Here is a 57,671-nt window from a genome sequence, read left to right as displayed (position 1 = left end):
AGAGCGTGCGGACAAACTGGGCGTGACACTCTCCTCGGTGGATAACATTATCCGCAGCGCCGACTTCATTACGGTCCATACTCCGCTTACGCCGGAAACCCGCCATATGATCGCAAGACCGCAATTCGAAGTGATGAAACGCGGCATGCGGATCGTGAACTGCGCCCGCGGCGGCATCATTGACGAACGCGCGCTTGTGGAAGCGATCGATGAAGGCATTGTTGCCGGAGCCGCATTTGACGTATTCGAACATGAGCCGCCTGAAAGCGATCATCCATTCCTTAACCATCCAAAGGTTATCGTGACCCCGCATTTGGGTGCATCTACCGTTGAGGCTCAGGAGAACGTTGCGATTGACGTGTCGGAACAAGTGCTTCATATCCTGCGCAACGAGCCGTTTAAGAATGCGGTCAACTTCCCGCTTGTAGCGGCCAGCGTAATGAACAAGCTGCAGCCTTACTTCTCGCTCGGCGAGAAATTGGGCAGTGTAGCGGCTCAGATCACCGCACACGCGGTGAAGGAGATTCACGTTGACTATGCAGGCGAGCTGGCTGAAGTCGATACGCAGGCCCTGACCCGATACATCGTGAAGGGTGTGCTGGAACGCCATCTCGGAAGCGAAGTGAATATCGTAAACTCCATGCATTTGGCAAAAAGCCGTGATCTTCACGTCGTTGTCTCCCAGACACCAAAAACCAAAGACTTCACCAACCTCGTTACCGTTACGCTCAAAACGCAAAACGGTTTGGAGCGAATTGTCGCAGGCACACTCCTGCTCGGTTACGGCGAACGGATTGTCCGTCTGGATAAATTCCCGGTCGATATCTCTCCGGAAGGTCATCTGATTCTGATCTCCCATAACGACAAACCGGGCATTATCGGTCGTGTCGGAACCCTGCTCGGCGAGAACGATGTCAATATCGCCTCCATGCAGGTTGGACGTAAAGTCATCGGCGGTGAAGCCATCATGCTTCTGACGGTGGATAAAGACGTTCCTAAAGACGTTCTGGTCAAGCTTGCCGGGCTGTCGGAACTGAACACCGCGCAGCAAATCGCGCTGGGCTAAATTCAGGACAGGTATAAGACAATAAGGGGTTAATCATTGTTCCACGTAGAACAAGATTAACCCCTTTATTTCAACAAAAAAACACGCTCCTTGCGAGCGTGTTTTGTCTTTTGCGGAGATATTCCCTAAGATTCTGCCGATTTTGTTGGAATGATCATCGTAAACACCGTTCCTTCGCCTACTTCACTTGTTGCGTTAATCGTGCCATGATGCGCTGTCACGATATTTTTCACGATGGCGAGTCCTATGCCGGTTCCCACCGTCTCCCCCCGTACACGCGCTTTGTCGGCCTTGTAGAATCGCTCAAAAACAAAAGGCAGATCATCAGGCGGAATACCGACGCCTTGGTCGCTAATCTTCACCTGAAGCGCCTCTGTATTCGATACGGTAATCCGATCGGCAATGATTCGGATCTGCTTGCCTGAAGGCGTATGACGAAAAGCATTGTCCAGCAGATTGGTCAGCACCTGCTCAAGCTTATCTTCATCCGCCGCTTCGAGCAGAAGATTCGAATGAAGTTTGTTGAGCTGAAGATCAATATCGCGTTCCTTGGCACGAACAGTGAACTTCCGGTATACCCTTTCACACAGTTCACCTGCGTCCATCTCCCGCAGGGACAACTCTGCATGCCCTGCTTCCATACGGGTTAAATCAAGCAGATCCTTCACCAGCCGGCCCATCCGCAGGGATTCCTCATGAATCACCTGTATCAGCTCCCTGCTCTCCTCCGGTGAAGCCGCCATCCCGTCAAGCAGCGCTTCACTGTAGCCCTGCATCATGGACAGCGGCGTCCGGATTTCGTGCGACACGTTGGCAATGAAATCCGTACGCATCTTCTCCAGCGTGACCTGCTCGGTAATATCTCTTAATACAACAACGGCGCCGCGGATCACTTCATCCGAATATAAGGGAGCCATATGTGCTGACCAAATTCCCTGCTTCACATGCAGGTCAGCGCTTTGGTCCTTCCCTTCGTTCACGGTGGCATAATAGAGCTCACTGAGCGGTTTGGGCATGACATCGGCCGCCCAGCCTCCGCCCTGCAGCTCATCATCCCACTCCAGCCCTTTCCAGGTTTTCATGATTTCCTGTCCTGGCGGGTTCACCAGAATGACCTGACCGTGGTTATCAAAAGTAATCACGGCGTCGCTCATGCTTCTCAGCACACTGGACAGATGCTCCTTCTCATGGTTCAAGTTGCGGATATTCGTTTCCAGCTCTGCTGCCATATGGTTGAACGTATTGGCCAACTCTCCAATCTCGTCACTGGTCACAAGATTTAGCCGAGTGCCATATTTCCCTTTACGGATGTCATTGGCGGCCTCAATGAGCTGCTGCATGGGCTGGGTAATCTTCGTTAACAGGAACAACCCGAAAAAAGTGGTCATCGAAAAACCGATTATGGCTACATAAGTAAATAAACGTTTGATGGCATCCGAGTTTGCAAACGTGGTATCAATATAGGGGAGCAAAAATAATCCGAGTGTCAGCAGCACGCACGCGACTAAACAGGTTATCGTAATCCACAGCTTGCCGACGAGTGATCTCCAGAAACTCACGTTACTTCGGGACCTCCAGCTTGTAGCCTACTCCCCATACGGTCGTAATCATCGCTGCGGATTCCGCGGATACCTTATTTAACTTCTCCCGCAGCCTCTTCACGTGCGTATCGACTGTGCGAAGATCGCCGAAAAATTCATAATTCCATACGTCCTTAAGCAGTTCTTCCCGGGAGAATACTTTGTCCGGGGACGAGGCCAGGTAGTGCAGAAGCTCATATTCCTTTGGCGTCAAACTGATTTCATGCCCGCCGGCCGTCACGCGGTGAGCATCATGTTCAATGATCAAATGCGGGAAAACAATGCTGTTGCTTGGGTTTGGTTCCTTGCTCAAATAGGCCGTAGCGGATGAGCGGCGCAAAATCGCCTTCACGCGGTAGATCACCTCGCGCGGACTGAACGGCTTCACAACATAATCGTCGGCTCCCACTTCGAATCCCTGTACGCGGTTTATCTCCTCACCCTTGGCAGTCAGCATGAGAATAGGCGTAGACTTCACCTGGCGGAGACGGGTGCACACTTCGACGCCGTCCATGCCGGGCAGCATGACATCCAGAATAACGAGCCCGTAATCTTCCGAGCTTGCTTTGCGAAGTGCAGTTTCTCCATCCTCCGCCTCTTCGATTTCATACCCTTCCTTCTCCAAATACATTTTTAACAAGCGGCGAATCCGTTCTTCATCATCAACAACAAGAATACGATTTCCGTGCTCTGACATTGGCGGCCAACTCCTTCTTTTTTATAGGGAAAATCAGAAGTGGCCCTCTTGATTAAGAAAGGGCCCTTCTGATTGATCATGCACTGCTATTCTATTGACAATTAATCGGTTCCCGCATAGGAATGCAGACCCGCGATAATCAAGTTGACGCCGACCAGCGTAAACATGACCACGATAAAGCCGATAACGGACAGCCAGGACGAGTGTTTCCCCTGCCAGCCGCGCGACAGCCGTAAATGAAGGTACACGCTGTAGAACAACCATGTAATAAGCGCCCACACTTCCTTCGGATCCCAGCCCCAGAACCGGCCCCATGCAATTTCTGCCCAGATCATGGCGAATATGAGACCACCCAGCGTAAATACCGGGAATCCTATCGCAATGGCGCGATAACTGATTTCATCCAGATCGTCCGGATCCAATCTATTCAGTGCAGGCTGAATGAATTTTGCCAGCGGCTTGCGCAGAATCAGGCGGAGCAATCCGTACAGGATCACCCCCGTGATCAGCGACCATACCACCGTATTCAGCTTACGTCCCGCATTCACGCCGTGCATCCAGGACGGGGCTTCCATGAGCGGAGATTTCATGCCCAAGAAGGACTGCATGCTCTCCGTCTCGCTCTTATATGGTGCGACAAGCGGTGGCATGTTATATTCCACTTTTACTATTGTACTATTTTCTGTCTTCGGGTCAACCAAAGTCTGGTTAAATTCAGCTTGATATCCACCTGCACGGAAGCTGTATACCGACAATATAAATCCGATCAGCACCACGATGGCAAACATGACGAGCTCAAGCCAGCGCTGTTCCTTGCGTGAGCCCTTGTCCGTTCCGCTAAAGTTAACGGTACGGAGCAGGTGCATCAGGCCGGCAATAAAACCGACCGCAAAAAACGCATCGCCCAGCGCCGCCAACGTAACGTGAATACCCAACCAATAGGACTGGAGCGAAGGAATCAGCGGCTGCACCTGCTGCGGGAACACGGCGGCGTAGGCCATGATCAGGATTGCCAGTGGCAGTGCAAACAATCCGAGCAGCGACTTTTTGTAGATAAAATAAAGTACGAGGAAGGCAATCATGATTGCCATCGACAAGAAGGTCATAAACTCATACATGTTGCTGACAGGCACATGACCGGAGCCCGCCCATCTCGTAAAGAAGTACAGCAGATGTCCGATCAAACCGATCGATGCCGTAACAAATGCAATCTTTCCCCATTTAGCCAAATGGGCTTCCGGGTCCCGCTTGCGGAACCGTCGTCCCATGACGGCAAGTGCATACATGATAAATGCCACACAGTATAAGGTAAAGGCCACGATAAATGCGTCGCCGCTAAAATCAATTAGATTCATGCTTAGTCCCCCTGTTATTCTCCAATGACTTTTCATCGACTTCGATATTCATTTGCTTGAGGATCGCGGAGACCTCCTTGCGAAGCCCAAACCAGTTCTTGTTCGTATGTGCGCCAAGTGTCAGCGTTCCGTTATCAATACGCAGCCAGATCCGGCGATGGGTGAAATAAAAGCCCATGACCAGACCGACCATACCGATAAAACAACCAATCCAAATGAACGGCATGGCTTTATCCACACGAATATTCAGATAAGTCGTAGATTCCGAAAAGTCCACATCGTCCATGCTGAGAACATCCAGTTGTACGAGCGCTTCCCCACCCGCCAGCTGTGCATTAATCGCTTCCTGGTTAAAGCGTTCCTTATCGATCTGCTTCGGGAAGTAGAAATATTGAATGCCTTCCTTCGGCAGTTCAGGTCCCTTAATCAGAAATAAGAATGCAGGCGCATTCGGGTTAGGTGACAGATTTACCGGTTTGCCGTTATCGCCAAGTCCAAAATCGGTAAAGGATTGTGTAAGCGTTAACGTATATTCTCCCGCCTGATACTCTCTTTGAGGATCGTCGATCGACAATGTGATTTTGCCGTATTCCTTCCCGCTCTTACTGTCAACCAGCACCGGCGAAACCGAACGGAGAATCGGGGTCAGATCATAATCGAATTGATACGCTTTTAACCCTTTGTAATTGAGTGGATGATTCACCTCGATGTTATGACGCGTCACTTCCACGAGCTCGGGCTCTTTACCGAGATCGTCACAATTGGCCTCGCACATATACAGAATCGCCTGCGTTTGGAACTCCTTCGGCAGTACTTTATTCTTGCCTTTAAATTCCTCAGGCATATCGTCCTCGGTATAGAACTCCACCTTAAAGCCATCGTTCAATAAATAATAACTGGTATTCTTGATGCGCACAGGCTCATCTTGAGGGAAGGCCATGTGCTCGTCCATATGCAGTCCAGGAAGATTCCGTCCAAGAACGGCAAGCAGGAAAATAATCAGGCCGATATGAAGAACATAGGGGCCCCAGCGGCTGAACCGCTGCTTCTCCGCCAGTAGGGTTCCACCATCCGTTCGCACGCGGTAGCCCTTTTTCTTAATGATCGGTTTCACCCGTTCAACCCAGTCGGCACCGTCCTCTTCGACTTGTCCTTGGTATACCACCTTTTGGCGGGTAAGGAAGGACATATGCTTCGGAATCCGCTGTCTGCTGAGCGCTTTGTACAGTGGAAGGACCCGGTCGAGACTGCAAATGACAAGCGATGCGCCGATCATGACAAGCAGCAGCACGAACCACCATGACGTGTATGTATGGGACAGCCCGAGCAAGTAATAAATATGCCCCAACTGCCCGTACTCCTCTTTGTAATAGACCGAGGGGTCAATATTAAGGAATGTACTTTCCTGCGGAAAGATGGTCCCTAACGAGGAACCAATCAGGGTAAGCAATATCAGATATATTGCTACTTTTACCGAAGAAAAGAAATTCCATACCCGATCGATAATACCGGGGTTTTCTTTCTGTGATCGACGAGCAACGCCGTCATACCGCATTTCCAGAATCGGCTGGGCCTCTGCTTCCTCGGTCAGCGGCTTGCCGCATGCCTCGCAGAGAACCGTTCCCGTTGGATTCTGGTGTCCGCAATCACACTTCGTATTCTGGATCAAAGGCTTGGAACCTTGACTCATTTCGCATTCACCAACTGTTCAATTTGTTTGTCAAGGGTGTTCAAATCCAGTTCGCCTATACGGATATGATCAATTTTGCCAGAGGCCGTAACAAAAAAGGTGGTCGGCATCGGTCCAACCCCGAAGCTGGCAACAGCATCCCGTTTAGGATCCATCAGTATGGGGAACTTCACGCCGGTTTGAGCCACAAAATTCTCAACGGTCATTTTGTTCTCGCCCACATTAATTCCGATGATCTCAACGCCTTGACTGCTCCATTTCTCCCACTGGGCTTGAAGAGCCGGCATTTCCCGCACGCATGGCGGACAGTAGGTGCCCCAGAAATTAATCACCCTGGCCTTGCCTTCGTATTCGCTCATGGTATGTACGCTGCCATCCATGCCTAGAAGTTCAAAGTCCGCTGCCTTTTGACCCACTTTGGGAACCTTATCAGAGCCGAATACAACAGTTGCAACGGCGTAAACTCCGACCAGGATGATGGCAAGCAGAATTACAATCTGTACGCTTTTCTTTGATTTGCCCATAAAGCAGCAGCTTCCTTTCTATGACATTCATCATATCGTTTACTACGGGTGTGAACATCCTATGAACAATTATAACGAAATTTGTCATAAACGCCGCTCGCCATTTTGAATATTATGTGTCGGGTTTAACGTTTTCGCTTCGGTTTCCCGCCCGGCTTAGCGGCTTTCGCCATCTGCAAAAGCTGGTTGATTTCATCCGCTGTCAAATGGCGGTACAAGCCTCGTTTTAAATTTTGCAGCAGCAGATCCCCATAAGATATCCGCTTCAATCGCGTTACCGGATGGGAGATCGCTTCGAACATCCTTCTGACTTGACGGTTGCGGCCTTCATGGATGGTAATCGATATGACGGATTGTTTATTATCCGGGTCCACATCCTTATATTCCACTTCGGCAGGAGACGTCATTCCGTCCTCCAGCATGATCCCTTGGCGAAGCTTGTCCAGCTCGGTGCCATGGGGCACCCCTTTCACGGTAGCCAAGTATGTTTTGGGCACATGATATTTAGGGTGGCTGAGCAGATTGGCAAACTCGCCGTCATTGGTCAGCAGTAGGAGTCCTTCCGTATCGTAGTCCAAACGTCCAATCGGATATACCCGCTCTTTGATGCCCTTGAGATAATCCGATACAATTTTTCGGCCTTCGGGATCAGAAGCGCTTGTAATAACTCCCTTCGGCTTGTTCAGCATAATGTATACCTTTTTCTCATTCTTAATCGGTTTGCCTGAAACCGTAATGATATCCTGAGCTGGATCGGCCTTCGTGCCGAGTTCGGTAACGGTCTCTCCGTTTACCTGCACCTTGCCTTCAAGAATCAATTCCTCGCACTTGCGGCGGGAAGCGACTCCGGCCTGTGCCATAATTTTCTGTAATCTCTCCATGTTCGTTAGGTCACCTCATTCCTAATGATAACCATCGACAGGATAAATCACAAGCGCGTTCCATGGAAAATGTGCCCCAGGGCAGGAGTCGGAGTGAGGAAACAAGTATAACGGGGAAATATCATGGAGTCTGGATAGCTCCAAAATGATTTTGCTGGCGGTAAACAGCTGTGTTTTCTGGTCCAGCGACATGGACTCGTAGCCGATATTAAAGTCGCCCTCCAGACAGATATGAATCTGGCCCGGGTGAACCAGCACGGATGAAGAAGAAACCGAGCCGTCCGGATGAATTTTAAAATCCCAGTTCCGCGGTTCCCGCTCGCACACGGTATGATGAATAACAAAACCCTCGAATTCCATTTCATCACCCCTACTACAATTTGTAATTGCAGCAGTATATGACGCGTGGGAATCGAGGGTATGGGCATACGTCCCGTTACATAGAAAAAACGCTCCGCCTTACTCAGACCGTCCGAATGATCTCAATTAACCGAACACCAGCAGGCAGACGGCGATCGCCGCAATAAAACCGATCACATCAGAGAACAGTCCCACCTTCAGGGCATACCTGCCATTGCGGATTCCGACGGCGCCAAAGTAGACAGTCAGTACGTACAAAGTCGTATCGGTGCTTCCCTGAATGGTCGAAGCGATTCGGCCAATCATGGAATCCGGACCGTATGCCCGGATCAGTTCCGTTGTGTAAGCGAGAGAGCCTGTACCCGTCAGCGGCCTGAGAATTCCCAAAGGCAAAATCTCGCTCGGTACGCCTAGCGATTGCAGAAAGGGGCCCGTCCAACCCACAAAAAACTCCAGCGCGCCGGAAGACCGGAACACGCTAATGGCGACCATCATGCCCACCAAGTGCGGAATGATCCCAATCGCCGTGGAGAAGCCGTCCTTCGCTCCATCCACAAACGATTCATATACGGGCACTTTGCGGGTATAAGCATAAAGCGGAATGAATGCGATAATAATGGGAATAGACCAGGCGGAAACGAGATTAATCCATGACAGCAAGATTCATCACCCCTTCACATCCGGGTTCAGGCTTGTACTGATTCCTGTCGGCTTCTGGCGGCGTATCGTCCTTCTTCGATACCATCGGTCAGCCATAATGGCGGCCGCCGTCGCAATCGCTGTGGCCAAAAGCGTGGTCCCAACGATTTCCGAAGGATTAGCGGACTCATAATTGAGCCTGATCGCGATTAGCGTTGTCGGTATGAGCGTAATGCTGGCCGTATTTAATGCCAGCAGGGTACACATCGCCGGAGACGCTGTTTCCTTATCCGGGTTTAACTTCTGAAGCTCCTGCATCGCCTTAATCCCCATCGGAGTCGCCGCATTCCCCAGACCGAACAAATTGGCGCTCATGTTGGACAATATATACCCCATAGCGGGATGATTCTTCGGTACATCCGGGAACAGGAAGCGGACAACCGGGCCCAGCAGCTTGGCAACCTTCTTCAGCAGGCCCGCGTCCTCTGCCAGGCGCATCATGCCTAGCCAGAATACCAGTATGCTGATGAGACCGAAGGAGACGGTTACTCCCGTCTGGGCTCCGTCAAATGCGGCTTTTGTAACACTTTCGATGTTCCCGTTAACTGCCGCAAAGATAAAGCCGATCAGTATCATCCCCATCCAAATCAAATTGATCATCTCTTCGCCCCCGTTTGCTGCCTCGCTCGCGTGAGAATACACGATCTCTTTAGCGAAGGCTAGTTATGATTTGGCCCTGAACAGATGCATTAGCACTTCTCCTGCAGACTGCCACAGCGACAACGAACCGATGGGTCCGGATGTGCTTCTGGACTTCTGCAAAACCTCAGGGACTTCAGGTAGCTTGCTTCCTTCGGCATAGACCGGAACTTTGCCGATGCTGACATTATCGAGCAGCAGTTCAATATGACCCCGGAGCCCGAAAGACAGGTCGGGTGTGCTCGCTTTATGCAGGACCAGCCTCTTCACCAGGCGCGCTTCCTCATCATGCGCAAACGCATACGTAAAGGAACTGCCCGTGACCAGTGGATAGCCCTGGATCTTCTGCCCTTTCTCCGTAACCTTTTTCAGTGGAAAATGGTTAAATCCGTAATCCAGCATCTTGGAATGATCATTCCAATCGTTGCCGTCATTCAGCGTAACCGCCGCAATCTGCTGACCGTTTCGGGTAGCGGAGCTTACCAGGCAGCGGAATGCTTTTTTGGTGTAACCGGTTTTGACGCCGTCCGCCCCCTCGTAGAAACGAAGCATCTTGTTTTTGTTATCCCATTTGTAGTCCCACGCTTCATTCGGATTCGGTGCTTTCTTGGTCGGCGTTTTGACAATCTCGCTAAAGACAGGGTTCTTGAGGGCATAAGCCGTCAGTTTGGCAACGTCGTTAGCGGAAGAATAATGATCATCATGATCCAAACCATGAGGATTCATAAAATGCGAGTTCGTCAAACCGAGTCCGGCCGCCTTCTCGTTCATCAGCAGCACAAAGCCTTCTTCCGTACCCCCGACATGCTCGGCAATGGCCGTCGCAGCGTCGTTGCCAGATCGCAGCATTAAGCCGTACAGCAGATTCTCAAGCGTCATCTCCTCACCTAGCTTCAGGAAGAGAGAGGAGCCCTCTTTGGCAAAAGCATTCTTGGAGACCTTCACGCGATCGTCCAGCTTGCCGTGTTCAATCGCCACAATGGCTGTCATGATCTTGGTCAGGCTTGCGATTCTTAAACGCTCGTCCCCGTTTTTGCTGTAGAGCATTCTACCGGAAGTGACATCAATCAGTGCAGCTGCCTGCGCATGGTTGGCGGGGCCATTCTCATGATCTGCATGCACGGGAACAGCCGTGACCAGCAAGCAGCTTATGGCAATCAGCATGGATAACAAAGACTTGCAGTTCGTCCATTTCATTTTCATCATTTTATCCTCCGGTGTTCAGAAATCTTGTACAAGTATATGTCGTCCGCGCTAAAGGTATGTCCATTTCGTGATTATCGGATGAGTTCAGCTTCACTGAATGCTCATATAACCACTTCTCTTTACAGCAAAAATCCCTTCCGTTATGAACGAAAGGGATTTGCTTGCTCCAATCAGTACGCAGGCGGAGGCGTGGTGCTGTTCGCGGCATTGCTTCCTGATTGAAACATCGACTGGATTTGATCGAGTAAATACGGGGTTGCATCAATAATCCGTTCAAACAGATGGGTTTGATTGTCCAGCGGCACGATGTGCACGCCTTCTTTACCCACGACCAGGAAAGCAATCGGCCGAATGGACACGCCACCGCCGCTGCCGCCGCCAAAAGGAAGGGCACTATGATCGTTGTGCGTCCCGTTAGTAGTGGTGGATGAGTGTGTGCCTCCCGCCTCAACGTTGTAGTCGCTACCGCCGGCAGCGAAACCAAACGCCACTTTACTGATTGGCAAGATAACGCTGCCGTCCGGCGTATTCACCGGATCGCCCACAATCGTATTAACGTCCACCATTCCCTTGATGTTTTCCATAGCCGTTTGCATCAAGCCTTGAATAGGGTGTTCTGCCATGATCTTATTCCTCCTTTCACCTTTAACACGCGAACTATAAGTACCAGTCCAGCATACATAGCTTTTCCGCAAGAGATTTTCGCTATGCAGTTAAGCTCTGTGGAAATTTGCGGCGGACCGTTAAAGAGCGGCACCACATCAATTCGGGGAAGCTCTTCCATGACCAGGCGATACGACATCCATCCAAGTAACGTATGCTTGATGCCATGCAGCAGCCCAGTCGCTACCGCCGTGTCGGCCGCATGCTCCAGGGCAATCCGGGTTGACCAGCGCACATCCATGAGATGAACGGCCGACATCGTCTGTCTCAACCACTTTTTGAAACCTTTTGTTGAAAGCATGGCCCGCCCGTAGTCCTTAAATCTGATCGTTTTGCTCGAAGCCTTCTCCTCTTTTGAATCGGGCGCAGTTCCCTGTTCTCCGTCTCCACCAACGGTTTCCTTCTTAAACTCGATCCCACCGTTCGCCAGGTGAAAGGGGACTGCATACTTGCGCTTAATCAATCCGAAAATCATTTTGATTTCCGCCAACACTTTATATTCATCTTTTTTTAGAACCACATCCAGCTTAATCGTTACCTTGGAGCTCAGCACAACGATCAGCAATACGATGAGGAGAACGACCAGACCAGCCGCCAGAAAGATCCATATCCTCACGAAGTAACCCCCAGCACGAACTTAGTCAAATGTAATCCGCTTGGCTTAGTATGGCAAAAGCGCCTCCAAATGATGCGAAATTGTTCCAAGTCCTTGAAATTCAAATTTTCGCTAGCCGCATAAAAAAATCCCGGACGATGGATATCACCATGCCCAGGATCAACTTTTTGCTGCAGCCTATAATATTGTATAATGGCTAGCTTTCCTCTACATCATCAAACGTAAGCTGACGACCGTCAAGCTTATCGAACAACAGCTGCGTTTCCTCTTCTAAACTATCGTTATCCTCGAATTGCGACGGCTCCGGCAAATCCTTGATATTGGCAAGCCCGAAATATTCCAGGAAGGACTTGGTCGTTCCATACAGAATCGGTCTGCCAATCGCCTCGGCGCGTCCGACTTCCTCGATCAATCCTTTGCTTACCAGCGTATGGATAGCCCGTTCGGACTTGACGCCGCGGATGTCTTCAATCTCTACGCGCGTAATCGGTTGACGATAAGCCACGATGGAAAGTGTTTCGAGTGCGGCTTGCGACAAGGAAGAGCGGGAAGGCGAATACGCCAGGCGCTCAAAATACGGAGCGTGCTCGGCCAGCGTCGCGATTTTGTAACTCCCCGCAATCTGTACGATCTGAATCCCGCGCTCATGGCGCTCCCATTCCTCCTTCATGTCCTCAAGCGCTTCGCCAACCAGGCCATCCGACTGCTCGGTGATCTCAGCAATTTGCCTAACCGACAAGCCCTCTTCTCCCGACAGGAACAGAAGCCCCTCAATAATCGATTTCAGCTTCGGATAATCCATCAATGCGTCCTTCCCCTCTCCACTCCATGACGATATCTTCAAACAACTTCTCTTGGTAGCACAAAATTTGCTTCATTTTCATCAGCTCCAAAATGGCCAGGAAGGTTACCACGATTTCATGCCGTACCATCTCTTCGTGTAGCAGCTTGGAGAACAGGATTCTGCCTCCAGGCCCAACCTCCTCCAAAGCATCCATGACCTGACGAATCCGGTCCTTAACCGATATTTCATCCCGCTGAATGCGGGCATACGATGTACGTTTGACTGCTTTGCTTAACGCTTTTTGAAAAGCAGCGATCAAATCGGAAATATGTAATCCCTGAACCGGATTCTCTTCCACTTCCGGCATGTAAGGTGTCAGGTCTTCCGCTTCCTTGGAATAAATCAGACTGCGTTCCCATTCCTTCTCATGCAGGTGGCGTGCGATGCCTTTGTACTTACGGTATTCGATCAGCTTCGCAATGAGCTCTGCTCTGGGATCCATGTCATCCTCTTCATAAAAATCGAACTCGTCCATTTCGATAACCGGAGGCTTCGGAAGCAATAGCTTGCTCTTTATAGACAGCAGCGTTGCAGCCATGACCAGAAATTCGCTCGTAATTTCCAGCTCCAGCTCCTGCATGTTGTGCAAATAGGCCATGTATTGTTCGGTAATCTCGCTGACGGGAATATCCTGGATGTCGATTTCCGCTTTATCAATCAAATGCAGCAGCAGATCGAGCGGTCCTTCAAACGTTTCCAGCTTGTATAATACGGTCACGGTGAAACCTCCCGCCAAAAAATAAAATGCAGTGCTCAAAAAAAGAGCACTACATTAAATAAGCACTATTTTAGGCTTTTCGTCAAGTTCGCCATTTCAATGGCTGCCATAGCCGAATCCCAGCCTTTATTGCCGGCCTTCGTTCCCGCGCGTTCCACGGCTTGTTCGATATTCTCCGTTGTCACGACACCGAAAATCGTTGGTACACCGGTCTTCAGGTTAATTGCGGATACCCCCTTGGCCACTTCGTTGCATACATAATCATAATGCGTGGTGGACCCGCGAATGACGGTTCCCAAGGTGATGATTGCATCGTATTTGCCGCTCTCTGCCATTTTTTGGGCAATCAGCGGGATTTCAAACGCACCCGGCACCCAGGCCACATCGATTTCGTTCTCCTGTGCGCCGTGACGCTTCAGTGCGTCCAGTGCGCCGCTCAGCAGCTTGCTGGTGATGAATTCGTTGAATCGACCTACGACGATCCCGTACTTTAGACCCTCGGATACTAATTTCCCTTCAAATATAGTTGCCATGATGAATGACTTCCTTTCGGTTTGGAGTTTATATAAGGTCAAACTTGGCGGGTATGACTTCGGTTCATGTTTCCGCTGCGCTGACGGCTGCTGCTTCCGATCGCTGTTAACTCCTGATTTCATGAACTATTTATTCAAGGTAGAAATCAGGAGTTAAAGGCGACCGCTACCGCTTCTCCAGCAGCATTCCGTCCTCTTCGCTAGGTCACTCCAAGAAGTCAGCCTCCCCATGATTGACCTTTTGTTATGTGGTGATTAGTTGGCACTCTCGTTCTGCTCGATATCGCTGAATTTCAGCATATGACCGAGCTTGGCTTGCTTGGTATGCAGGTAGCCCGTGTTATCCTCGTTCTCCGGCATTTGGATCGGAACGCGCTCCACAACCTCAAGACCATAACCTTCGAGGCCTTTGATTTTGCGCGGATTGTTTGTCAGCAAGCGGATTTGTCTGATCCCCAGATCCTTCAGGATCTGGGCTCCGATGCCGTAATCGCGCAGATCCGCCGCAAAGCCGAGCTTCAGGTTGGCGTCCACGGTGTCGAGTCCTTCTTCCTGGAGTTTGTAGGCTTTCAATTTGTTGATTAAGCCGATGCCCCGCCCCTCCTGGCGCATGTAGAGAAGAACGCCTCTGCCTGCTTCATCGATTTGTCGGAGTGCCGCCTCGAACTGGGGACCGCAATCGCAGCGATGGGAGTGAAACACATCTCCTGTCAGGCACTCGGAATGCACGCGCACGAGAACAGGCTCATTCCCGTCGATCTCCCCTTTTACCAAGGCAACATGCTCTTTATTGTCCACGTCGTTGGTGTAGGCTACGGCCTGAAACACGCCGAAGTCGGTCGGCATCCGCACAGCTACCTCTCGCTGGACAAGCTTTTCTTTTTCATTGCGGTAATGAATCAGATCCTTGATGCTAATCAGCTTCAGCTCATGCTTCTTCGCAATCTCCACAAGGTCCGGCAGCCGTGCCATTGTGCCGTCTTCCTTGATTACCTCGCAGATGACACCGGCCGGATAGGAGCCGCTCAATCTGGCAAGATCGACAGCGGCCTCCGTATGTCCTGCCCGGCGCAGGACGCCTCCATCTTTTGCGATCAGCGGGAACATATGACCCGGTCTTCGGAAATCGGACGCAGATGCATTCGAATCCAAAATGCCTTTGACGGTGATGGACCGCTCATAGGCCGATATGCCTGTCGTAGTATCCTTATGATCAATGGAAACCGTAAAGGCCGTTCCATGAAAGTCCGTATTCTGGGTAACCATCGGTTTGAGGTCGAGCTCCTGGGCTCTGGCCTGCGTCATGGGCAAACATACGAGCCCACGGCCTTCGGTGATCATAAAATTAATGACCTCCGGGGTTGCCTTATCTGCTAATGCGATAAAATCGCCCTCATTCTCACGGTCTTCATCATCGACAACAATGACGACCTTGCCTTCCTTCAAATCGGTTAACGCCTCTTCGATTGTATGAAATGAAAAGCGTTCATCCATCGCTACTCCTCCTTCTTCCTCATGGAGACTCTATGTGAATCACCAGGCTTAGGCAAATCCGTGTTCCGCAAGATAATCCCTGCTGATCCCCGGTTTTGTCCCACCTTTGCTGCCAGGCCCTTCTGAGCCGTAATGCAGCAGGTGATCTACATATTTCCCTAAAATGTCGCATTCGATATTAATCGTATCGCCCGCTTTTTTATAAGCCAGCACCGTCTCCGCCAGCGTATGGGGGATGATCGATACCGTAAAGGAGGAATCTGTTGTTTTGACAACGGTCAAGCTGATTCCATCCAGTGTGACAGAGCCTTTTGGAATGATATATTTGAATACGTCCCCATTCGCGGGAGCAATCTCATATACCACGGCATTCTGATCCTCCTGCACATTCCGAATGACGCCGACGCCATCCACATGCCCCTGAACGATATGGCCTCCAAATCTGCCTCCGGCAGCCATCGCCCGTTCCAGATTCACCTTTCCGCCTGGCTGCAGTTCCTTCAGATTGGTATTTCTATAGGTTTCCGGCATCACGTCCACCGTAAATATGCCTTTGTCAATGGTTGTAGCCGTCAAGCAAACGCCGTTAACGGATACGCTGTCCCCCAGCTTTAAATCATCCATAATCCGGCTCGCGGAAATGCTCAGCACCATGGCTTCGCCCCTCCGTCCGATTCGCCTCATCTCGCCGATCTCCTCAACCAATCCAGTAAACACAGGTTTCCCTCCTTTCTTTCTCCTTATTTCCAGACCGGAATCCCGGTGACGTAAATATTGTCGCCAAGTCTTTCGGTCTCAAGTCCTGTCAGCTGAATCGCTTGATTCATCTGCTCATACCCGCTGAACATGTAATTTCCCGGGGAATCGTATCCACCAATAATCTTAGGGGCGATGAACTGGATGAGCCGATCCACCAGCTTCTGTTCCAGCATCGAGCCATTCAGCGTGCCACCACCTTCCAGTAAAATGGAGGCAATCCCCTTCTGCCCCAGTTTCACCAGTGCAGTCTTCAGATCCACACGCGGTCCTGGCCCGCAGGGGATAACCTGAACTCCTTGCTCTTCCAGCACGGCCCGCTTCTTCTCATCCGCCTGCTCCGTCGTCAAGATCCACGTCGGCGCCAAACCGTCTGTCACGACATGGCTGTCGAGCGGGACTCGCAAGCTGGAATCCACAATGATCCTAACCGGATGCAAGCCTTCCACGCCAAGCCTTGTCGTCAGGCTTGGATTATCCGCGATTACGGTAGACACGCCTACCATGATGCCCTGGTGACGATGACGCAGCGTATGCACAAGCTCTCTTGATTCCTCATTGGATATCCACTGGCTATCACCGGTTTTCGAAGCGATCTTGCCGTCCAGCGTGCTGGCTGTCTTTAACGTTACGAAAGGCTGACCCGTCGTAATGAATTTAATGAAGGTTTCGTTCAAGCGAAGAGCACGTTCCTTAAGGACACCGATCTCAACCCGGATTCCCGCTGCGCGCAGCATTTGGATCCCATTGCCCGCAACGAGAGGATTGGGGTCCTCGCAAGCAACAACCACTCGCTGAACACCCTCGGCAATCAGCCTCTCGCTGCATGGCGGCGTCGTACCGTAGTGACTGCAGGGCTCCAGTGTTACGTACACCGTACTGCCCGCTGCTTTGCTGCCGGCCATATTCAGGGCATGAACTTCAGCGTGCGGTGTTCCGCGCTCCAGATGTGTTCCCACCCCTGCAAGCGCGCCATCCTTAACGACGACACACCCCACGACCGGATTAATCCCGGTTTGGCCCTGAGCACGTTCTGCCAGGTCCAGCGCAAGTGACATATAGAATTCATCGTTGACGATATCCATGCTAAACATGCCCCTTTCTGAACGTTCACACAAAAAAGCCCTGCCAAAGATTCGGGGAATCCTTAACAGGGCTTGATGGAAGTTAATAATCGACACGCTGAATAACCGTTATGATCGCAGGTTTTGCCTATAGCAAACAACACGAATCTGTTTGCCAGCGACGATATCCAAACATCGCAAACAAAATTCGAATTTGCATGTGAAAACCTGCACATAACGCACATCGCGTTGTGTGCACAGACACAAATAGCACATGTTGCTTATGTGTCTTTCACTCCTTCTCCCATCCAGACTATACTGTCGGTCCCGGATTTTCACCAGGTCCACCGCATACGGTGTGTCACAACACACGCATATCCGGGTCACGGACTAAGACGCAGCCATCTGCTTTCTAAAGCTCAATCACTGCGTTCATCACCGCCGGTAGGGAATTTCACCCTGCCCCGAAGGATTAAACATATGAAATTGTTTGATCTTATGAAGAATCTTATCACCACCTTTTGAAAATTGCAAGAAAAACAACTAACTTTTTTAAAGTCTATAACTTAATACCAATATGTGTAATGTATGTAGAAGGAGAATTCTCCCCCAAGGGAGAACAGTTAGATAGGATAAACACGGGAACTAGATACAGTTGAAAAGGAGCGCGCAACGATGAAAACTTCGCTGGACATTGTCGTCCGTCCTACGGAAATCGACGTCAACGGACATGTAAACAACGCCAAATACCTGGAATATCTGGAGTGGGGTCGTGAGGAATGGTACGAAGCAGGAAATCTTCAATATGACATATTGAAACGGCTCGGCGTCCAGACCGTTACCGTCAATATCAATATTAATTACCGCAAGGAGTGCGGCCAGGGCGAACGGCTGACGATCGTGACCGAACCGCATGCTATGGGTCGTACGAGTTATGTGCTGACTCAGACGATATACAACGAACAGGGAGAGCTGTGCGCGGATGCCGCCGTTACCAGTGTGGCGATGGATGTACATACCCGAAAAAGCCGGCCTGTACCGGAGGAGCTCCGCCAATTATTCCCTGACCCTGCCTAACCCCTCCCCGGAATATTAAAAACAGGCTCACCCTTATGAGTGAGCCTGTCCTGAACAAAAGCTAATGGTTACGCTTCGTATACTTCTACTTTTTCCATTTTGTCGCGGCCTTTGAATGCATCCACATACTCCATGCCCTCTACAACTTTACCGAACACCGTATGTTGTCCGTCCAAATGCGGTTGCGGCTCGTAGCATACATAGAACTGGCTTCCGCCCGTGTTACGGCCGGCATGCGCCATGGCCAAGCTTCCACGCTCATGCTTGTTAGGGTTGATCTCGCAGTTGATGGTATAGCCAGGACCGCCGGTTCCCGTTCCCTGTGGGCAGCCGCCTTGAGCAACGAACCCAGGAATTACGCGGTGAAATACAAGACCGTTATAAAAACCGGAGTTCGCCAATTTCTCAAAATTAGCTACCGTATTCGGTGCATCATTCTCGAACAGATCAAGCACTACCTCTTTGCCGTTCTCTAATGTGATCTTCGCTTTTTTAGCCATATGTGTTATCTCCTTCCGTTATTAGAACGCTTTTATCGATTTTTTTACAATGCATTCTATAGTTTACTATGAATTGAGCTTCGAAGCAAAAACGATCTTGTCCCCCGTTTACACATCACATCTCAAGTCAAGGCATACCAAAGAGCCCTGACCGCAGCCGGAGGCATTGGCGGGCCCTCTTGGATTTTAGAGCCGTAAAACAAACATCAGATTAATTGGTTACGGTTTCTTTGGTTACACTTGCCGGCACTACATCATGGCTGATGATGTCCGCAAGCGACTCACGGCGTACGACCAGCTTGCTCTCTCCGTCCTTCACGAACACGACCGCAGGTTTGCGGATCCGGTTGTAATTGCTAGCCATGGAATAGTTGTATGCGCCTGTGCAGGATACGGCCAGCAAATCGCCTGTTGCTACCTTCGGAAGCTCCAAGTCCCAGATGAGCATGTCTCCGCTCTCACAGCACTTGCCGGCAATGGATACCGTTTCTTCCGGTTTCTCATTCGCCCGGTTCGCCAGCAGCGCTTCATATTTCGACTCGTACAGCGCCGGGCGCGGGTTGTCCGTCATTCCACCGTCTACGGCAACGTATTTACGCACTCCGGGAATATCCTTGCTTGTGCCCACCGTATACAGGGTGGTGCCTGCATCACCAACAATGCTCCGGCCCGGTTCCACCCAAATTTCAGGAAGTTCGGAGCCAAGGCCCGCAAAATGGGTCTTCACGGCATCCGTGATCGCTTTTACATACTGGGATACTTGAAGCGGCGTATCGCCATCCACGTAACGGATACCGAAACCACCCCCAAGGTTTACAACCTTGAACACAACCCCCAAACCTTCTTTAACGGAAGCCGCGAATTCAGCTACGCGCTGAACAGCCATCTCAAAGCCTTCCACCTCAAAAATCTGGGAGCCGATATGGGAATGAATACCCATCAGATGAATGTTCGCTTGAGCCTCGGCAAGCTTCACCGCTTCATAAGCAGAGCCGTTGCCGATATCAAAGCCAAATTTCGAATCCGTTTGGCCTGTTGAGATATACTCATGCGTATGAGCCTCAACACCCGGTGTCACGCGTAGCAGAATGTTGACCTTCCGATTCTTCTCGGCAGCAATCGCTTGCAGCATATGCAGTTCAACTACGTTATCGACAACGAAACAGCCAATTTCCGCATCCAGCGCCATCTCAATTTCTTCCGGGGTTTTATTATTTCCGTGGAAATGAATCCGGTCTGCCGGGAATCCGGCCTCAAGTGCGGTGTACAGCTCTCCGTCTGATACGACGTCAAGCGACATACCTTCCTGGTCGGCCAATTGGCACATGGCCATCACGCAAAACGCCTTACTTGCATACGCGACTTGGAACTTCAAGCCGGACGCCTTGAAGGCCTCGATGTATTCCCGGCAACGATTGCGAACCGACTGCTCGTCTACAATATATAGTGGTGTTCCATATTGAGCTTTCAAATCGGATGTGTCACACCCGCCGATTTCCAAATGCCCCTGATCGTTAATCTTGCTTGTACCGTGTAAAAACATGCTTACAATTCCTCCGATCCATTGATTCAGAATAGGGTAATCGAATAATTGTTCACAGTATAGCAGACAACGGAAGGTAATCAAAATGGATTTTTCAACACAACATTTGTGTTATTGTTATTGCTCGCCTCTCGGATTCATTTCAGGGCCCATTTTGGTGTTGTCGCGTGTTTTATTGTGGGCCGGGCGTCTTCTTGATAGAAGTAGCGGTTTGCGGAACAAAACTTCGCCCATCGCTTTTGCACTAAACGGTATAAATGGCCACAAGTAAGACGAGTTATAGGAACGATGTGTCGTCAGGAGCAGAATCAGAAGCGTCGTCCCGATGACAAAACCCTTCACCCCGAACAGGGCTGTTGCAAGCAGAAGGAGCAGCCTGAACATCCGGTTAGCAAGTCCCAACTCATAACTCGGGGTCGCGTACATCCCGATGGACGCAACCGCCATATACAGGACGACCTCGTTAACAAACAATCCGGTCTTAACGGCGATGTCGCCGATCAAAATCGCGGCGATCAGCCCCATCGCCGACGCTAGTGGTGTCGGCGTATGAACGGCAGCCAAGCGGAGCAAATCCACGCCGAATTCAACGATCAGAAACTGCAGGATAATCGGAATTTTAGCATTCTCCTGCGGACCGATGATCTCGAGTCCCGGCGGCTTCAGTTCAGGATGGACAACAAGCAGCATCCACAGCGGGAGCAGGAACATGGATGCAAAAATGCCTATAAAACGTATCCAGCGGAGATATGTCCCCATAAAGGGGGTTTGGCGATTCTCCTCGGCATGCTGACACAGATCCAAAAACGTGGTTGGCATAATCATCACGCTCGGTGAAGTATCGACCATGACAACAACTCGGCCTTCGAGCAGATGGGAGGATACAACATCCGGCCGTTCCGAATATCGGACCAGCGGAAATGGGTGCCAGCCTTTGTTCACGATTGCTTCTTCGAGCTGTTTATCTCCTAGTGGAAGCCCCTCTAAATCCACTTCCTTGATTTTATCGCGAATCGCCTCAACCTGCGTGCGGTCCACGATGTCATCAATGAAAACCAGGCACACATCCGTTCTCGTCCGCCTTCCGACCTTCATGACCTCAACGTGAAGTCCCGGATCACGAACCCGTCTTCGAACCAGGTTCACGTTGGTAACGAGTGTCTCCGTAAAACCATCCCTTGCGCCGCGAACGACACGTTCCACCGCAGGCTCCTCGAGACCGCGCACAGGATATTTCCGGGTATCCAACAAGATGGCGGAATGCGCATCCTCAATGAACAGCGCACATATACCGGAGAGCACTTCGTTAATCACTTTGCTGAGCCTTGTATCCCGCTCCACTTGGACATGGGGAATATAGCGGGTCATCATCTCGGTAAGTGCCTGATTGCTCACATCCTCCGGTGTCAGATACGTCAGCCTTGTCAGTATATCCGTCACCACGGCATCATTCGTGAAGCCGTTTAGGAAGAGTAGCCCCGCATTTCTGCCGGCAAAGTTCATTTCACGGAATACCACATCAAACGAAACCCCAAGACCGATAACTTCCTTAAGCACTTTTTTCAGATCACTCAGCTTTGCGGGGACATGGTCTGTGTGCTGCCAGTAGATGACGGATTCCTCGGTGCTGTTGGAGGTTTCGGCCTCCCTCTTCTCAGCCAGCTCCTGTTCCTCCAATGCTTTGATCTCCGATGGCGGAATGATCGGAATATCGGTCTCCCGTTCGCCGTTATATGTTGTTTTCTCGTCCATAACCTACCTCCTAGCCTTAACTATTACTTGCTGTAAACAAACCAGTCGAACAGAGAGCCCGCTACTTTGCCTGCGACCATGGCCATAAGAAGACCGAACAAATACCCCGTCAACCGGAGCCGCTTGGCCAGAATCGGCAATACATTCAATACTTCGGTCAATGCGGCTGCCAGCATGCCGATGAATATCCCGCACATCAATCCGATCACGGTACTCACAACCGGTCCCAAAGGAACGGACCATCGCCAGAAATCGGCCACCGTGCCGATAAAAGATCCGGCAATTAAAGCCCCTTCATACCAATGGACCCGGTTGTACGTTGCCGTCAGCTGGGACAATCTCGGAATGATGTCCAGCACGATGATGAGTGCAATGACCCCGCCGCCGACGGCGATGCCCCCAGCTACGCCAAGAACAATGGTGAATATCCCTTGCAGAATGGATATCATCATGGTTCCTTACCTGGTGTATCCGCGCTGGCGTTCATTTTCCGATATTCTTCGGCGACCACGAACTGATCCAGATTTTCCTGATAGAGGTACATTTCCACCTCGAGCGGGGTCGGTTCTTCATTCCATTTTTTCTTGAACAAATGATTGAAGAACACCGTCATTCCGAATCCGAGCCCGAGCGAGTATGCAATCTGGAACAAATAAGGATGCTCGTCTCTTTTCCCCGTCACCATCTCGACGATTCGGATCTGTACCTCGAGCATGTTGACATCAGCATGGAAGTTCATAATGGTAAGCGCCGAACCGAAAAACAAGAGCAGCCAAATGAGCGGGAACCACAATTTGGACCGCTTGCTCTCCGGACCAATAAGCTCTACCAGGGTATGATGGTTTCCCATCGGTTCAATATGGGCGCCAGGAATCAAGGCTTGAATTTTCGGGATGATTTGTATCAGATCCATGACAAGGCGGTTGCCATCGATATCCTTCGGCTGCGTAAGCGGCAAGGCTCTCAGCCGTTTCTCCCATTCGGGCTCGCAGACAATGAAGGCGACATCACCTAGTTTGACGGTCTGGTTTCTTGGTAACCGTATGCGGCTCCTTAGCTGCAGAAACACCGTCGGAGTGGGATTAACCTTCATCCGAAACACTCCTTTACTGCTAAATTACCGTTAGTATGGGAAATGTCTCTCCTTTCTACTCGGATTTACCATACTTTCTTTATCCGCTCCATCAACAAGGAGGTTGTTGAAAAATGAAAAGACGCCGTCCCCTAAGGGCGGCGTCAGTTTGAGCTTCTTTAGAATAACGGCTGCGAGCCGCTACTGCGCGATCTCGTTCCGTATGCTCTGCAATATTTTTTTCTCAAGTCGCGATACCTGTACTTGGGATATGCCCAGCCGGCTGGCAACTTCCGACTGCGTCTGATCCCGGTAATACCGCAGATATACAATGAGCCGCTCCCGTTCGGTCAAGCCGCCTATCGCTTCATTCAAGGCCAGCTTGTCGAACCATCGTTCCTGCGATTCATCAGCTATCTGATCCATTAGCGTTATGGGATCCCCGTCATTTTCAAATACGGTCTCATGAATCGAGGTTGGCGGTTTGTTCGCCTCTTGGGCAAACACCACTTCCTCGGGGGTTACCCCAAGCTCTTCGGCAACCTCTTTCACCGTTGGAAGCCGATCGAGCTGCTTGGACAGCTCGTCCCGCTTCTTCCTGACTTTGTTGGCCATTTCCTTAAGCGAACGGCTGACCTTCAGGGTCCCGTCGTCCCTTAAGAAGCGCTGAATTTCTCCGATGATCATCGGTACGGCATAGGTCGAGAACTTTACGTCATAACTGAGATCGAACTTGTCCACGGATTTGAGGAGACCGATACAGCCGATCTGAAACAGATCATCAGGCTCATACCCCCGGTTCATAAACCGCTGAACGACAGACCAGACAAGACGAATATTACAGTTGACGAGCGTGTCCCGGGCGACATTATCCCCGCTTTGGCTAAGTGCAATGAGTCGTTTGACCTCCGCGTCGTCCAAATAAGTCTGCGAAGTTTTCTTCACATCGGCATCCATTTGTCCAACCCCTAATTATATAAAGCTTTCTTAGATTCGATCCTCTTTTTCATTTTGATCGACGTACCGCTGCCTGGTTCGCTGACCACTTCAAATTCGTCCATGAAATTTTCCATGATGGTGAATCCCATGCCGGATCGCTCCAGCTCTGGCTTTGATGTATAAAGCGGCTGCTTGGCCATCTCCAAGTCTTCGATCCCATGGCCGGAATCTTCAATGCACAGCGTGATCATATCCCCGTCTATGGAGGCTTCAATCTTGACAACCCCATCCGGATCACTATCGTAACCGTGGATTATGCTGTTTGTGACCGCCTCGGAGACTACCGTTTTCAGGTCACTCAGCTCATCCATGTTGGGATCCATCTGGGAGATGAACGCAGCCACGGCGACACGGGCAAAGGATTCGTTTTCCGACTTTGCGGCAAACTGCAGAGTCATAAAATTATGCTGTGCTTTTCCTTCACTCATGACACTACCTCCAAACCCGAGAGTGCCGTGCTCTCGTTCTCATATATCGGCATGATCTTGAACAGCCCCGACATTTCAAGCAAGCGGTAAACCTGCGGCTTGACATCGCATACCGCCATCTTTCCGCCTTTTTGCTTGATGAATTTATAGCGTCCCAGGATGACCCCAAGTCCCGAGCTGTCCATAAAGTCCAAGTCCTTTAAGCTCAGCACCAAGTGCTCTGTTTGACGTCTCTGAATAGCTTCATCCAGCTGCATCCGGACATGATCAGCCGTATGATGATCCAGTTCCCCGGACAGACGGACAATCAGTACATGCCTGTGATGCTCCATATCAACATGCAGATTCATGTTTGCTCACTCTCCTCCCTGACATGAACAAAGATTTCTACATTTGAAAATGACATTCCTGCATCCCGACAAAACTAGAAGAAAACTCCTATTAATCTACATGAAACAACCTGCCGGTTGTCCGTTTAAAGAGCTTCCAGAATCCGGCCTTCTTCACCTCGACAGGAGATGTCAGCTCGAACTCCTTCACGACCCGATCACCTTGATATACCGTTAGCTTGCCGACGACTTGTCCGGCGGCTACCGGCGCCTTCAAATTCGGGTCCATCTGAATCTCATGACGGATATCCGGACTTTTTACGCCCTTCTTAACCAGCACGCTGTAATCTTTATCCGCTTGAATCGAGATCTCAGGCACGGTTCCCTTCTGGACCTTCACGATACCTAACACTTCACCCGGTTTATAGATGGAATGCATTGAATACTGGGAGAAGGCATAGTCAAACATGCGAGAGACTTCATTATTCCGAGTCTTTGTATCCGGAGCTCCCATGACAACGGCTACAGCGCGCAGTCCGTCCCGTTTGGCCGTTGCCGATAAACAGAATTTGGCCTCTGACGTGTATCCGGTTTTCAATCCGTCAGCACCCGTGTAGAATCGAACCAGCTTGTTTGTGTTGACCAGCCAGAACGGTTTTTCTGAATCTTTACGTAAATAATCCTGATAGGCTCCCGTATATTTGGTGATCTGGTCATATTTCAGCAGCTCCCGGCTCATGACCGCAATGTCGTGGGCCGAAGTATAGTGATTCTCTGCAGGAAGTCCGTTGCAGTTCACAAAATGAGTATCCTTCATTCCCAGCTCGGCCGCTTTCTCGTTCATCAGCTTCACAAACGCTTCCTCTGAGCCGGCAATTTTCTCCGCCACCGCGACGGAGGCATCATTGCCTGATGCCATGGCTATGCCTTTGAGCATCTCATCCACCGTCATCTCTTCGCCGGGCTCAAGAAAGATCTGTGACCCGCCCATGGAGGCCGCATATTCGCTGGTACGCACCTTATCCGTCCACTGCAATTGTCCTTCATCGATGGCCTCCATCGTAAGCAGCATCGTCATAATTTTGGTGATGCTCGCCGGAGGCAGCTTATCATGGCTGTTTTTCTCGTAAATAATGGTTCCGGTATCCGCATCCAGCAATATAGCAGAACGAGCACCTGGTGCCAGTTCCTCTTGAGATGATCCTTCGCCGGGTTTGCTTTTTTCTTCTGCATAACTTGGTACAGCCGCACTGGACAACCCTACAAATAGAACCAGCAATCCAGCGATTAACGCTTTTTTCACTTCCATCCCCTCCTGACATTCGTAATGGCATCCCGAAAAATAACGGGTCTGCTATTCATTGTCGTCAGGATGAAAACAAATTATTCCAGTATTTTACGGAAATATTATCACCTTGATCTTAAAAGGAACACAGAATAACCCCATAAAGTGGAACCTATGCTTCGATGCTTATTCCAAATACTTTGCGGGGACCCCAAACATGTATAAATGCGAATACAGAATGGTTCAGCTTCACTGAAAACTTATAGCAAAAAAGCTGGACTCGGCAGATATAAATCCGCCGGAGCCCAGCCCCTTGCTAAAATGGGTTATTACATTTTTGGAATAATGGCCATGACAAGCGCAAGGAATTTCTCCCGGACCTTCTCGGCAGTCTCCATAACCTCGTCATGGGATAGCGGCTGATCCAATATTCCGGCTGCCATGTTGCTGATGCAGGAGATGCCCAGCACTTCAAGACCGGCATGTCTGGCCACAATGACCTCAGACACCGTGGACATCCCTACCGCATCCGCGCCTAGCGTACGCAGCATGACGATCTCGGCAGGCGTTTCATAGGTTGGTCCGAGCAAACCTGCATAGACCCCTTCTCTAAGCGCAATGCCCTGACCCACCGCGACTTCTTTTGCCAATTGGCGAAGCTGACGGCTGTAAGCCTGGGACATGTCCGGGAACCGAACGCCAAGCTCCGGATCATTCGGCCCGATTAACGGGTTGGTGCCTGTCATGTTCAGATGATCGGAGATCAGCATGAGGTCACCCGGCTCGAAGGACGTGTTGATGCCGCCCGCCGCATTGGTAACCAGCAGGCTTTTCACGCCCAGCTCTTTCATGACGCGTACCGGGAAAGCCGTCACTTCCGGACCATAGCCTTCATACATATGGAAACGGCCCTTCATCAGAACGACAGGTCGATCGTGTATCGTACCCAGCAGCAGTTCTCCTTCATGGCCTTCTACGGTGGACACGGGAAAATGAGGAATGTCCGTGTACGGGATGGAGACCGGGTTCTCAATTAATTCTGCCAGCACGCCGAGTCCTGAACCCAAAATCAGGCCGACCTGGGGCTCGACACCCTTCTGCCCGCGTATGTATGCCGCTGCTTCCTTAATGCTTTCCTGATGAATTGAACTCATGTTCATACCTCTCCTAACTGAGAATAAGTTGTAGATCCTAGTCGAGCAGGTCCCGCTAAGATCTCGGGTGAAAATGATCATATACTTCCTTCATGCTTTTCTTGGTGGATTGATACATGCCGGTGGTGGATAATGCCGAGTGACCCAGCATCTCCTGAACCGAACGCAAGTCGGCGCCGTTCTGCAGCAAATGAATAGCAAACGAATGGCGAAGGGTATGCGGCGTGATCTCCTCATCGATATCGGCCAGCTTGCCATACTTTTTAATAATTTTCCAAAATCCCTGCCGTGTCAAGCGCGTACCAAGTGAATTCAGGAATAATGCATCCTCGTCCGTATCACGAATCAGCTTGTCCCGCATGTCTTGCATATAAAAAGCCACGCTCTCGGCTGCGATCTGAGTAATTGGAAGAATTCGCTCCTTCCCTCCGGAAACGGCACAGCGCAGAAATCGCATCTCCATATTTATGTCATGCGTATTCAAATTCACCAATTCCGACACCTTAATACCTGAAGCATATAGCAGTTCCAGCATCGCTTTGTCCCTGGCCCCCTGAGGGGTGCCGGAATCCGGGGCCGACAGCAGCTTGTCCACCTGCTCAATGGTTAGCGACTTGGGCGGCTTCCGTTCCGGCTTCGGATTTTCCAGCAGCTGGGTCGGATCTTGTCCTATAACGGCTTGACGCACCAAATATTGAAAAAAGGAACGCAAGGAAGCCGTGCAGCGAAGCTGGCTTGATGCCGCCTTGCCCTGCTGCCTCAGTCTTCCCATGTATAATCCAAGCATGGTACGTGTAACTTCCTGCGGATTGATAACGTCTCTTTCCGCTGCAAAAGCAATGAATCCTTGTAAGTCGGCCCGGTACGATTCAATCGTACTTCGGGACAATCCCTTCACGTCTTCCAGATAGGTTACATATTCGTCCAGATATTGTTTCATGATCGTTTTGCTCCTATTCCCGTGTGCCCGTTACAAGCACGATCACTCCCCATACCAGTAGTACAATCGCAGACGTTCCGCCGGCGAATATCGGGAGTCCATGGTGCTTTCAGGCTGAAAAGCCTTAACCGCTTGACCGGAAGGCGCACGGTAAGGATCCACTGGGGTCAGCCAATCTCCCACCCAACCCAGCACGAAGTAAAAAAACATCGTCAGAACGGCAAACATCGTAACAAATCGGATCAGTGAGCCTATTTTTCGGATCGATATAATCACTGGCAGTGCCTCTCTTTCATCTTTGCTTGATCACCAAGTGAAGGTGGGTATTACAGGTATACTTCACGTAAATCCTATGATACAAGCTGCTGGATTATGACGCTTTCCTCTGATGTTCTTTAGTCATTGGACTTGGCGGTTATTGGGATAGAATAAAAAAAACGTCTTATCGACGTACATGGATGATGTAGAATGATAGATTGTTCTTGCGTGAACGATACGAACTCGTGCATGTTCCATATATATTTTGGTTATCATCTAAAAAACCCTCCCGGCTTACCGCCGTAGAGGGCTTGCCGTGATGGTCATCACTGCGGTTTGTTGAATGATATAAAATTATGATTTGTCCTGGTCATTCTTGCCCTTCTCTTTGCAACGGTAGCATATGCCATGGAAATCAAGCCGATGGTCATGAACGGTAAAGTTAAACTCTCGCTCTAACCGCTCTTCCAATGGACCGAGCCAATCCTCGCGTATCTCATCCATGCTTCCACATTGAGTACATATCAAATGATGATGGTGATGCTTCGAAGTATCTGTCCGCAAGTCATAACGGGCGACACCATCGCCAAAATTTATCTTCTCGACAACATGAAGCTCACTGAGCAGCTCTAGGGTACGGTACACGGTTGCCAGACCGATCTCCGGAGCCTTCTCTTTCACGAGCATAAATACATCCTCTGCGCTAAGGTGGTCGTCTTCATTTTCCAACAATACGCTTACCGTGGCTTCCCGTTGGGGCGTTAATTTGTATCCTTGGGATTGTAGCTGCTGCTTAATTTTGTCGATCCGCGCTTCCATCGTTTCCCTCCCCCTTGGAAATCACTGCACGTTATTGTTCACTTCCTTCATTATAGGGGGATTTGACAAACAAAGTCAAACGGTTTTGCTTTATGGAAAAATTCGCGGATTATAGCAACATTGGCGTGACCCAGCGCATCATGGCCGGGGTTACCCAGGTTTCAAAAGAAGCGACTCCGAGCGTTATCAGGACCATGAAAAAGGTGAGCATCGCATACGAGGCAAAGGGCTTTACCATGCTCCCGCCGCGATTCATAATAAACCGGTCCCTGATGATGTATAGGGAGAAGGTTATCGCCGCTACGCTGCACATCATAAGCACGGGGATGATGAACAAATTTTGCGGCGCAATCGACACCAAGGCGAACAGCAGTCCTTTCCAAGAATACTGTCCGACCAAGTAACCGACCGTAAACCCAATGAGCACTCCTTTTAAGAAGTCCAATATCAATATTCCCGGAAGCCCGATGACGGACAATCCCAGAATCCATATCAAACCGATCCATTTCAGATGAAGGGCTGCGATGCTCCAGTAAGAAGACTGACTCATGGTTTCTCCACCGTCCTGCACGTTTACAAAAAAGTGGTTTAAATATCGGGCCATCTCCTGCTGCTGCTCCAATGAAAGTGCATTGACCATCAACGCTCCAAACAGGACGCCAACTAAAAACAAGACGCCCACGAACACATAGAGCATGGTCTGATCCTTAAAGGCTTGGCGGAATGATTGCATAGAATAGAGTCTCCTTTCTGTGTCTCTACTCTACTCTATGACCATCACCCTTCTTGTATGACCTAGCGATTGAAAGAGTTGTTCGATTTAGCGGAGAACCTTCCCGTAAGAGCCTCCCCCGCCATCCGAAAAGGACAATGTCCCGTTCCTAGCCATCACAATGCTGGCAGCGAGCCCTTCCCCGGCAACAGCGGCAAGCTCCGCTTCCGTAGCCTGGTGAAGGATGTGCATTTCGGTGCCGAAAGCCCCCAGCAGCTTCGACATCGACGATTTGCCAAGGCCCGGGATGAACTCTAGCGGAACCTGATAGTGATATGCCGGCCGGCTTTGCGGTACCATGGGCTCTTTACGGTCAGCGATGTGCAGAATCCGATCAAACACGCCCTGCACCAGCTTGGTACTCCCGCAGTAAGGACAGCGCACCAATTCATGAATATCGCTGCCCTCCTCCAGAATGCTGTCACAGCCGCCGCAGTAAGTACGATGGTATTTTCCGAGTCTGGGATTAAGCCCGTAGTTCGCGCTGATTCTTCGACCGTTATTTGTTCCAAGCGCCTGGCGGAATTCGGTAAACGAAGGCTTCGCCATGTCAATCCGGTTGTATTCCCTGCCGATTTTCCCAAGCGAATGTGCATCCGAGTTGGTTAGAAAGGAGTAGGCGTCCAGTTCGCTTATCCGCCCGGCCATCGAGGAATCAGCACTGAGTCCAAGCTCTATTCCCGCAATCCCGTTCAGGTCCAGCACCTCGCTCATACGATCCGCCATGCTGCCGTACAATCCCTTATGAGGCGTAAAGACGTGTGCAGGTATCAGCAGCCCGCCGCGATCCAAAATCTCCTGCTGCAGCTCACGAGGGCTGACATAGATGCGCTGTGAACTAAGCTGCACATTCTTCATGTATTTTGCCATCCAGACAGAAAACTCCTGGATGGTGTTCAGGTCAGGGAAATAGGCCAGCACATGGGCTGCGCCACGGCCGCTTTCGCGAATTTCAATCTCGCTTCCAAGCAGGATCACCGTATCCTGATACGCGATGCCGCCTCCATCTATCTCCTGCATGACGCCGCTGTCCAAACATTGGAGAATATCGTGCTGTACCGAAGGAGAATGGCAATCGATGATACCGATCATTTGGATGCCTTTGCGCTCCGAGGCCTCCACGGCTATATTCTCAAAGGTCAAATTGTTACTTGCGCTAATTTTCACAGCTTGTCCGCTGCTTGTGCGCCCTATGTGAATGTGCATGTCGCAGTAATAGGACTGAAGCTTCTCCCCGGTTGACATGTTCTTTTCAGGCTGCAGCATATCAGATTTTTCCTGTCAGGCTATACATATTCCAAGCATAAACGGCGAGAATGGTCTTCGCATCGCTGATTCTTTCTTCTTGTATAAGTGAATACGCCTCTTCCAGCGAGATTTCCATCATCTCTATAAATTCATCCTCATCCGGGTTCATGTCGCCGCTGACCAGATCCTCTGCCAGATATAAGTGAATGATCTCATCTGCAAATCCCGGGGAGGTGTAAAAGGAATGCAGTTTACGAATGGAACCGCATGAATAACCCGTTTCTTCCTGTAGTTCGCGCTTCGCCGCTTCCAGCGGATCTTCCCCCCGCTCCAGCTTGCCTGCAGGGATTTCAACCTCACAGCGCCCAAGCGGCTGACGAAATTGATTGACGGCCAGCATTTTGTCGCCTTTTATAGCAAGCACCGCTACTGCGCCGGGGTGTCTGACAACTTCACGTTTCGCAGTCTCCCCATTTGGCAGTTTCACCGTATCGACCTGCAGTGAAATAATCTTCCCTTCAAAAATCGATTGGGTAGACAGGGTGGTTTCTTCCAGCAATTTATCCGAGGCTTCTCGGTTCTTACTGCCGATATCGCTCACAAAATGACCTCCTTTGTTTAAAAACGGCATGACTGACCATGCTATTGCATAAGGTGTATTATATCAAAATTTACAAGAAAGAAGGAACCTGCCCATGAAAAGCTACAAAGGGGATCATTCCGTACATTTGGTAGGACAGGCTTGGCAGATCCGGATCATGCTGAAACAGTGGCAACAGCAATGGGGCTCGGAAACAAAAATTATGGATATAATTTCTAAGTCTTCTAAAAATATTTACGAAAACAAGGGGCGAAATTAGGTCTTACGACCTGATTTTCGACTTTTTTCTATTTTTTTCGAATACGGACCATGACCTTTACACCTATATGGGTGTTATAACATTGGGAGGCTTCGACATGCGACATATACCTATTATTGAAACCGAACCAATTACTAATCCACCTTCAACTGAATATGAGCGCGGTAAGTGGTACAAAAGACGCGGGTATCTTGAGAAGGCGTTAAAGAGCTTCAAGGAAGCTGCGCAATCCGCCCCGACCGACAAGACGAGCTCGGGCTGGAAGGAAGTTGATCTAAGCTGGCTCGAATACGGGTTATTGAGCATGCGGATGCGTTCCTTCGGCAAATCGGAGGAAGCTTTCAGAACCGTCGTACAGCATTCCGGTACCTACGTCCAAGAGGCTCTGAACCAGTGGGCTGCACTCCTGCACATGCAGGGGATTTCAGACCACACGATTTGCGAGCGGCTCCTGGACGAAACAAGAAGCTTTCCGGCTTCCAACATCATGGTTGGCAGATCACTATTCTACATCGGAGCTTATCCGGAAGCTGCCCATTGTTTTGCTAAACAGGGGAGTTTATATCCAGATACCTGTATCCAATATGTGGCTTGCCTGATCATGACGGGTCAAGTTTCTGTAGCCATGCAGCTCATCGACAGTTACCTTCGCGATTCGACTCACCACCTGCGCGAACTGCCTCGTCCAAGAACTTCTGAAGGGGCACAGCTGGCCAGAATCAGGCAGCTCTGCGAGTGGAACATAAACCATTCGATCCCTGACCGATTTATCGCCATGTCGGATACTATAGAATTAGCACGCGCTGCCGTTTCGCTTAATATGATATCCATAGCCGAACATCTGCTTACCCATAGCGGCGAGCATGCTTATTATGCTCTGATCTGTTTTCTTTATGAAGAAGGCTACAGAGGACTCGCAATTTCAAAATTAAACCAATTGGAAGCGCTGCCGCTTCAAGAGCAGGACAGCAATTGTATGAAAGTATGTTTTATAGCGGCAGAGCATTTATATGATCAAGGAAAATATGATGAGGCTGCATCCCTGTTCGAGCAGCTTAGAGTGGCTTATCCCGGGCGTACAGAGATACGATTCGGCGAAGCTGCTTGTTATTTGCAGTCAGCCTTGATCTCCCTCTCTGCCCGCCTTGAGGAACAGTATTCCTCGGCAGTGGCGAGAAAAGAGATTGAACCATACTTAGACAACATCAATGCCGCATTGCATGTGGTCGAGAACACGAACTGGCATACCACTTGGTCGCCTGCCCAAAAAAGACGGGAGAACCAATCGCCCATGGCAACCTTGAATTAATAGACAAATCTAAAAGCCCGCAGGGACGTCAAATGTCCGCCGCGGGCTTTATTCTTTTTCTTCTGCCTGTTTGTCGACTAAGCCTTAGCTGTTTCCTGGATGATCCCCACAACGATCTGCGCCGCCTTGACCAAATCTGCAGCTTGAATGCGCTCCTGCGTCGTATGAATATCTTGATATCCAATCGCCAAATTGACGGTTGGAATTCCAAGACCGTTAAAAATGTTGGCGTCACTACCGCCTCCGGAGCGGAACGTGCGGGTGGGCAAGCCCAAACCGCCGATGGCACGCTGCGCAAGCTGAACGACCTCATCATGTTCATTAAAACTGAAAGCCGGGTAGACTATCTCGCTAATGAACTCACAATTGGCATTGTACTCCCGCACGGTAGTTTCGAGCGCCTCACGCATATCATTTACTTGCTTATCCACTTTCTCTTGAACGATACTGCGTGCTTCAGCATCAATCTGAACATGATCACAGACGATGTTGGTTGCCCCTCCACCCTGAAACTTGCCAATGTTTGCCGTGGTTTCTTTGTCGATGCGTCCCAGCTTCATTTTGGCTATCGCTTTTGAAGCGACTTGAATGGCACTGATGCCATCCTCCGGATTCACTCCGGCGTGAGCCGACTTGCCCTTGATAATCATTTTGATTTTTGCTTGGGTCGGTGCGGCAACTGCAATGGAGCCTAATTCACCGTTGGAATCCAGGGCAAAGCCGAGATCCGCATCCAAAACATCAGGGTCAAGCACACGAGCTCCCACCAAACCCGATTCCTCACCTACCGTAATGACAAACTGGACTTGTCCGTGGGGAATGTTATTTTCCCGGATAACCCGAATACCTTCCAGTAGTGCGGCGATGCCCGCTTTGTCATCAGCCCCGAGGATAGTCGTTCCATCACTTCGAATCCAGCCATCATCACCCAAGGTCGGCTTAATGCCTTTACCGGGCGTTACGGTATCCATATGGCAGGTGAATAGCAGTTTAGGCGCTTGCGAGGCCGCCTCGTCCGCTTTCCAGGTAATAATCAGATTTCCTGCTCCGTGCCCTGTCTTCTCTCTGGCATCATCTTCGATGACGTCAAAGCCAAGAACGGAAAATTTATGTTTGAGAACCTTGGAGATCTCTTCTTCATGCTTGGTTTCACTATCGACCTGAACCAATTCCATAAACTCTTGGATGATACGCTCTTCTGAGATCACTGGACTTCCCTCTCTTTCGCAGATACGATACAATGTCTTTATATCTATATCACAATGAATGATTCTGCTGGATGTATGTTCATCATTAAACCTATTTCAAAGGAGTTACACAATGCAACGTAAAAAGTGGTTTCGAATTGTTATCTACCTCATGCTGATTGCGATGATCGGATCAACACTGCTGGTTATCCTTGAGCCATTGTTCCTTCGCTGACACCCTGCATTTACAAGCGCCTGCTGTTACAACCAACGAGCCTCATATGGAAATACCCGGGTGAAGAAAGGCACGATCTCCCGGGCTACTTCCTCTACTTCAAAAACCCGCCCCGTACAGTCTTCCAATGAAGTTACACCATATTCCTGTATGCCGCATGGAATGATTCCAGCGAATCCCGCGTCGGCGATCCCGGATTTAATATTAAACGCAAAACCATGGCTTGTCACAAATCCGCGATGCTGGCGGGCTTTATTGAATTTAACGCCGATGGCGCAAATTTTCAGATCCCCTACCCATACCCCGGTGTACTCGGGTTTGCGGCCGGCTTCGATGTTGTATGATGCCAAGTAATCGATGATGACCTGTTCCACATCGCGCAGAAATCCGTGCAGATTCAAATTCTTGCCGCCGTCCAGCAGTAACAGCGGATACCCGACAAGCTGTCCAGGACCATGATATGTAATGTCACCGCCACGATCGATTTCAAACAAGCCGATGCCCTGCTTCTCCAATTCCTCTTTGCTTAAGAGCAAGTGCTCCGGATGACGCTGCGACCCCATGGTATAGGTCGGAGGATGTTGAAGGAGCATCAAGCATTCATGCTGCTCCCCCTGATCGATGGCGGAAACATGTTGTTTCTGAAGCTCCCAAGCCATGCCATAATCTACAACCGGCGTATACGATACATCTAACGGTTTGTTCATGTGCTAACGCCTTCTTTCATAGGGTTCCCACTAACAATGAATGCTCCTGTAATTGACTTTGGTATAAATGACGTCTGCGAACCTTCTTCCGAAGAATCAGTCCGCAGATGTATTGAAGAACATTAATACAGCTTCGTATCCAGGGTATAACCTTCCAGGTTATCTTTGACCCGTTGCAGGAATCTTCCGCAGATAACCCCATCCAAAATCCGATGATCGAGGGATAGACACAGGTTCGCCATGGAACGAACAGCGATCATATCATTGATGACCACAGGCTTTTTAACAATGGATTCAAACGTTAGAATCGCAGCCTGCGGATAGTTGATAATCGGATAAGACAAAATCGAACCGAAGGATCCCGTATTGTTCACCGTAAAGGTACCACCCTGCATGTCGTCTAACTTCAGCTTGCCTTCACGGGTCTTGCGTGCAAGCTCTTCGATCTCTCTAGCCAAGCCGGCAATATTCTTCTGATCGGCACGGTGGATGACCGGCGTCAGCACGGAATCCTCTGTTCCGACGGCCAGGGACAGATTGATATCGCGCTTCACCACGATTTTATCCACGGCCCAGAACGAATTCATGATCGGATAATCTTTAATTGCGTTCACAACGGCTTTTAGCAAAAAGGCCAGATAGGTCAGATTAACCCCTTCCTTACGCTTGAACTCGTCCTTCAGCTGATTACGCAGCAATACGATGTTGGTCACGTCGACCTCAATCATCGTCCACGCGTGCGGAATCTCCGTCACGCTTTGACGCATATTTCTGGCGATCGCATTACGCATCGGCGTAACATCGATAAAGTATTCCGATCTGCCGCCTTCCATTCCTTCCACTTCGATGGTTGGAATTTTCGGCGATTCCGTCAAATGCAGCCCGGAATGACGCACATCCGGAATAGCTGTGCCAAGTGGAGGCGACGGTTCCGCAGGCGTCTGATGCTGCAGCCCTTGAAACGGCGAAGTCCCGCTAGGCTGTATCGTTTCTTGCAGTGCTTGGGCGCTCTGGACTGGTGCTGCTCCGGCAGGAGCGCCTTGGCCTTGGGCTGCTCCTCCCTTTTCAATATAAGCCAGTACGTCTTTACGAGTGATTCTGCCGCCCATGCCTGATCCCTGTACTCGCGAAAGATCAATCTGATGCTCGGCTGCCAGTGTTTGAACAGCCGGGGAATACCGGAAACGCATCGAAGCTTCTTCGCTGCCGCTTCCCTGATGCTGACTCACGGGAGCACTTGCAGCCGGCTGGGGAGAAGGATCTGCCCCTTGACCGGAAGCGACAGCGATCCGGCAAATGATCTCGCCAACATTGACGGTCTGGCCCTCCTGGGCAAGAATCTCTCCCATGACGCCGTCCAAGGTGGATGGAATCTCGGCATTGACTTTGTCGGTAATGACTTCACAGATCGGTTCGTACTGCTCGATGGCATCCCCCGGCTTCTTCAGCCACTTGGCAATGGTCGCCGAAACAAGGGATTCCGCCAGCTGAGGCATTGTAACATCGGTCAATTTCTGATTTTGTGACATGCTCACACTCCACTCCCTGTTCTTAATAAAGCGCCAGTTGACGCATGGATTCTTTGACTTTGTCCTTGTTAAGCATGAAGAATTTCTCCATCGGCGGACTGATTGGCATAGCCGGTACATCCGGACCGCACAAGCGCATGATCGGGGCATCCAGATCATAGAGGCAGTGCTCCGCAATAATCGCGGCTACTTCCCCTCCGACGCCACCGGTCTTATTATCTTCATGAACGATCAGCACTTTACCCGTTGCACGGGCCGCTTCAATAATCGCTTCCCGGTCAAGCGGCTGTATCGTACACAGATCCAGAACATGCGCGCTGATGCCTTCTTCCTGCTCAAGCTCTTCGGCAGCCTGCATGGCAAAATGCAGCGGCAGACTGTAGCTGATCACCGTAATATCCGACCCTTCGCGCAGCAATTTCGCTTTGCCGATCGGTACAACGTAATCATCTTCCGGTACATCGCCAGTAATCAGCTTGTAGCATTTTTTGTTCTCAAAGAACAGTACCGGATCCGGGTCGCGTATCGCAGCTTTCAGCAGCCCCTTCGCATCATAGGCCGAGTACGGCGCAACGATTTTCAATCCCGGCGTTCCGAAGAAAACCGATTCCGGGCACTGGGAATGATACAATCCTCCGAATATTCCGCCGCCGATCGGCGCACGAATCACGACGGGACAGCTCCAGTCGTTATTGGAACGATAGCGGATTTTCGCTGCTTCACTAATAATCTGATTGGTTGCCGGGAACATGAAATCCGAATATTGCATCTCGGCAATCGGCTTCATGCCATACATGGCCGCTCCGATAGCGACACCGGCAATCGCGGACTCCGCGAGCGGGGTATCAAGCACCCTCATATCGCCGAACTGATCCATCAAACCCTTGGTTGTTGTAAACACGCCGCCTTTGACGCCTACGTCCTCGCCTAACACGAATACGGACTCGTCACGCTCCATCTCTTCCTTCATGGCCAGGCGAATTGCATCGATATATTCCATTACCGCCATCTTTTACACGCCCCCTTCATCATCGGCATATACGTGAAGAAGCGTATCTTCAGGCTTCGGAAATGGAGCCAAGTCTGCAGATTCCGTCGCTTCTTTGATCTCCAGGTTTAATTGCGCAATCAGATCCTGATCGCGTGCTTCGTCCCAGAGCCCGCAGTCGACCAAATAGTTCTTAAAGCGGGCGACGCCGTCTTTCTTCCAGTTCTCTTCGACCTCTTCTTTAGTCCGGTACGCCAAATCGTTATCCGATGTGGAGTGCGGAGACAAACGGTACATCATGGATTCGATCAGTGTCGGACCTTCTCCGCGAATCGCACGCTCACGCGCTTCCTTCACGGCTGCATAGACCTCGAGCGCATCGTTACCATCCACTCGAATGCCGGGGAATCCATAACCGAGCGCGCGGTCGCTTACCTTCCCGCTAATCTGTTTATGAAGCGGCACCGAAATGGCGTATTGGTTATTCTCGCACATGATAATGACAGGAAGTTTGTGAACGCCCGCAAAGTTGCAGCCCTCGTGAAAATCCCCCTGATTGCTTGAGCCTTCGCCAAACGTAACAAACGATACAAAATCCTTCTTCTGCATCTTCGCCGCCAGTGCGATACCCACTGCATGCGGAAGCTGTGTGGTTACAGGGCTGGAGCCCGTCACAATTCGCAGGCGTTTACTGCCAAAGTGTCCAGGCATCTGCCGTCCGCCGCTGTTCGGATCCTCGGCCTTGGCAAAAGCCGACAGCATCAGTTCGCGAGGCGTCATGCCCACTGCCAATACGAATCCATAGTCGCGGTAATAGGGTAAAAAGTAATCTTTCTCCCGGTCGAGGGCAAACGCAGCAGCAACCTGACACGTCTCCTGCCCGATCCCGGATACGTGAAAATTAATTTTGCCCGCACGCTGCAGCAGCAGGTTGCGCTCATCGAATTTTCGCGCCAGCACCATATATTTGTACATGTCTAGCACTTGTCCGTCGGTCAGTCCAAGCTGCGCATGCCTATTGTTGTTTGCCGTAACCGTTTTATGTTCTTTCATGGAGATCCCTCCTTTATGTGAGCCATGACTTCAGGCTTGATCCTTCGCCTTGCAACCTAAGTTTAAAGGCATATTTGATCAAGTATTAAAACCTGGTACTAAGACTTGGCTTAATGTTATTATAATCCCTTTCTCGGCAAAAAGAAATGAGGGATTCCACAAAAGGATGTACTTATCCTTATAATCCGATGGCTCGTCCATCCACCGCAAGCATCGCTTCGCCGATGATTTCGGATAAGGATGGATGGGCATGCACCGCCGCTCCCACTTCCCATGGCGTCGCATCCAGTACTTGCGCCAGTGCCGCTTCGCCGATCAGCTCCGTAACATGCGGACCAATCATATGCACGCCCAGAATATCCTGCGTCTTCTGATCGGCAATGACCTTCACGAACCCCTCCTTCGTTCCGTGGATCAAAGATTTGCCGATCGCCGAGAACGGGAATTTTCCGATCCTGATCTCATGTCCGCGTTCTTTGGCCTGCTTCTCCGTTAGTCCGACGCTGGCTACCTCATGACGGGTATAGATGCAGCGAGGGATCCATTCGCTTCTGTAGGCTTCCGTCTTCTCGCCTGCCAGATGGTTCACCGCTGCTATCCCTTCGTGGCTTGCTGCATGGGCAAGCTGAAGACCCCCGATGCAATCGCCGATTGCGTAAATATGGGGCTCTGTTGTTTGCATATTGACATTCACCACGATGACGCCGTTCGCAACCCGAACGTCGGTATTTTCAAGCCCGATATTTTCAGTGTTACCGATTCTCCCGACAGAGAGAAGCAGCTTGTCCGCTGACAATGTTCTGGTATCGTCCTTTTGCTCAATCGTGATGGACACGCTTTGATTCCGAATCTCACAGCTGTCGGTTTGAATGGAAATGTTGGTGATCACCTCTACGCCTCTGGCGGTGAGCATCTTTGTCAGCTCCCGTCCAACTTCCTCGTCTTCGGCTGGCAGCAGATGGGACGAAGCTTCAACAATCGTGACCTGAACGCCAAAATCATTCAGCATCGAGGCCCATTCCACGCCGATTACGCCGCCCCCTACGATGATGATGGATGCAGGCAGCTCATCCAGCTGAAGCGCATGGTCGCTTGTCAGTATATGTACGCCGTCAGGCTCTAGCCCCGGTAAGTGACGCGGACGCGAACCGGTTGCGATGATCAGATGAGTGGGAACCACGGTTTCCATCTCGCCGTCCGGAAGCTCAACCGCCACTGCCCCGCTGCGCGGAGAGAAAATGGACGGGCCGATAACCCTCCCTTTGCCCTGCACAACGGTAATTTTATTTTTGCGCATCAAATATTGAACGCCCTGGTGCAGCTGAGCGACGATACCGTCTTTGCGCTTCTGTACTTTGTCAAACGCTAGCCGGACCCCGTCCGTCTCGATGCCATAGCTCTCGCTATCCTTCATTTCCGCATACAGCTCGGCACTCCGAAGCAAAGATTTGCTCGGAATACAGCCGCGGTGCAAGCAGGTCCCTCCCAGTTTGTCCTGCTCGATGATGACCACATTTTTACCAAGCTGGGCTGCGCGGATGGCCGCAACATATCCACCGGTTCCCCCGCCAAGAATTGCTACATCACATGTTATAGCCACAAACGGCACCTCCATAATAAGTCCAGTTATACACTTTCATTGTACTCTCTTTTTTTCGGATTACAAAATCATCATCCATAATGGAAATAGACATTGCCCTATGAAAAAGGTATGATAAACGGTAGTTCATTACATCAGTCGCAGGAAGGAATCTTCTATGAAAATGTTAATTTCCCGCTTTATTGCCATCTTGATTTTGGTTATCCCGGGTTTTATGGCAATGAAGGGTTTCTTAATGATGAAAGATGCGGTTTTTTTATATATTTCCGTTCATGGGGATGACAGTGTGGCAAACCCCGCCTTCGGTTGGCTGTCTTTTCTTGGCGGGCTGGCTCTGTTTGTCATTGGTATCGGATTCTTGGGCGGCTGGATACTGTTCCGGGACCGCAAGCGAAATTACGTTGGACCAAGATTCAAAAAGAAGCGCCAGGCGCCGAAATCAGGAACGCCATCCAAAAGCTAATCCTATCAAATAAACACCGGGGAGCCCTCCCCGGTGTTTATCATATGTTCTGAACTCCGCCGTTTATTCCATCAATGCATCCTTCAATTTACTCGACATTCTCGTTTCTCTGGACGTCGCTTTCAGCGCGGTTTTCCGCAGATTGAAATTTTGCTTCGTCAAAGCTTCCAATTCTGCATACATTGCATGGATTAACGTCAGCGCTTCCGGAGATAAGCCTCCCATGGCTTCTACCTCTCGAATACGCTCTTTCCATACTGCCATCTTGTCGCTCATGCTGATCTTCCTTTCAGGGCATTTCCCTCTTATCTTTCTTCTAAACGATTATGATCCTGCTGCTTTCACTAGCGAACCTTCAAATCAGCGGACAATTCAGCAATCAATTTCGGCATCCAATCGTGCAAATCCCAAAATTTAAAGCCGCCAGCTGCCGCTCTGGCATGATCCATCGTCCAATCTCCCGGAATTCCAAATGGGGACATGTGGTCTGGTGAAGCCGAAGATTGCAGCGGTGCCGACCTTCCAACTTCCTGCTGGATCAGGCTCATCAATTCCCGGACCGAAATCGTTCCGCTGGAGCAAGCATTGACTGGGCCCTCCAACTGAACTTGACCTGCCCATTCCAGGAACGCTGCCGCTTCCTCTGCATGCACAAACGAGATTTGCGCGTCAGGATCAGGCAAACCAATAGCTTCTCCGCTGGCTGCATGCTCAATATGAAAATGCAGTCTCCGCGTATAATCATCCGGTCCCAGCACAATCGGCAACCGGACAGCGGTAACGTTCAGGTTGTGGCGACCGAATAATACCGCCTCCGCCTGGCGCTTGCCTTCCTTATAGCTGTAGTCCCTGCTTTCGTTCATCATGACAGGGTATCTGTAAGGATCAAAGTCCTCTTCCCTCACCGGATGATCCGCAAAATCATAGACCGATAACGTAGAGGTCAGCACGTATTGTCCAATCCGTCCGGCAAAGATGTCTGCAGCTTGTCCCGCTTCTTCCGGAGTATAACATATATTATCGTACACGATATCAAAGTCCTGGCTTCCCACTGCCTGTTTTAAACCTTCCGGATCCTTTCGATCCACGGTAAGCCGCGAAACGGCACCCCCGAATGAATCCTGGTGATGTCCGCGCGTCAAAATCGTAACGGCATCGCCTTTAGCCAGCAGCCGGTTAACCAGCCTTTTACCGAAAAAGCGGGTCCCGCCCAATACTAATATCTTTGCCATTTATAATTCCTCCTTACCGGGAAATAAGAATATCATTAATAGTGCCGTACTTATACATCCTCAACCATTTCTTAAAACGATCAGTCCTCTTTTCTCCATCCATATCGAAGACTCCTTCTTTTTTCCTATTTTATATTATGCGGCTTATCTCCTGGAATGTAAAAACCGACCAAGCTGTTAAGCTCAGTCGGTCTGATGTTTGTAGATCGATTCGTTCTAAAACCCCAATTACAAATTGAATCATGGCTTGGAGACCGGTGCATCATCCGCTCTCGGCACCCCGAAATTCGGCGTTCCGTCCTCGTTCCACCGGATGACCTGTACGCGCGTATGCCGATTCGGATCATATAAAGGATCGCCCACGATCTCCTTGTAACTTCTTGCATGATACACCAGAATGTCCTGCGAGCCATCCTCGGAAATCGTGAAGCTGTTATGCCCTGGCCCATATTGGCCATTGGCTTCCGATGTCGTAAACACGGGCACCGGCGACTTGACCCAGGAGCTCGGATTCAGCAGATCACTGTCCTCATCGGCTGTCAGCAGCCCCATGGCATAATTGTGGTCCGTGGCGCTCGCGGAATAGGTCATGAATATTCGCCCGTTTCGCTTCAGAACGGCGGCCCCTTCGTTCACAAGATACCCGATCTTCTCCCAGTCGTACTCAGGAACCGAGATGCATACCTGTTCCCCTGTCAGGGTCCATGGATTTTCCATCAAAGAAATGTACAGATTGGAATTGCCTGGAATGCCCGGATCTTTCTGAGCCCATACATAATATCGTTTGCCTCTATGCTCAAAGGTTGTTGCGTCCAAGGCAAAAGATTCCCACTTCGTGACCACTTGCCCCTTCTCCACCCATTCCCCTTCGAGCGGGTTCGCCGAAACGTTCTCCAGTACGAACATGCGATGATCAAACAATCCGTCCCTCGTTTCTGAAGTATGGGCAGCGGCGAAGTACACATACCATTTGCCATCCAAATAATGAATCTCGGGTGCCCATATGTTGGCACTCATCAGGCCTGACTCATGCTTGCGCCAGATCGTAATTCCTTCAGCATCCGCAAGCCCATGTATCGTTTGCGAACGTCTAAGCTCAATACGGTCATACTCCGGCACGGAACCGGTAAAGTAATAATAACCATCGGTATGTTTATAGATCCAGGGATCAGCCCTTTGTTCAATCAGGGGATTTTTTATATATAATTCAGACATGGTGACGACTCCTATACCTTATAGTTTGACTTCCGCTAGCTTTCTATTTTTAATTGTTTCTATGAATCCTATCTTCTTGCTATCCTTTGATGCCTGCGTTTAAGTTAATCGACTGCACAAAGTATTTCTGGGCAAACAGGAACAACAGCAGCGTCGGAATGATGGCCAGGATCGCAGAACCCATCAATTGTCCGATCATGCGGTAATTGCCGTAAATGTCCTGTAACAACAGCAAACCTGCTGTGACCGGCATCTTCTCCACATCGGTATACACGATGACGGGCCAGAGGAAATCATTCCAGGAACCCGTAAATGAAAACAGGCCGCATACAATCAATACAGGTTTCATGAGCGGCAAAATAATAGAGTAATAGATTCTAAAATCTCCCGCTCCATCCACGCGTGCCGATTCATCCAAATCCTTGGGAACGCCCATCATGAATTGTCTGACCAAAAAAATGTTCCCCATCCCGGCCAAACCTGGGATGATCATTGCCCAAGACGTATTTACCCATCCCAGCGCATCAATGATTTTATAAGACGGGATCAGATTCACTACCCCAGGAAAGAAGGAAATCCCAAGCAAGGTAAAGAACAAGGTATTTCTTCCCTTAAAGTTCATGCGCGAGTACCCATAACCTGTAATGGAAATGACAACGATCACGAGCAGCGTATGCATCGTTGCAATAAACACGGAGTTCATCAACCAGCGCAGAATGGGCGCGGTCGACGTGTTTTGCAGGATCGTGACATAATTATCAAAAATCCAGCTGTCGGGCAGCAGTCTGAAACCGCTGGAAACCACCTCAGCCTGGGACCGAAAAGATGTGGTAATGCCAAATATGACCGGAATTGCCCATATCACACACAGGATGATCAGAAATGCGTAAGCTATATATTTTGACACGCTTATGTTGGATGAAGCCTTCTTCGGACCAGAGCGACCAAGCTTGGAATCCGCGTTTACTTCATGTACTACCGGGTTCGACATTGCACAGTACACCTACCTTTTATCGTTTCCGTCGTTTGCAAGCTGATCATGCCGCTAGGACGCGTTTCGGTTCATCACATAATACTGAAGGGCTGAAATGACGAGAATGACCAGTCCGAGCAAAACCGCCATCGCGGATGCCATACCCGCAATCGATTCCCCGTGACCGAAGGCCAGCTGCCGGATATACATCATCAATACGGTCGTGCTCTGTCTGGGTCCTCCGTCCGTCATCATTAATGGCTGACCGAATACGTTAAAGGCTCCGGCTGTCGTCATAACAAAGGTATAGATCAGCGGAAAACGAATGGAAGGCAGTGTAATGCTTGAAAATCTGCGGACAGGCCCCGCTCCATCCATCTCGGCCGATTCATACAAATCCTTCGACACTCCGCTTATGGAAGCCCGGTAGATAATCATGTTACCACCGACTCCGCCCCACACCGTAATGACAATGATGATCAGCCAGGCATAGGGCTGGTTGGCCGCCCAGACCGTTTCTGAGCCGAAAATATTGTTCGTGATCCCAAGCTGCTTATTGAAGATTAAAGACCAGATCAGTGCCGCTGCGGAAATCGAGATGAGTCCGGGAATATAGAGGATGGACTGAATCACATTTTTCATTTTCACTTTTTTGTGTTCCAGCGATACGGCAATCATTAACGGAATGATGATTAATATAGGGACGCTTAGCACAACAAAGATGAGCGTATTTTTTAATCCATTCATAAATTGGGTATAGAAGGTGGACTCCGTGTCAAACAGAATCGTTTTATAGTTGGCCAAGCCAACCCATACAGGGTCATTAATCAGATTCCATTGCGTAAAGGAAGCATAGATCCCGTATAGGGTCGGCAATAGAATAAATACGATAAAAAGTATCAGATGGGGACCTACAAAGAAATAAGGCGTCAACGACTTCTTATTCATACCCTTTCATTTCTCCTTTGGAAAAGAAAAGTGTCTTGTAAGCAAGGACACTTTTCTTTTTTTCAATCTGCTCTGCTGTCATTTACTTTGCAGCACTGTTGCCTTCCGCGATTTTATCCTCTACAAATTTCTGCATCGTCGCCAGGGTCTCGTCGATATCGACATTGCCTCGTACGATATCCGCTGCATATGTATCCACAGCCTCCGCTACGTATGGATAGTATTCGTAGGTGTAAATGTACAAGGATTCGATTTCTTTTTCGTTGGAGGTAAAGAATGACTGAATATAATTACTGTACTCCGGGCTCTCAATGACCTGTTTACTCGCAACGATCTGTCCCGCTTTTGCCCACTCAATCGAGTTTTGGCGAATGAATTCCAGGAACTGGCCGATGGCCTGCTCTTTCTCATCTGTTCTCTTATCGTTCTTCAGCATGGAGAATAAGTGCGAAGAGGCCCGGTTCGTATACTTATCAGCACTCGTCGAATAAATGTTCGTAACGCCAAAGTCCAATCCATCGACGGTTGCGTGTGCCGTTGAGCTCCATGTGCCGTCCGTGGAAAATAAAACGTTTCCAGCTTGGAACATCAGATAGCCGTCCTCACCAAAAGGGGTCATCAAGCCTGCATCCGATATTTTCTTAATCTCCGTAAATGCTTGCTTCATGGCTTCTGTATTCACGGCCGGCTTGCCGGCTTGTTGAATGTCGCCGCCCAGGTTCTGGATTTGCGCTAACACAACCCAGCCCAATAGAGCGTCATTGATAACGTAATCGCCTTCATCCAACTTGCCTTGCAGCGACAAAATTTCATCAATGGTCACGACATCATCATCCAGGAAGCTTTCAACATTGTATTTTTTGAGCAAATTTTTATTGTAATACATCGCATTGCTGTGAATATCAAGGGGTACTGTATATTGGGTGCCCTCTACGTTTCCTGTTGCCCAGGCTTGCGGCAAATAATTATCCGCTTTCAATTCTGGCTGAGCTTGCATGACTGCCGTCATCGGCTCCAACACACCTTGCTTAACGAAGCTAGGAACGCGGTCTGCGTGAATAATGGACAGATCAGGAACGCCTTTGCCTGAATTCAGAACGGTAGATATTTTTGTATACATATCCGAGGTAATCACATGCTTCACTTTATATTCAGGATTGGTGGCGTTGTAATCTTTCACTAGCTGATCCATGTAAGCCCCGTCATCACCCGTCAAAGGCGTCCAGAAGGTAATGGTGTTCTTGTCCCCGCTGCCACATCCCCCCAGTACCGCTACCGCTAACAATACAAGTATCAGTGAAACCCCCATTTTTTTCTTCAACAAACTCTCCTCCTATTACTAATCATTTGGTTAATCATTTACCGGCATGGATCATGAAAACGATTAACTTTGGTTCAGTATACACTCGTTTTGAAAACGGTGTCAATAACATATGTATAAATCTTTATTACTTATTTTCCGTTTAATTAACTTTTGTATTAATCATTAGATTGAAAATTTGTTGTATTAAATGTTTAGATTTATATACAGGTTAATAAAGCATGTGTTATGATGCATATAAGTTAATGAACTTGGTTTATGAAAAACTTGTTGAAAGAAGTGGTCATATGCAATTGGAAATAGACAAGTCATCGCTTGTGGTTTACGAGGCTTTGGCCAGCGAAGTTCGAATCAAGATTATTCAGCTGCTTTCCAAAAACAAAATGAATATCAAAGATTTGGCGCAAGAACTTCAAATCAGCAGTCCGATTGTGACAAAACATATTAAAAAACTCGAAGATGCAGGCATTATCCGGACAGAAAAGGTTCCGGGAAAATCGGGACAGCAAAAAATCTCGATCCTGAAGGTGGATCATATTGAAATCAACTTCCCGAAAAAGATTTTTCATTCCTTTGCTTCATATGAGGCTTCCGTGCCAATCGGGCATTATACGGACTATGACCTGAAGCCAACCTGCGGCCTTGCTACCGAGAAGGAATTTATCGGGCGGGTTGACGAACCCAAATACTTCATGGATCCCAAACGTATGGATGCAGAAATCCTGTGGTTTACGGAGGGCTTTATCCAATACAACATCGCGAACTTCCTTCAAAAGGATGAAAAGCTGCAGCAGTTCGAAATCAGCTTGGAGATTTCCTCAGAATTTCCTTTTTCCAATGATGTCTGGCCTTCCGACATCACGTTCTCCTTAAACGGGATCGAACTTGGTACGTGGACAAGCCCGGGGGATTTCGCGGATACGAGGGGGAAGTATACGCCTGCATGGTGGCCGCACAACATCAACCAATACGGTCTGCTCAAAACGATACGAATTACAAGCCATGGTACTTATATCGATGGCGACCCGCTCTCGGCTGTCTCCATAGATGATTTGGATGCAACCTGTGATCGCTGGACCTTTCGAATTGAAGTGAAGGAAGATGCAAAGCACGTGGGAGGTGCCACATTATTCGGCAAGAAGTTCGGAAACCACGAGCAGGATATCCAGTTCAAAATGTATTATCTGTGAGGCCAATCGAAGGTAGATAACACCGAAGATTGTTCATCTGTTAAGTCACCTAAATGAAAACAAACCAGCCGGATTAACGGCTGGTTTGTTTTGCTCAAAGTCCATGACAAACATAAAATCACTCCTTCACAGGTTACGACATCGCAACCAATAAAGGAGTGATTTCAATGTTCCGCGTAAGTAGGCATTCAGGGCAACCTCTTTCATTCCCCTAAATCCCTTCCTCAGTCCTTACCCTTTCAAGATACCTTATGCTCAATTCTCAGCTTATCAGCGACCATCGCGATAAACTCGCTGTTGGTTGGCTTGGATTTGCTGATGTTGATGGTGTAGCCGAACAGATGCGAGATGCTGTCGATGTTACCGCGTGTCCAGGCCACTTCGATCGCATGACGGATCGCACGTTCCACGCGGGAAGGCGTCGTCTTGAATTTCTCTGCGATTGCCGGATACAAGGTTTTGGTGATCGCACCAAGAATTTCGATATTGTTGTATACCATCGTTATGGCTTCGCGTAAATATTGGTAACCCTTGATATGAGCAGGGACACCAATCTCATGGATAATCGAAGTGATATTCGCGTCCAGATTTTTGCCTTTGCCCATGGGAACCACATTGGATTTCATACTTGTAAATGGAGCGCCTGACGAAATGCTGCTGGACGAGCCAACGAGTTGACGAATTCGGCTGGCGAGCACCTCCATATCAAACGGCTTCAAAATATAATAGGAAGCCCCCAATTGTACGGCTCGCTGCGTAATATTTTCCTGACCAAATGCCGTAAGCATAATGACTTTCGGCTGCGGAGACAAATTCATATCGCGTAATCGCTCAAGTACGCCAAGGCCGTCCAAATGAGGCATAATAATGTCAAGGATCAGCACATCCGGTACTTTTCCCGATTCCTCAATCATGCTCAGTACTTCTTCGCCATTATAAGCGATTCCGGAAACCACCATATCTTGTTGATCCGAAATGTATTCACCAAGCAGGTTTGTAAACTCACGGTTGTCGTCTGCCAATAATACCTCGATCTTTTGCAATTCGTGCTCCTCCTTTATCAGATCAGTTGTTATTTTAGAACATTTTCTTGTGTATAAAGTTTTCGACATGCTTATTTAAATTCCTTCTGTCGAAAATTATTTTTCTTTATTTTTTTTTGAAGTTGATTTATAATTAAATATTTTGTTTCAAATTAATCTCTAATTCGTTATTTTACGACAAAAAATCTCAAGGCATTAACCTGCCTTAAGATTTTGAGGAGTTGATTCTGTAGATTGTAGTACGCCGGAGTCCTGAAGCATCCATTCAATAAAGCATCCATACCCCGATTTAGGATCATTAACAAAAACGTGCGTTACCGCTCCAATCAGCTTGCCATCCTGAACGATCGGACTCCCGCTCATGCCTTGTACGATCCCGCCTGTCTTCTTGAGCAGTCTCGGATCGGTAATACGAAGCACAAGCCCTTTCGTTGCGGGAGCATCCTGCTTGGAGACATGAACGATCTCCACTGTAAAGCGTTCAACATCCTGCCCTTCAACGACAGTTAAAATCTCTGCCGGTCCTTCCTTGACCTCATGGGACAAGGCTACGGGAATGGGCTCCTGATACAGACCGTGTTCAGGAAGATTATTCATTTTACCGAAGATGCCAAAATGGGTATTGCGCTCGACATTGCCCAAAATCTTGCCGTCTTTTGTGAAGGTGGCCCGTTTTTCCCCCGGCTCGCCTTCTTCACTTCGACTAATGGATGTAACATTGGACTGAACAATCTGACCGCTTCCGACATCAATGGGTGTTTGAGTATTCATATCGGTGATAACATGGCCTAAAGCTCCGTAAACTTTCTGATGAGGCGCATAGAAAGTTAAGGTTCCAACACCTGCTGCAGAATCACGGATATACAGACCAAGGCGCCAGCTTTGATCTTCTTGATCATACGCCGGACTCAGTTTTGTTGTCATTACTTTGCCGCTCCGCTTAAAGGAGATATCCAATGGCTTCTTAGTTTTTCCAGCCTTCTCGACGATATCAGCAACCTTAGTCACATCATTAAGCGGCTTTCCATCCATCGTGGTCAGCAAATCGCCAACCTTCAAGCCAGCTGCTTCTCCAGGAGACACTTTAGCACCGTTTTGAACGCGTACCAGATGATGTCCAACGACCAGTATACCGGAGGATTTCACTTTGACACCGATGGTTTGGCCTCCAGGAATGACCTTGAGCTCCGGGATCACCTTCACATGAACTGTCTTCAGAGGAATTTTACCAAATAATTTCAGGGTTACTTCCGCATTTCCGCTTTGCTGGGGGTTCAGCTGCAGTGGATGCTTTAGCGATACTTGAAGTTTTGACTCGCGGGAGCCGTTGAGCTGCAGGACATCCGGGCGATCAACTGAAGCGAGGGCTTGAACAGGCATGGCAACATCAAGGCGGGACTGCTGACCGGAAATCAATCTCAGTTCATTAGGCAATGAAGCAAAAGACTGGACTGGATCAGCAGTTCCAAGGAAACAAAGAAGGAAAGCAAGAACGAAACCGAGCAGTTTTCTCCTGAGGTTGGGCTTCAATGGCTGTCACGCTCCCTTTTTCTTCTTTCGCTTGACGAAAAGGTGGTCGCCAATTGCGTACCTTTAAGTTACCCTGCCCTTAAGGATTTATAACTGTCAATCATTGACCCAGAGCCGTTCTGGAAGCCTTTTGCGCTGCCGCCAGATTGAGCATTTCTTGGGCATGATGAAGTGTCTTTTCAGTGATCTCGACTCCGCCAAGCATTCGTGCAAGCTCTTTTACACGCCCCTCTTCAGTCAGGTTTTCTACTTGCGTCATCGTTCTGGAGGCTTCCAGCTTCTTCTCGATTAAATACTGATGATCCGCCATGCAAGCGACCTGCGGCAAATGCGTTATGGAGAACACCTGACAGGTTTTAGCCAGCAAAAACAGCTTCTCCGCAATCGATTGGGCAGCCCTTCCACTGACTCCTGTGTCGACTTCATCAAAGATTAAGACCGGTATTTGATCATGACGGGCAAATATACTCTTCATCGCCAGCATAATTCTGGACATTTCTCCACCCGAAGCAATTTTGGCAAGCGGACGCAGAGGTTCACCCGGATTGGCGGATATGAGGAATTCGGCCGTATCCATACCTTGTCTGGTCAACCTTACTTTATGTCCTTCATATTCGTAACCGTTAGGATCCAGCTGCAGTTCCATGCGAACCTCAAGCGAGGTGCGTTCCATTTGAAGATCCTTTAGTTCTCCCTCCACTTGCCGTGCTAAATCTTGAGCACATTGCTTGCGGGCAATACTAAGCTCTTTCGCGCTAACCAGCAGCACGCTTAACAACTCGTCACGACGCTGTTCCAATGCTTGTATAAACTCGTCCTTATTCTCCAGCATATCGGTTTCCTGCTGAATTCTCACGTAGTATTCCAGAATTTGCTCAACATTATCCCCATATTTTCGTCGCAATCCGGAGATCATATCTAAACGAAGTTCAATTTCATTCAGCCGTTCCGGATTGAATTCAATGCTGTCGCGATAATCCCTCAGCTGGAAAACCGCATCCTCCAGCTGATAATAAGCGGATTGCAGCTGCTCAACAAGCGGCTTTAACCCCTTCTCATCGTAGCCGGACACATCCTCCAATCTGGATAGGGCACGGCTGACGGATTCCAGTCCCGAAGATCCGTACAATAGGTCGTATGCTCCGGCAACGGAATCCATCATCTTCTCGCTGTGGGACAGCTTGGTTCTTTCTTCGGACAATTCCTCATCCTCACCGGATTTTAGCTCCGCAGCCGCGATCTCCTCGAGCTGAAACCGATACATATCCAGCATTTGATACGCCTTCTGGCTGGTCTCCTGCAGGTCCCTGAGCTCCCGCTCCACTTTGCTGAATTCGCCGTACAATTCTTGATATTTTCGTTTGGCAGGCCCGATGACCTTATCTCCGTATGTGTCCAGAAGACTCATATGCTGCTCTGAACGCAGCAAGCTTTGATGCTCATGCTGGCCATGAATATTGATGAGCTTTTCTCCAACTTCACGCAGCATGCTTAAATTCAGCAGCTGTCCGTTAATACGCGACGTGCTTTTCCCTTGAGATGTCAGTTCTCTCCGAATCAATAAATGCTCTTCCGGATCCGCTTCAACACCCAGCTTCTTCAGTGTTTCCCATACGGGATGCTGCGCAGGCAGCTCAAACAGAGCCTCAATCTCCGCTTTGTCGCAGCCATAACGAATTAGCTCAGCCGAGCCGCGGCCGCCGGCAATTAATCCCAGCGCATCGATAATGATGGACTTACCTGCTCCGGTCTCCCCCGTCAGTACGTGAAATCCCGGATAAAAATGCACATCCACGCTTTCTACAACCGCAAGATTTCGAATGGATAGCGTGTTTAACATGTTTCCACCTCCGCTACTGCTTAAAACTGCCAATGTTCACAAATATTTATTACGAAATGAAATTTTTGATTTGGGTAACCACATGTTCTCCGTCATCTTCCGTTCGGCAAATGAGCAATATCGTGTCATCGCCGCAAATGGTCCCCATGATCTGGGTCCACTCCATATTATCGAGCAGCACGGCAACGGAATTGGCTGTTCCAGGCAAGCATTTCATGACGACAAGATTACCGGTACGGTCAATGTAAACAAAATTATCGACAAGCGCTCTTTTGAGCTTCTGTACAGGGTTATAACGCTGATCTGTCGGCATGGAGTATTTATATCGCCCATCATCTGTAGGCACCTTTATGAGCAGCAGTTCTTTGATATCACGTGAAATCGTAGCTTGAGTGACCTGAAAACCTTCCGCACGCAATGCGTCCACAAGCTCATCCTGTGTCTCAATATCCTGGTGGGTAATAATATCCCTGATTTTAATATGGCGTTGTCCCTTCATAAAGAGCCTCCTGAGTATTAACTGTTGTAATCATCCTGACCAATCCATTCTTCGTCCGACCAATCCATGCTTAAACGGTGAATCGACTTCTCGTTCACATCAATGTAGAGCAGACCGGCACATTCGGGATACAGCAGCAAAAACGGCATCAACCGATCGCGAATGCCCGAGCCCGTCCAGTCGACCGGCATCCGTTCCCGTGCCAGCTTCACCATGTACAGCTCGCCACTGTCATCGGATGCAATGTAATCGATAAACAACCGACTCAAGATGGGTCTATGCCCCGTTTCAAATGACAAGTTTATTTTTACTTTACCCCCAACGACGTCGTATCCTTCTTGTTCGAGCATCCCAATCGCTGGGTGATCTGGAATGTGTTCATTTATCGGGATGCCCGGCAGTCGATCCGGTGATGGCGACATTAGCCAACGATTCAGCCTATAACCGATAAGCAAGGCTATGACGACACCAAGCAATATCATTAATAACCAATCATAACGCTCATTCATCCTCTCACCTCGAATTTTGTATTCGCGTATGAGAACATAAATTCCTCTTTTTCAGCAAAAGAAACCCATCATTTCGATGAGTTTCCTGTGAATGTATGAGCCGCTTGCGTTACGACGGTATCAATCCATTGACTCAAATGGACAGTTTCTTGTCCATCTGCCTGAGTCGGTTCTTCCGAGCTTTCAGAAACCTCCGGCTCTAATCGCCAGTGGGCCAGGAATTCTATATTGCCTTCTCCACCCGTAATCGGAGAGAATGTCAGGTTTTTTAATTTGAACCCAATTTCATCCGCAAAAGTCAGCACTTGCGTCAAGACTTCCCTGTGAACCTTCGGATCACGAACCACGCCGGACTTACCCACCTTCTCCCGCCCTGCCTCAAATTGAGGCTTGATCAGAGCAGCTACATCTCCCGGTTTACCCAGGAGCATCTTCAAAGGCGGTAAAATGATGCGAAGGGATATAAACGAAACGTCAATGCTGGCAAAATCAGGCTGAGGGCCATTCAGGTCGTCAGGCGTCATATAGCGGAAATTCGTTCGCTCCATGACACACACGCGTTCATCGTTACGGAGCGACCAATCCAACTGGTTATAACCGACGTCGATCGCATACACATAACTTGCCCCGTGCTGGAGCGCACAATCCGTGAAGCCGCCAGTCGAAGAGCCAATATCCAGCATGGTGCGCCCCTTCATATCGATGTCGAATGAACGAATCGCTTTCTCAAGCTTTAATCCTCCACGGCTGACATAGGGATGAACCGAGCCTTTGACTTTCAGTTCGGACGTCCTCGGAATTTTCATGCCGGCTTTCTCGATCCGCTCGGTTCCGGCATAGACCAGACCCGCCATAATCGCGGCCTTGGCTTTTTCGCGACTCTCATAATATCCCTGCTCCACGAGCAGGACATCAATTCGTTCTTTCTGAGATGAATCCATATTATACTCCCGATGGTTACTAAGACATAAAACTTCTCTTGCCGAGCCCGGCTGTCCGGGCATTCTTCAAGCTCCGGATCTCCTGACAAACCGATTCCAATGTCAGCCCTACTTCTTCACGCTGCTGCGGTATGCTGCCATGCTCGATAAACCGGTCTTCGATCCCCATTAAAGATACGACCGCGTCATGGATTCCCTGCTCCGCAAAAAACTCCAGAACCGCGCTGCCCATACTTCCCGCTTGCGAAACTTCCTCCAGAACCAGCATGGATGTCCCCGTCTCTGCCAGATTCCGCAGCATGCCTCCATCAAGCGGTTTAAGGAAACGGGCATTTACGACTTCTACCGTAATGCCTTCCCGCTTGAGCTGCTCCGCAGCTTCCTCGGCCAACTGAACCATAGGACCGGATGCCAGAATCGCATATCCTTCGCCAGGACGAACGACTTCCCAAGTCCCGATAGGAATCGGTACCAGCTCGGTGTCCATTGGAACGCCGCGCACATTGTTCCGAGGGTATCGGTAAGCGATAGGTCCCTCATTATAATCGAGCGCTGTTTTCATCATATGACGAAGCTCGTTCTCGTCTTTTGGCATCATAATGACGATATTCGGGATATGACGCATGAAAGCTACATCGTATACCCCTTGATGGGTTTCGCCATCTGCACCAACAAAGCCGGCACGGTCAATCGCAAACATCACGTTGGCGTTATGGCGGCAAATATCATGCACGATTTGGTCGTACGCACGCTGCATAAACGTGGAATACACCGCAAATACAGGCTTCATGCCTTCCATTGCCAATGCTGCGCACAAGGTCGCGGCGTGCTGCTCGGCAATCCCCACATCGATCATACGATCAGGGAATTTCTTGCTGAACGGGATCAAGCCGGAGCCGCCCGGCATCGCCGGCGTAACGGCCACGATACGTTCGTCCTGTTCTCCCAGCTCAATCAGCGTCTGTCCGAATACTTCCGTGTACATCGGATTTCCTACCGCTTTAAGGACTTGGCCGGATTCAATCTTATATGGCGTGATCCCATGCCATTTATGAGAATCGGATTCAGCCGGGCGGTATCCCTTGCCTTTGGTTGTTACGGCATGAATCAGAACGGGTCCATCCACATTGTCGGCCTGCTTTAACGTATCGATCAGTTTGTTCAGATCATGTCCGTCTACTGGGCCCAGATAGGTAAATCCGAGTTCCTCGAATAAAACGCCGGGAACCATCATATATTTAAGGCTGTCCTTCATCTTCTCTGCCGTCTTGGCCAGTTTGCCGCCGATGGCAGGAATTTTCTTCAGGAGCATTTCCACTTCGTCCTTGGCACGAAGATAATAACGATCAGATCGGATCTTGCTTAAGTAGTTATGCATGGCACCCACATTCGGCGCAATCGACATTTCGTTGTCATTCAGGATGACCATCAGCTTTTTCTGCTCATGGCCAATATGATTGAGCGCTTCAAACGCCATGCCGCCAGTAAGTGCGCCGTCACCAATCAAGGCGATCACCCGGTTGTTCTCACCTTTCAGATCACGCGCCATCGCCATACCCATTGCGGCAGACAGCGAGGTGCTGCTGTGCCCGGCTTCCCAGACATCATGCTCGCTTTCGGAACGCTTTACGAAGCCGCACAAGCCTTTGTATTTACGGAGGGTATCAAATTTATCCATTCGTCCGGTCAAGATCTTGTGTACATAGGCTTGATGGCCCACGTCAAATATCATCTTGTCACGAGGGCTGTCAAAGCAATAGTGCAAGGCCAGCGTGAGTTCAACCACTCCCAGATTCGGTGCAAGATGGCCACCGGTAACGGACAGCTTTTCGATTAGAAAATGACGGATTTGTCCTGCTAAATCCTCGAGTTCGTCCACCGATAGATGTTTAAGTTGTTCGGGATGTTTGATATTTGGAAGAAGCACGAAGAATCTCCCCGCTTTCCTTGTTTAAGTTTACGTTCTTCAGCTGTTATGAAATCAGCCATTAACAGACATTATATCACAAAAAAACCGTTTGCATGTAAAGCGTGCTTAGTGATCCCGAGCCATCAGGAAATCAGCGATCTCCAGCATTCTGGAGGGATCATTGAAATTCCCTTCGGAAATGACCCGCTTAGCTTCTGCTGTCAGGCGCTCGACTTCACGCCTCGATGCGTCCAAACCGATGAAGTACGGATACGTCACTTTTTCCTGTTTCACATCGCTTTGTACCGGCTTCCCAAGCTTGGACTCATCCCCGACCAGATCCAGGATATCATCTTGAATCTGAAATGCAAGGCCTATATGATGCCCGAAGGTTCGCAAGGATTCAATCTGGGATTCCGAGCACCCGGCAATATGCCCGCCGGCCATCAGCGAGAACATGATCAGATCACTCGTCTTGTGCAGGTGAATATACTCAAGCTGCTCTAACGTCGTTATCCCTTGTTCACCCTCCATATCGGCAACCTGTCCGCCTACCATCCCCCGCGGACCTGCATACTCCGCAAGATCCTCCACAATTGACAGCACGCGCTCAGCTGGAATACCATGCTTTCTGGCAGCCTGGATTACGCTGTAAAAAGCATGCGTCAGCAAGGCATCGCCGGCCAAAATAGCGCTCGCTTCGCCAAAAACCTTATGATTCGTTGGCTTGCCGCGGCGATAATCGTCATCGTCCATCGCTGGAAGATCGTCGTGGATAAGGGAATATGTATGGACCATCTCAACGGCGCAAGCGACTGGAAGCGCGGCATCACGGTTGCCGCCTCCGGCCTCGCATGCCGCAATGACAAGCAGCGGACGCATTCGCTTGCCGCCTGCCATTAAAGAATACGACATGGACTGGCGAAGGGTTTCAGGAACTTTCCAACCTGGCGGAAAAAGATTTGTTAACTCGCTATCCAGTCTGTCCCAAATCTCATTCATATATTGATGAATCGGAAGTCTGTTATT

The 57,671-nt window shown here is 49.6% G+C and carries 62 protein-coding genes and 1 riboswitch (2 of these 63 only partly in view); of the genes, 7 read left to right on the top strand and 55 right to left on the bottom strand.

What is annotated here, in order from left to right; genetic code table 11:
- On the top strand, window positions 1-1,066 hold the 3' portion of the coding sequence (gene serA / locus AK95_RS31765; RefSeq protein ID WP_071223911.1) for a phosphoglycerate dehydrogenase. The gene continues 527 nt to the left of window position 1, outside the view; the window shows 1,066 of its 1,593 coding nt (coding positions 528-1,593); the start codon falls outside the window, past its left edge; its stop codon occupies window positions 1,064-1,066.
- A 125-nt stretch (window positions 1,067-1,191) separates the two neighbouring features.
- Here the strand turns inward: serA and AK95_RS31760 are convergent, their stop codons facing one another.
- The 18 genes from AK95_RS31760 to ribD form a co-directional block, all read right to left on the bottom strand.
- Window positions 1,192-2,625: an ATP-binding protein gene (locus AK95_RS31760; RefSeq protein ID WP_071223910.1), complete on the bottom strand. Its 1,434-nt coding sequence runs from the start codon at window positions 2,623-2,625 to the stop codon at window positions 1,192-1,194.
- A 1-nt stretch (window position 2,626) separates the two neighbouring features.
- Window positions 2,627-3,343 (bottom strand): response regulator transcription factor, encoded by a 717-nt coding sequence (locus AK95_RS31755; protein WP_009595176.1) that lies wholly within the window; start codon window positions 3,341-3,343, stop codon window positions 2,627-2,629.
- A 101-nt stretch (window positions 3,344-3,444) separates the two neighbouring features.
- Window positions 3,445-4,698, bottom strand: a complete 1,254-nt coding sequence (gene ccsB, locus AK95_RS31750; protein ID WP_071223909.1) for a c-type cytochrome biogenesis protein CcsB — start codon at window positions 4,696-4,698, stop codon at window positions 3,445-3,447.
- Window positions 4,685-6,388, bottom strand: a complete 1,704-nt coding sequence (gene resB, locus AK95_RS31745; RefSeq protein WP_071223908.1) for a cytochrome c biogenesis protein ResB — start codon at window positions 6,386-6,388, stop codon at window positions 4,685-4,687. The genes ccsB and resB overlap by 14 nt, the downstream gene beginning before the upstream one ends.
- A complete protein-coding gene (locus tag AK95_RS31740; RefSeq protein WP_071223907.1) occupies window positions 6,385-6,912 on the bottom strand; it encodes a redoxin domain-containing protein in 528 nt (175 codons plus the stop codon). Before AK95_RS31740 ends, resB begins: the two co-directional genes overlap by 4 nt.
- A 125-nt stretch (window positions 6,913-7,037) precedes the next feature.
- Window positions 7,038-7,793, bottom strand: a complete 756-nt coding sequence (locus AK95_RS31735) for a pseudouridine synthase (RefSeq protein ID WP_071223906.1) — start codon at window positions 7,791-7,793, stop codon at window positions 7,038-7,040.
- A gap of 21 nt (window positions 7,794-7,814) precedes the next feature.
- Window positions 7,815-8,153, bottom strand: a complete 339-nt coding sequence (locus AK95_RS31730) for an N-acetylmuramoyl-L-alanine amidase (RefSeq protein WP_071223905.1) — start codon at window positions 8,151-8,153, stop codon at window positions 7,815-7,817.
- A gap of 126 nt (window positions 8,154-8,279) precedes the next feature.
- A complete protein-coding gene (locus AK95_RS31725) occupies window positions 8,280-8,813 on the bottom strand; it encodes a spore maturation protein (protein ID WP_071223904.1) in 534 nt (177 codons plus the stop codon).
- 6 nt (window positions 8,814-8,819) lie between these two features.
- The gene (locus AK95_RS31720; RefSeq protein ID WP_071223903.1) at window positions 8,820-9,452 is read right to left on the bottom strand and encodes a nucleoside recognition domain-containing protein; all 633 of its coding nucleotides are present in this window, start codon (window positions 9,450-9,452) and stop codon (window positions 8,820-8,822) included.
- Window positions 9,453-9,515: 63 nt separating this feature from the next.
- Window positions 9,516-10,697, bottom strand: a complete 1,182-nt coding sequence (locus AK95_RS31715) for a D-alanyl-D-alanine carboxypeptidase family protein (protein ID WP_071223902.1) — start codon at window positions 10,695-10,697, stop codon at window positions 9,516-9,518.
- 170 nt (window positions 10,698-10,867) lie between these two features.
- Window positions 10,868-11,320 carry a GerW family sporulation protein gene (gene ytfJ, locus AK95_RS31710; protein WP_071223901.1) on the bottom strand — a complete coding sequence of 151 codons (453 nt, stop codon included), beginning with the start codon at window positions 11,318-11,320 and terminating at the stop codon, window positions 10,868-10,870.
- Window positions 11,293-11,976, bottom strand: coding sequence for a DUF2953 domain-containing protein (locus AK95_RS31705; RefSeq protein ID WP_071223900.1), 684 nt, complete (start codon window positions 11,974-11,976; stop codon window positions 11,293-11,295). Before AK95_RS31705 ends, ytfJ begins: the two co-directional genes overlap by 28 nt.
- 196 nt (window positions 11,977-12,172) lie before the next feature.
- Window positions 12,173-12,778 carry an SMC-Scp complex subunit ScpB gene (scpB, locus tag AK95_RS31700; protein ID WP_071223899.1) on the bottom strand — a complete coding sequence of 202 codons (606 nt, stop codon included), beginning with the start codon at window positions 12,776-12,778 and terminating at the stop codon, window positions 12,173-12,175.
- Window positions 12,747-13,538, bottom strand: a complete 792-nt coding sequence (locus tag AK95_RS31695; protein ID WP_071223898.1) for a segregation and condensation protein A — start codon at window positions 13,536-13,538, stop codon at window positions 12,747-12,749. The genes scpB and AK95_RS31695 overlap by 32 nt, the downstream gene beginning before the upstream one ends.
- Window positions 13,539-13,603: 65 nt before the next feature.
- Window positions 13,604-14,071, bottom strand: a complete 468-nt coding sequence (gene ribH, locus AK95_RS31690; RefSeq protein ID WP_071223897.1) for a 6,7-dimethyl-8-ribityllumazine synthase — start codon at window positions 14,069-14,071, stop codon at window positions 13,604-13,606.
- A gap of 255 nt (window positions 14,072-14,326) precedes the next feature.
- Window positions 14,327-15,565: a bifunctional 3,4-dihydroxy-2-butanone-4-phosphate synthase/GTP cyclohydrolase II gene (locus tag AK95_RS31685; protein WP_071223896.1), complete on the bottom strand. Its 1,239-nt coding sequence runs from the start codon at window positions 15,563-15,565 to the stop codon at window positions 14,327-14,329.
- Between the two features lie 48 nt (window positions 15,566-15,613).
- Window positions 15,614-16,282 (bottom strand): riboflavin synthase, encoded by a 669-nt coding sequence (gene ribE, locus AK95_RS31680; RefSeq protein WP_071223895.1) that lies wholly within the window; start codon window positions 16,280-16,282, stop codon window positions 15,614-15,616.
- Between the two features lie 23 nt (window positions 16,283-16,305).
- Window positions 16,306-17,406, bottom strand: a complete 1,101-nt coding sequence (gene ribD, locus AK95_RS31675) for a bifunctional diaminohydroxyphosphoribosylaminopyrimidine deaminase/5-amino-6-(5-phosphoribosylamino)uracil reductase RibD (RefSeq protein WP_071223894.1) — start codon at window positions 17,404-17,406, stop codon at window positions 16,306-16,308.
- Between the two features lie 271 nt (window positions 17,407-17,677).
- A riboswitch (FMN riboswitch) is annotated at window positions 17,678-17,861 on the bottom strand.
- Window positions 17,862-18,060: 199 nt separating this feature from the next.
- Between ribD and AK95_RS31670 the strand changes: the two genes are divergently transcribed.
- Window positions 18,061-18,462, top strand: coding sequence for an acyl-CoA thioesterase (locus AK95_RS31670; protein WP_071223893.1), 402 nt, complete (start codon window positions 18,061-18,063; stop codon window positions 18,460-18,462).
- A gap of 68 nt (window positions 18,463-18,530) precedes the next feature.
- On the opposite strand, the gene AK95_RS31665 is transcribed toward AK95_RS31670, so the two are convergent.
- The 16 genes from AK95_RS31665 to AK95_RS31590 form a co-directional block, all read right to left on the bottom strand.
- Entirely contained in the window at window positions 18,531-18,962 is a 432-nt protein-coding gene (locus AK95_RS31665; RefSeq protein ID WP_009595227.1) for a peptidylprolyl isomerase, read from the bottom strand.
- Window positions 18,963-19,173: 211 nt separating this feature from the next.
- A complete protein-coding gene (gene lysA, locus AK95_RS31660; RefSeq protein ID WP_071223892.1) occupies window positions 19,174-20,505 on the bottom strand; it encodes a diaminopimelate decarboxylase in 1,332 nt (443 codons plus the stop codon).
- 117 nt (window positions 20,506-20,622) lie between these two features.
- Window positions 20,623-22,257, bottom strand: a complete 1,635-nt coding sequence (locus AK95_RS31655) for a spore germination protein (RefSeq protein ID WP_071223891.1) — start codon at window positions 22,255-22,257, stop codon at window positions 20,623-20,625.
- Window positions 22,258-22,280: 23 nt separating this feature from the next.
- On the bottom strand, window positions 22,281-22,709 hold the full coding sequence (locus tag AK95_RS31650; protein ID WP_071223890.1) for a stage V sporulation protein AB: 429 nt from the start codon (window positions 22,707-22,709) through the stop codon (window positions 22,281-22,283).
- A complete protein-coding gene (locus AK95_RS31645; protein WP_071223889.1) occupies window positions 22,706-23,350 on the bottom strand; it encodes a stage V sporulation protein AA in 645 nt (214 codons plus the stop codon). The genes AK95_RS31650 and AK95_RS31645 overlap by 4 nt, the downstream gene beginning before the upstream one ends.
- 180 nt (window positions 23,351-23,530) lie before the next feature.
- Window positions 23,531-24,286 (bottom strand): RNA polymerase sporulation sigma factor SigF, encoded by a 756-nt coding sequence (gene sigF / locus AK95_RS31640; RefSeq protein ID WP_006209412.1) that lies wholly within the window; start codon window positions 24,284-24,286, stop codon window positions 23,531-23,533.
- A gap of 11 nt (window positions 24,287-24,297) precedes the next feature.
- Complete coding sequence (gene spoIIAB / locus AK95_RS31635; RefSeq protein WP_071223888.1) at window positions 24,298-24,756, bottom strand: anti-sigma F factor; 459 nt, start codon at window positions 24,754-24,756, stop codon at window positions 24,298-24,300.
- Complete coding sequence (spoIIAA, locus tag AK95_RS31630; protein ID WP_071223887.1) at window positions 24,753-25,106, bottom strand: anti-sigma F factor antagonist; 354 nt, start codon at window positions 25,104-25,106, stop codon at window positions 24,753-24,755. The genes spoIIAB and spoIIAA overlap by 4 nt, the downstream gene beginning before the upstream one ends.
- Window positions 25,107-25,197: 91 nt before the next feature.
- Window positions 25,198-26,388: a D-alanyl-D-alanine carboxypeptidase family protein gene (locus tag AK95_RS31625; RefSeq protein WP_071223886.1), complete on the bottom strand. Its 1,191-nt coding sequence runs from the start codon at window positions 26,386-26,388 to the stop codon at window positions 25,198-25,200.
- Window positions 26,389-26,699: 311 nt separating this feature from the next.
- The gene (locus AK95_RS31620) at window positions 26,700-27,524 is read right to left on the bottom strand and encodes a purine-nucleoside phosphorylase (protein WP_071223885.1); all 825 of its coding nucleotides are present in this window, start codon (window positions 27,522-27,524) and stop codon (window positions 26,700-26,702) included.
- A gap of 55 nt (window positions 27,525-27,579) precedes the next feature.
- On the bottom strand, window positions 27,580-28,464 hold the full coding sequence (xerD, locus tag AK95_RS31615; RefSeq protein ID WP_071223884.1) for a site-specific tyrosine recombinase XerD: 885 nt from the start codon (window positions 28,462-28,464) through the stop codon (window positions 27,580-27,582).
- 42 nt (window positions 28,465-28,506) lie between these two features.
- Window positions 28,507-28,740, bottom strand: coding sequence for a YqzK family protein (locus AK95_RS31610; protein ID WP_071223883.1), 234 nt, complete (start codon window positions 28,738-28,740; stop codon window positions 28,507-28,509).
- Window positions 28,741-29,076: 336 nt separating this feature from the next.
- Window positions 29,077-29,541 (bottom strand): ferric iron uptake transcriptional regulator, encoded by a 465-nt coding sequence (gene fur / locus AK95_RS31605; RefSeq protein ID WP_006209405.1) that lies wholly within the window; start codon window positions 29,539-29,541, stop codon window positions 29,077-29,079.
- 109 nt (window positions 29,542-29,650) lie between these two features.
- On the bottom strand, window positions 29,651-30,274 hold the full coding sequence (spoIIM, locus tag AK95_RS31600; RefSeq protein ID WP_071223882.1) for a stage II sporulation protein M: 624 nt from the start codon (window positions 30,272-30,274) through the stop codon (window positions 29,651-29,653).
- Window positions 30,275-30,361: 87 nt separating this feature from the next.
- Window positions 30,362-31,579 (bottom strand): endonuclease Q family protein, encoded by a 1,218-nt coding sequence (locus tag AK95_RS31595; protein WP_071223881.1) that lies wholly within the window; start codon window positions 31,577-31,579, stop codon window positions 30,362-30,364.
- Between the two features lies 1 nt (window position 31,580).
- On the bottom strand, window positions 31,581-32,162 hold the full coding sequence (locus AK95_RS31590) for an NUDIX domain-containing protein (RefSeq protein WP_071223880.1): 582 nt from the start codon (window positions 32,160-32,162) through the stop codon (window positions 31,581-31,583).
- A 94-nt stretch (window positions 32,163-32,256) separates the two neighbouring features.
- Between AK95_RS31590 and mciZ the strand changes: the two genes are divergently transcribed.
- Both mciZ and AK95_RS31585 read left to right on the top strand, forming a co-directional pair.
- A complete protein-coding gene (gene mciZ, locus AK95_RS33740) occupies window positions 32,257-32,421 on the top strand; it encodes a Z-ring formation inhibitor MciZ (RefSeq protein WP_074961990.1) in 165 nt (54 codons plus the stop codon).
- A gap of 97 nt (window positions 32,422-32,518) precedes the next feature.
- Entirely contained in the window at window positions 32,519-33,730 is a 1,212-nt protein-coding gene (locus AK95_RS31585; protein WP_071223879.1) for a tetratricopeptide repeat protein, read from the top strand.
- A gap of 77 nt (window positions 33,731-33,807) precedes the next feature.
- On the opposite strand, the gene AK95_RS31580 is transcribed toward AK95_RS31585, so the two are convergent.
- Window positions 33,808-34,938: a tripeptidase T gene (locus tag AK95_RS31580; RefSeq protein ID WP_071223878.1), complete on the bottom strand. Its 1,131-nt coding sequence runs from the start codon at window positions 34,936-34,938 to the stop codon at window positions 33,808-33,810.
- A gap of 112 nt (window positions 34,939-35,050) precedes the next feature.
- Here AK95_RS31580 and prli42 point away from each other — a divergent pair, with 112 nt between their 5' ends.
- Window positions 35,051-35,152 carry a stressosome-associated protein Prli42 gene (gene prli42 / locus AK95_RS34365; protein WP_162487679.1) on the top strand — a complete coding sequence of 34 codons (102 nt, stop codon included), beginning with the start codon at window positions 35,051-35,053 and terminating at the stop codon, window positions 35,150-35,152.
- A 26-nt stretch (window positions 35,153-35,178) separates the two neighbouring features.
- Here the strand turns inward: prli42 and lipB are convergent, their stop codons facing one another.
- The 5 genes from lipB to lpdA form a co-directional block, all read right to left on the bottom strand.
- Entirely contained in the window at window positions 35,179-35,859 is a 681-nt protein-coding gene (gene lipB, locus AK95_RS31575; protein WP_071223877.1) for a lipoyl(octanoyl) transferase LipB, read from the bottom strand.
- Window positions 35,860-35,981: 122 nt separating this feature from the next.
- A complete protein-coding gene (locus tag AK95_RS31570; protein ID WP_071223876.1) occupies window positions 35,982-37,388 on the bottom strand; it encodes a dihydrolipoamide acetyltransferase family protein in 1,407 nt (468 codons plus the stop codon).
- 22 nt (window positions 37,389-37,410) lie between these two features.
- On the bottom strand, window positions 37,411-38,397 hold the full coding sequence (locus tag AK95_RS31565; protein ID WP_071223875.1) for an alpha-ketoacid dehydrogenase subunit beta: 987 nt from the start codon (window positions 38,395-38,397) through the stop codon (window positions 37,411-37,413).
- Window positions 38,398-38,400: 3 nt separating this feature from the next.
- Window positions 38,401-39,429 (bottom strand): thiamine pyrophosphate-dependent dehydrogenase E1 component subunit alpha, encoded by a 1,029-nt coding sequence (locus AK95_RS31560; RefSeq protein WP_071223874.1) that lies wholly within the window; start codon window positions 39,427-39,429, stop codon window positions 38,401-38,403.
- A 178-nt stretch (window positions 39,430-39,607) separates the two neighbouring features.
- On the bottom strand, window positions 39,608-41,029 hold the full coding sequence (gene lpdA / locus AK95_RS31555; protein ID WP_071223873.1) for a dihydrolipoyl dehydrogenase: 1,422 nt from the start codon (window positions 41,027-41,029) through the stop codon (window positions 39,608-39,610).
- 157 nt (window positions 41,030-41,186) lie between these two features.
- Between lpdA and AK95_RS31550 the strand changes: the two genes are divergently transcribed.
- Window positions 41,187-41,492: a DUF2627 domain-containing protein gene (locus AK95_RS31550; RefSeq protein WP_071223872.1), complete on the top strand. Its 306-nt coding sequence runs from the start codon at window positions 41,187-41,189 to the stop codon at window positions 41,490-41,492.
- A 63-nt stretch (window positions 41,493-41,555) separates the two neighbouring features.
- Here AK95_RS31550 and AK95_RS31545 read toward each other — a convergent pair whose 3' ends face one another.
- The 6 genes from AK95_RS31545 to AK95_RS31520 form a co-directional block, all read right to left on the bottom strand.
- Window positions 41,556-41,768 (bottom strand): hypothetical protein, encoded by a 213-nt coding sequence (locus tag AK95_RS31545; RefSeq protein WP_071223871.1) that lies wholly within the window; start codon window positions 41,766-41,768, stop codon window positions 41,556-41,558.
- 68 nt (window positions 41,769-41,836) lie between these two features.
- Window positions 41,837-42,724, bottom strand: coding sequence for an NAD-dependent epimerase/dehydratase family protein (locus AK95_RS31540; RefSeq protein WP_071223870.1), 888 nt, complete (start codon window positions 42,722-42,724; stop codon window positions 41,837-41,839).
- 240 nt (window positions 42,725-42,964) lie between these two features.
- On the bottom strand, window positions 42,965-43,939 hold the full coding sequence (locus tag AK95_RS31535) for a glycoside hydrolase family 43 protein (RefSeq protein ID WP_071223869.1): 975 nt from the start codon (window positions 43,937-43,939) through the stop codon (window positions 42,965-42,967).
- Between the two features lie 79 nt (window positions 43,940-44,018).
- Window positions 44,019-44,930, bottom strand: a complete 912-nt coding sequence (locus AK95_RS31530; protein WP_071223868.1) for a carbohydrate ABC transporter permease — start codon at window positions 44,928-44,930, stop codon at window positions 44,019-44,021.
- A gap of 54 nt (window positions 44,931-44,984) precedes the next feature.
- Complete coding sequence (locus AK95_RS31525) at window positions 44,985-45,860, bottom strand: carbohydrate ABC transporter permease (RefSeq protein ID WP_071223867.1); 876 nt, start codon at window positions 45,858-45,860, stop codon at window positions 44,985-44,987.
- A gap of 82 nt (window positions 45,861-45,942) precedes the next feature.
- Window positions 45,943-47,184 carry an extracellular solute-binding protein gene (locus tag AK95_RS31520; protein ID WP_071223866.1) on the bottom strand — a complete coding sequence of 414 codons (1,242 nt, stop codon included), beginning with the start codon at window positions 47,182-47,184 and terminating at the stop codon, window positions 45,943-45,945.
- 284 nt (window positions 47,185-47,468) lie between these two features.
- Here AK95_RS31520 and AK95_RS31515 point away from each other — a divergent pair, with 284 nt between their 5' ends.
- Window positions 47,469-48,371 (top strand): ArsR/SmtB family transcription factor, encoded by a 903-nt coding sequence (locus tag AK95_RS31515; RefSeq protein WP_071223865.1) that lies wholly within the window; start codon window positions 47,469-47,471, stop codon window positions 48,369-48,371.
- Window positions 48,372-48,610: 239 nt separating this feature from the next.
- Here AK95_RS31515 and spo0A read toward each other — a convergent pair whose 3' ends face one another.
- From spo0A to xseB, 9 genes are all read right to left on the bottom strand, one after another.
- Complete coding sequence (spo0A, locus tag AK95_RS31510) at window positions 48,611-49,414, bottom strand: sporulation transcription factor Spo0A (RefSeq protein WP_071223864.1); 804 nt, start codon at window positions 49,412-49,414, stop codon at window positions 48,611-48,613.
- Between the two features lie 195 nt (window positions 49,415-49,609).
- Entirely contained in the window at window positions 49,610-50,944 is a 1,335-nt protein-coding gene (gene spoIVB / locus AK95_RS31505) for a SpoIVB peptidase (RefSeq protein ID WP_071223863.1), read from the bottom strand.
- Between the two features lie 100 nt (window positions 50,945-51,044).
- On the bottom strand, window positions 51,045-52,784 hold the full coding sequence (gene recN / locus AK95_RS31500) for a DNA repair protein RecN (RefSeq protein WP_071223862.1): 1,740 nt from the start codon (window positions 52,782-52,784) through the stop codon (window positions 51,045-51,047).
- 49 nt (window positions 52,785-52,833) lie between these two features.
- Complete coding sequence (ahrC, locus tag AK95_RS31495) at window positions 52,834-53,283, bottom strand: transcriptional regulator AhrC/ArgR (RefSeq protein WP_071223861.1); 450 nt, start codon at window positions 53,281-53,283, stop codon at window positions 52,834-52,836.
- Between the two features lie 17 nt (window positions 53,284-53,300).
- Window positions 53,301-53,792 carry a hypothetical protein gene (locus AK95_RS31490; RefSeq protein ID WP_071223860.1) on the bottom strand — a complete coding sequence of 164 codons (492 nt, stop codon included), beginning with the start codon at window positions 53,790-53,792 and terminating at the stop codon, window positions 53,301-53,303.
- Between the two features lie 68 nt (window positions 53,793-53,860).
- Window positions 53,861-54,733: a TlyA family RNA methyltransferase gene (locus AK95_RS31485; protein WP_071223859.1), complete on the bottom strand. Its 873-nt coding sequence runs from the start codon at window positions 54,731-54,733 to the stop codon at window positions 53,861-53,863.
- 19 nt (window positions 54,734-54,752) lie between these two features.
- Window positions 54,753-56,660 (bottom strand): 1-deoxy-D-xylulose-5-phosphate synthase, encoded by a 1,908-nt coding sequence (gene dxs / locus AK95_RS31480; RefSeq protein WP_071223858.1) that lies wholly within the window; start codon window positions 56,658-56,660, stop codon window positions 54,753-54,755.
- Between the two features lie 108 nt (window positions 56,661-56,768).
- Complete coding sequence (locus tag AK95_RS31475; protein ID WP_397376650.1) at window positions 56,769-57,644, bottom strand: polyprenyl synthetase family protein; 876 nt, start codon at window positions 57,642-57,644, stop codon at window positions 56,769-56,771.
- 22 nt (window positions 57,645-57,666) lie between these two features.
- Window positions 57,667-57,671, bottom strand: partial view of an exodeoxyribonuclease VII small subunit gene (gene xseB / locus AK95_RS31470; RefSeq protein ID WP_009591232.1) — the 3' portion only. Its footprint extends 256 nt past the window's final position; 5 of the gene's 261 nt are visible here — the last part of the coding sequence; its start codon lies beyond the right edge, outside the window — the gene reads right to left on this strand; it ends in the stop codon at window positions 57,667-57,669.

It is taken from the genome of Paenibacillus sp. LC231 (assembly GCF_001860525.1).
Classification (GTDB): Bacteria; Bacillota; Bacilli; order Paenibacillales; family Paenibacillaceae; genus Paenibacillus_AQ.
Note: the sequence above shows the minus strand (reverse complement) of the source record. Positions and strands in the feature narration are given on the sequence as shown.

Bases quoted from the DNA above. Each gene is read 5' to 3' on its own strand.
- AK95_RS31755 (WP_009595176.1), bottom strand. From the start codon at position 3,343: ATGTCAGAGCACGGAAATCGTATTCTTGTTGTTGATGATGAAGAACGG.
- ccsB (WP_071223909.1), bottom strand. From the start codon at position 4,698: ATGAATCTAATTGATTTTAGCGGCGACGCATTTATCGTGGCCTTTACC.
- resB (WP_071223908.1), bottom strand. From the start codon at position 6,388: ATGAGTCAAGGTTCCAAGCCTTTGATCCAGAATACGAAGTGTGATTGC.
- AK95_RS31740 (WP_071223907.1), bottom strand. From the start codon at position 6,912: ATGGGCAAATCAAAGAAAAGCGTACAGATTGTAATTCTGCTTGCCATC.
- AK95_RS31735 (WP_071223906.1), bottom strand. From the start codon at position 7,793: ATGGAGAGATTACAGAAAATTATGGCACAGGCCGGAGTCGCTTCCCGC.
- AK95_RS31730 (WP_071223905.1), bottom strand. From the start codon at position 8,153: ATGGAATTCGAGGGTTTTGTTATTCATCATACCGTGTGCGAGCGGGAA.
- AK95_RS31720 (WP_071223903.1), bottom strand. From the start codon at position 9,452: ATGATCAATTTGATTTGGATGGGGATGATACTGATCGGCTTTATCTTT.
- AK95_RS31715 (WP_071223902.1), bottom strand. From the start codon at position 10,697: ATGATGAAAATGAAATGGACGAACTGCAAGTCTTTGTTATCCATGCTG.
- ytfJ (WP_071223901.1), bottom strand. From the start codon at position 11,320: ATGGCAGAACACCCTATTCAAGGCTTGATGCAAACGGCTATGGAAAAC.
- scpB (WP_071223899.1), bottom strand. From the start codon at position 12,778: ATGGATTATCCGAAGCTGAAATCGATTATTGAGGGGCTTCTGTTCCTG.
- ribH (WP_071223897.1), bottom strand. From the start codon at position 14,071: ATGGCAACTATATTTGAAGGGAAATTAGTATCCGAGGGTCTAAAGTAC.
- AK95_RS31685 (WP_071223896.1), bottom strand. From the start codon at position 15,565: ATGGATGAACGCTTTTCATTTCATACAATCGAAGAGGCGTTAACCGAT.
- ribD (WP_071223894.1), bottom strand. From the start codon at position 17,406: ATGGATATCGTCAACGATGAATTCTATATGTCACTTGCGCTGGACCTG.
- AK95_RS31670 (WP_071223893.1), top strand. From the start codon at position 18,061: ATGAAAACTTCGCTGGACATTGTCGTCCGTCCTACGGAAATCGACGTC.
- AK95_RS31665 (WP_009595227.1), bottom strand. From the start codon at position 18,962: ATGGCTAAAAAAGCGAAGATCACATTAGAGAACGGCAAAGAGGTAGTG.
- lysA (WP_071223892.1), bottom strand. From the start codon at position 20,505: ATGTTTTTACACGGTACAAGCAAGATTAACGATCAGGGGCATTTGGAA.
- AK95_RS31655 (WP_071223891.1), bottom strand. From the start codon at position 22,257: ATGGACGAGAAAACAACATATAACGGCGAACGGGAGACCGATATTCCG.
- AK95_RS31650 (WP_071223890.1), bottom strand. From the start codon at position 22,709: ATGATGATATCCATTCTGCAAGGGATATTCACCATTGTTCTTGGCGTA.
- AK95_RS31645 (WP_071223889.1), bottom strand. From the start codon at position 23,350: ATGAAGGTTAATCCCACTCCGACGGTGTTTCTGCAGCTAAGGAGCCGC.
- sigF (WP_006209412.1), bottom strand. From the start codon at position 24,286: ATGGATGCCGATGTGAAGAAAACTTCGCAGACTTATTTGGACGACGCG.
- spoIIAB (WP_071223888.1), bottom strand. From the start codon at position 24,756: ATGAGTGAAGGAAAAGCACAGCATAATTTTATGACTCTGCAGTTTGCC.
- spoIIAA (WP_071223887.1), bottom strand. From the start codon at position 25,106: ATGAATCTGCATGTTGATATGGAGCATCACAGGCATGTACTGATTGTC.
- AK95_RS31620 (WP_071223885.1), bottom strand. From the start codon at position 27,524: ATGAGTTCAATTCATCAGGAAAGCATTAAGGAAGCAGCGGCATACATA.
- xerD (WP_071223884.1), bottom strand. From the start codon at position 28,464: ATGAAACAATATCTGGACGAATATGTAACCTATCTGGAAGACGTGAAG.
- fur (WP_006209405.1), bottom strand. From the start codon at position 29,541: ATGGAAGCGCGGATCGACAAAATTAAGCAGCAGCTACAATCCCAAGGA.
- spoIIM (WP_071223882.1), bottom strand. From the start codon at position 30,274: ATGCAATCATTCCGCCAAGCCTTTAAGGATCAGACCATGCTCTATGTG.
- AK95_RS31595 (WP_071223881.1), bottom strand. From the start codon at position 31,579: ATGCTGCAGCCTGAAAAGAACATGTCAACCGGGGAGAAGCTTCAGTCC.
- mciZ (WP_074961990.1), top strand. From the start codon at position 32,257: ATGAAAAGCTACAAAGGGGATCATTCCGTACATTTGGTAGGACAGGCT.
- AK95_RS31585 (WP_071223879.1), top strand. From the start codon at position 32,519: ATGCGACATATACCTATTATTGAAACCGAACCAATTACTAATCCACCT.
- prli42 (WP_162487679.1), top strand. From the start codon at position 35,051: ATGCAACGTAAAAAGTGGTTTCGAATTGTTATCTACCTCATGCTGATT.
- lipB (WP_071223877.1), bottom strand. From the start codon at position 35,859: ATGAACAAACCGTTAGATGTATCGTATACGCCGGTTGTAGATTATGGC.
- AK95_RS31570 (WP_071223876.1), bottom strand. From the start codon at position 37,388: ATGTCACAAAATCAGAAATTGACCGATGTTACAATGCCTCAGCTGGCG.
- AK95_RS31565 (WP_071223875.1), bottom strand. From the start codon at position 38,397: ATGGCGGTAATGGAATATATCGATGCAATTCGCCTGGCCATGAAGGAA.
- AK95_RS31560 (WP_071223874.1), bottom strand. From the start codon at position 39,429: ATGAAAGAACATAAAACGGTTACGGCAAACAACAATAGGCATGCGCAG.
- AK95_RS31550 (WP_071223872.1), top strand. From the start codon at position 41,187: ATGAAAATGTTAATTTCCCGCTTTATTGCCATCTTGATTTTGGTTATC.
- AK95_RS31545 (WP_071223871.1), bottom strand. From the start codon at position 41,768: ATGAGCGACAAGATGGCAGTATGGAAAGAGCGTATTCGAGAGGTAGAA.
- AK95_RS31540 (WP_071223870.1), bottom strand. From the start codon at position 42,724: ATGGCAAAGATATTAGTATTGGGCGGGACCCGCTTTTTCGGTAAAAGG.
- AK95_RS31535 (WP_071223869.1), bottom strand. From the start codon at position 43,939: ATGTCTGAATTATATATAAAAAATCCCCTGATTGAACAAAGGGCTGAT.
- AK95_RS31530 (WP_071223868.1), bottom strand. From the start codon at position 44,930: ATGTCGAACCCGGTAGTACATGAAGTAAACGCGGATTCCAAGCTTGGT.
- AK95_RS31525 (WP_071223867.1), bottom strand. From the start codon at position 45,860: ATGAATAAGAAGTCGTTGACGCCTTATTTCTTTGTAGGTCCCCATCTG.
- AK95_RS31515 (WP_071223865.1), top strand. From the start codon at position 47,469: ATGCAATTGGAAATAGACAAGTCATCGCTTGTGGTTTACGAGGCTTTG.
- recN (WP_071223862.1), bottom strand. From the start codon at position 52,784: ATGTTAAACACGCTATCCATTCGAAATCTTGCGGTTGTAGAAAGCGTG.
- ahrC (WP_071223861.1), bottom strand. From the start codon at position 53,283: ATGAAGGGACAACGCCATATTAAAATCAGGGATATTATTACCCACCAG.
- AK95_RS31490 (WP_071223860.1), bottom strand. From the start codon at position 53,792: ATGAATGAGCGTTATGATTGGTTATTAATGATATTGCTTGGTGTCGTC.
- AK95_RS31485 (WP_071223859.1), bottom strand. From the start codon at position 54,733: ATGGATTCATCTCAGAAAGAACGAATTGATGTCCTGCTCGTGGAGCAG.
- AK95_RS31475 (WP_397376650.1), bottom strand. From the start codon at position 57,644: ATGAATGAGATTTGGGACAGACTGGATAGCGAGTTAACAAATCTTTTT.